55 protein-coding genes and 1 other RNA gene (2 of these 56 only partly in view) are annotated in these 57404 nt (G+C 51.4%); 19 read left to right on the plus strand and 37 right to left on the minus strand.

Features of this window, described 5'->3' with window-relative positions:
* From U9S71_RS04505 to dprA, 4 genes are all read right to left on the minus strand, one after another.
* Positions 1–742, minus strand: the 5' portion of a protein-coding gene (locus tag U9S71_RS04505) for a M23 family metallopeptidase (protein ID WP_326325584.1). Its footprint begins 227 nt before the window's first position; only the first 742 of its 969 coding nucleotides appear in the window; its start codon is at positions 740–742; its stop codon lies off the left edge, out of view.
* A 76-nt stretch (positions 743–818) separates the two neighbouring features.
* Positions 819–1661 carry an acetyl-CoA carboxylase, carboxyltransferase subunit beta gene (gene accD, locus U9S71_RS04510; protein ID WP_326325585.1) on the minus strand — a complete coding sequence of 281 codons (843 nt, stop codon included), beginning with the start codon at positions 1659–1661 and terminating at the stop codon, positions 819–821.
* Between the two features lie 84 nt (positions 1662–1745).
* An RNA gene (gene ffs / locus U9S71_RS04515) (signal recognition particle sRNA small type) lies at positions 1746–1844 on the minus strand.
* Positions 1845–1923: 79 nt separating this feature from the next.
* On the minus strand, positions 1924–3018 hold the full coding sequence (dprA, locus tag U9S71_RS04520; RefSeq protein WP_326325586.1) for a DNA-processing protein DprA: 1095 nt from the start codon (positions 3016–3018) through the stop codon (positions 1924–1926).
* Between the two features lie 74 nt (positions 3019–3092).
* Here dprA and U9S71_RS04525 point away from each other — a divergent pair, with 74 nt between their 5' ends.
* Positions 3093–3629: a DinB family protein gene (locus U9S71_RS04525; RefSeq protein WP_326325588.1), complete on the plus strand. Its 537-nt coding sequence runs from the start codon at positions 3093–3095 to the stop codon at positions 3627–3629.
* On the opposite strand, the gene rsmG is transcribed toward U9S71_RS04525, so the two are convergent.
* Both rsmG and U9S71_RS04535 read right to left on the minus strand, forming a co-directional pair.
* Entirely contained in the window at positions 3626–4282 is a 657-nt protein-coding gene (gene rsmG / locus U9S71_RS04530; protein WP_326325589.1) for a 16S rRNA (guanine(527)-N(7))-methyltransferase RsmG, read from the minus strand. The genes U9S71_RS04525 and rsmG overlap by 4 nt on opposite strands.
* Positions 4273–5418 (minus strand): glycosyltransferase, encoded by a 1146-nt coding sequence (locus tag U9S71_RS04535; RefSeq protein WP_326325590.1) that lies wholly within the window; start codon positions 5416–5418, stop codon positions 4273–4275. The genes rsmG and U9S71_RS04535 overlap by 10 nt, the downstream gene beginning before the upstream one ends.
* 113 nt (positions 5419–5531) lie before the next feature.
* Here U9S71_RS04535 and tgt point away from each other — a divergent pair, with 113 nt between their 5' ends.
* Together tgt and U9S71_RS04545 are read left to right on the plus strand one after the other, a co-directional pair.
* Complete coding sequence (tgt, locus tag U9S71_RS04540) at positions 5532–6662, plus strand: tRNA guanosine(34) transglycosylase Tgt (RefSeq protein WP_326325591.1); 1131 nt, start codon at positions 5532–5534, stop codon at positions 6660–6662.
* Entirely contained in the window at positions 6659–7759 is a 1101-nt protein-coding gene (locus U9S71_RS04545; protein ID WP_326325593.1) for an LptF/LptG family permease, read from the plus strand. The genes tgt and U9S71_RS04545 overlap by 4 nt, the downstream gene beginning before the upstream one ends.
* A gap of 93 nt (positions 7760–7852) precedes the next feature.
* Here U9S71_RS04545 and U9S71_RS04550 read toward each other — a convergent pair whose 3' ends face one another.
* Positions 7853–9319 carry a glutamate synthase subunit beta gene (locus U9S71_RS04550; RefSeq protein WP_326325595.1) on the minus strand — a complete coding sequence of 489 codons (1467 nt, stop codon included), beginning with the start codon at positions 9317–9319 and terminating at the stop codon, positions 7853–7855.
* Positions 9320–9333: 14 nt separating this feature from the next.
* Positions 9334–13848, minus strand: a complete 4515-nt coding sequence (gene gltB / locus U9S71_RS04555; RefSeq protein ID WP_326325597.1) for a glutamate synthase large subunit — start codon at positions 13846–13848, stop codon at positions 9334–9336.
* Between the two features lie 351 nt (positions 13849–14199).
* On the opposite strand from gltB, the gene U9S71_RS04560 reads away from it, so the two are divergent.
* From U9S71_RS04560 to aroB, 3 genes are read left to right on the plus strand one after another with little or no spacing between them, the layout of a single operon-like run.
* Positions 14200–14409: an RNA-binding S4 domain-containing protein gene (locus tag U9S71_RS04560; protein WP_326325599.1), complete on the plus strand. Its 210-nt coding sequence runs from the start codon at positions 14200–14202 to the stop codon at positions 14407–14409.
* A gap of 3 nt (positions 14410–14412) precedes the next feature.
* Complete coding sequence (locus U9S71_RS04565) at positions 14413–14835, plus strand: hypothetical protein (RefSeq protein ID WP_326325600.1); 423 nt, start codon at positions 14413–14415, stop codon at positions 14833–14835.
* 8 nt (positions 14836–14843) lie between these two features.
* Positions 14844–15911, plus strand: coding sequence for a 3-dehydroquinate synthase (gene aroB, locus U9S71_RS04570; protein ID WP_326325602.1), 1068 nt, complete (start codon positions 14844–14846; stop codon positions 15909–15911).
* Between the two features lie 19 nt (positions 15912–15930).
* Here aroB and lpxB read toward each other — a convergent pair whose 3' ends face one another.
* From lpxB to U9S71_RS04615, 9 genes are all read right to left on the minus strand, one after another.
* Positions 15931–17055: a lipid-A-disaccharide synthase gene (lpxB, locus tag U9S71_RS04575; protein ID WP_326325604.1), complete on the minus strand. Its 1125-nt coding sequence runs from the start codon at positions 17053–17055 to the stop codon at positions 15931–15933.
* A 3-nt stretch (positions 17056–17058) separates the two neighbouring features.
* Entirely contained in the window at positions 17059–18267 is a 1209-nt protein-coding gene (locus U9S71_RS04580; RefSeq protein ID WP_326325605.1) for a porin, read from the minus strand.
* Positions 18268–18315: 48 nt separating this feature from the next.
* Positions 18316–19359, minus strand: coding sequence for an agmatine deiminase family protein (locus tag U9S71_RS04585; RefSeq protein WP_326325607.1), 1044 nt, complete (start codon positions 19357–19359; stop codon positions 18316–18318).
* Between the two features lie 54 nt (positions 19360–19413).
* A complete protein-coding gene (locus U9S71_RS04590; protein WP_326325774.1) occupies positions 19414–20286 on the minus strand; it encodes a carbon-nitrogen hydrolase in 873 nt (290 codons plus the stop codon).
* Positions 20287–20352: 66 nt separating this feature from the next.
* Positions 20353–21219: a YncE family protein gene (locus tag U9S71_RS04595; RefSeq protein ID WP_326325608.1), complete on the minus strand. Its 867-nt coding sequence runs from the start codon at positions 21217–21219 to the stop codon at positions 20353–20355.
* A gap of 126 nt (positions 21220–21345) precedes the next feature.
* The gene (gene rpoN, locus U9S71_RS04600; RefSeq protein ID WP_326325610.1) at positions 21346–22818 is read right to left on the minus strand and encodes an RNA polymerase factor sigma-54; all 1473 of its coding nucleotides are present in this window, start codon (positions 22816–22818) and stop codon (positions 21346–21348) included.
* Between the two features lie 120 nt (positions 22819–22938).
* A complete protein-coding gene (trxA, locus tag U9S71_RS04605) occupies positions 22939–23256 on the minus strand; it encodes a thioredoxin (RefSeq protein ID WP_325642320.1) in 318 nt (105 codons plus the stop codon).
* Positions 23257–23388: 132 nt separating this feature from the next.
* Positions 23389–27819, minus strand: a complete 4431-nt coding sequence (dnaE, locus tag U9S71_RS04610) for a DNA polymerase III subunit alpha (RefSeq protein ID WP_326325611.1) — start codon at positions 27817–27819, stop codon at positions 23389–23391.
* Positions 27820–27965: 146 nt separating this feature from the next.
* Entirely contained in the window at positions 27966–28607 is a 642-nt protein-coding gene (locus U9S71_RS04615; protein ID WP_326325613.1) for a DinB family protein, read from the minus strand.
* A 135-nt stretch (positions 28608–28742) separates the two neighbouring features.
* On the opposite strand from U9S71_RS04615, the gene U9S71_RS04620 reads away from it, so the two are divergent.
* From U9S71_RS04620 to U9S71_RS04655, 8 genes are all read left to right on the plus strand, one after another.
* The gene (locus U9S71_RS04620) at positions 28743–29840 is read left to right on the plus strand and encodes a mandelate racemase/muconate lactonizing enzyme family protein (protein WP_326325614.1); all 1098 of its coding nucleotides are present in this window, start codon (positions 28743–28745) and stop codon (positions 29838–29840) included.
* 85 nt (positions 29841–29925) lie between these two features.
* Positions 29926–30906, plus strand: coding sequence for a deoxyhypusine synthase family protein (locus tag U9S71_RS04625; protein ID WP_326325615.1), 981 nt, complete (start codon positions 29926–29928; stop codon positions 30904–30906).
* An 83-nt stretch (positions 30907–30989) separates the two neighbouring features.
* Positions 30990–31451 (plus strand): hypothetical protein, encoded by a 462-nt coding sequence (locus tag U9S71_RS04630; RefSeq protein WP_326325617.1) that lies wholly within the window; start codon positions 30990–30992, stop codon positions 31449–31451.
* Positions 31448–32026, plus strand: coding sequence for an RdgB/HAM1 family non-canonical purine NTP pyrophosphatase (rdgB, locus tag U9S71_RS04635; RefSeq protein ID WP_326325619.1), 579 nt, complete (start codon positions 31448–31450; stop codon positions 32024–32026). Before U9S71_RS04630 ends, rdgB begins: the two co-directional genes overlap by 4 nt.
* A gap of 164 nt (positions 32027–32190) precedes the next feature.
* Positions 32191–33930: a GMC family oxidoreductase gene (locus U9S71_RS04640; RefSeq protein ID WP_326325621.1), complete on the plus strand. Its 1740-nt coding sequence runs from the start codon at positions 32191–32193 to the stop codon at positions 33928–33930.
* 14 nt (positions 33931–33944) lie between these two features.
* Positions 33945–34574 carry a gluconate 2-dehydrogenase subunit 3 family protein gene (locus U9S71_RS04645; RefSeq protein WP_326325622.1) on the plus strand — a complete coding sequence of 210 codons (630 nt, stop codon included), beginning with the start codon at positions 33945–33947 and terminating at the stop codon, positions 34572–34574.
* A 34-nt stretch (positions 34575–34608) separates the two neighbouring features.
* Positions 34609–35436, plus strand: coding sequence for a universal stress protein (locus U9S71_RS04650; RefSeq protein ID WP_326325624.1), 828 nt, complete (start codon positions 34609–34611; stop codon positions 35434–35436).
* Between the two features lie 111 nt (positions 35437–35547).
* Positions 35548–36876 (plus strand): GntP family permease, encoded by a 1329-nt coding sequence (locus U9S71_RS04655; protein ID WP_326325626.1) that lies wholly within the window; start codon positions 35548–35550, stop codon positions 36874–36876.
* Between the two features lie 4 nt (positions 36877–36880).
* Here the strand turns inward: U9S71_RS04655 and U9S71_RS04660 are convergent, their stop codons facing one another.
* From U9S71_RS04660 to U9S71_RS04700, 9 genes are all read right to left on the minus strand, one after another.
* The gene (locus tag U9S71_RS04660; protein ID WP_326325628.1) at positions 36881–37672 is read right to left on the minus strand and encodes a (Fe-S)-binding protein; all 792 of its coding nucleotides are present in this window, start codon (positions 37670–37672) and stop codon (positions 36881–36883) included.
* 38 nt (positions 37673–37710) lie between these two features.
* Positions 37711–39006: a (Fe-S)-binding protein gene (locus tag U9S71_RS04665; protein WP_326325776.1), complete on the minus strand. Its 1296-nt coding sequence runs from the start codon at positions 39004–39006 to the stop codon at positions 37711–37713.
* A 151-nt stretch (positions 39007–39157) separates the two neighbouring features.
* Positions 39158–39715 (minus strand): OmpH/Skp family outer membrane protein, encoded by a 558-nt coding sequence (locus U9S71_RS04670; protein WP_326325630.1) that lies wholly within the window; start codon positions 39713–39715, stop codon positions 39158–39160.
* A gap of 115 nt (positions 39716–39830) precedes the next feature.
* The gene (locus tag U9S71_RS04675) at positions 39831–40367 is read right to left on the minus strand and encodes an OmpH/Skp family outer membrane protein (RefSeq protein WP_326325631.1); all 537 of its coding nucleotides are present in this window, start codon (positions 40365–40367) and stop codon (positions 39831–39833) included.
* Between the two features lie 76 nt (positions 40368–40443).
* Entirely contained in the window at positions 40444–42999 is a 2556-nt protein-coding gene (gene bamA / locus U9S71_RS04680) for an outer membrane protein assembly factor BamA (protein ID WP_326325632.1), read from the minus strand.
* Positions 43000–43056: 57 nt separating this feature from the next.
* The gene (uppS, locus tag U9S71_RS04685; RefSeq protein WP_326325633.1) at positions 43057–43800 is read right to left on the minus strand and encodes an undecaprenyl pyrophosphate synthase; all 744 of its coding nucleotides are present in this window, start codon (positions 43798–43800) and stop codon (positions 43057–43059) included.
* A gap of 37 nt (positions 43801–43837) precedes the next feature.
* Complete coding sequence (gene porG / locus U9S71_RS04690) at positions 43838–44677, minus strand: type IX secretion system protein PorG (RefSeq protein WP_326325635.1); 840 nt, start codon at positions 44675–44677, stop codon at positions 43838–43840.
* 65 nt (positions 44678–44742) lie between these two features.
* Positions 44743–45630 carry an NAD kinase gene (locus U9S71_RS04695; protein WP_326325637.1) on the minus strand — a complete coding sequence of 296 codons (888 nt, stop codon included), beginning with the start codon at positions 45628–45630 and terminating at the stop codon, positions 44743–44745.
* 4 nt (positions 45631–45634) lie between these two features.
* A complete protein-coding gene (locus U9S71_RS04700) occupies positions 45635–46297 on the minus strand; it encodes a CBS domain-containing protein (RefSeq protein ID WP_326325638.1) in 663 nt (220 codons plus the stop codon).
* A 232-nt stretch (positions 46298–46529) separates the two neighbouring features.
* On the opposite strand from U9S71_RS04700, the gene glsA reads away from it, so the two are divergent.
* Entirely contained in the window at positions 46530–47354 is an 825-nt protein-coding gene (glsA, locus tag U9S71_RS04705) for a lyso-glycine lipid O-acyltransferase GlsA (RefSeq protein WP_326325640.1), read from the plus strand.
* Positions 47355–47358: 4 nt separating this feature from the next.
* The gene (gene glsB / locus U9S71_RS04710) at positions 47359–48321 is read left to right on the plus strand and encodes a glycine N(alpha)-acyltransferase GlsB (RefSeq protein ID WP_326325642.1); all 963 of its coding nucleotides are present in this window, start codon (positions 47359–47361) and stop codon (positions 48319–48321) included.
* Here the strand turns inward: glsB and U9S71_RS04715 are convergent.
* Together U9S71_RS04715 and U9S71_RS04720 are read right to left on the minus strand one after the other, a co-directional pair.
* Positions 48307–48762 carry a GatB/YqeY domain-containing protein gene (locus U9S71_RS04715; protein ID WP_326325643.1) on the minus strand — a complete coding sequence of 152 codons (456 nt, stop codon included), beginning with the start codon at positions 48760–48762 and terminating at the stop codon, positions 48307–48309. The two genes, glsB and U9S71_RS04715, sit on opposite strands and share 15 nt — an antisense overlap.
* Before the next feature lie 230 nt (positions 48763–48992).
* Positions 48993–49145, minus strand: coding sequence for a hypothetical protein (locus U9S71_RS04720; protein WP_326325645.1), 153 nt, complete (start codon positions 49143–49145; stop codon positions 48993–48995).
* Between the two features lie 386 nt (positions 49146–49531).
* Between U9S71_RS04720 and U9S71_RS04725 the strand changes: the two genes are divergently transcribed.
* Positions 49532–49750: a hypothetical protein gene (locus tag U9S71_RS04725; RefSeq protein ID WP_326325646.1), complete on the plus strand. Its 219-nt coding sequence runs from the start codon at positions 49532–49534 to the stop codon at positions 49748–49750.
* 27 nt (positions 49751–49777) lie between these two features.
* Here the strand turns inward: U9S71_RS04725 and U9S71_RS04730 are convergent, their stop codons facing one another.
* The 3 genes from U9S71_RS04730 to U9S71_RS04740 form a co-directional block, all read right to left on the minus strand.
* Complete coding sequence (locus tag U9S71_RS04730; RefSeq protein ID WP_326325647.1) at positions 49778–50209, minus strand: CBS domain-containing protein; 432 nt, start codon at positions 50207–50209, stop codon at positions 49778–49780.
* 144 nt (positions 50210–50353) lie between these two features.
* On the minus strand, positions 50354–50788 hold the full coding sequence (locus U9S71_RS04735) for a hypothetical protein (RefSeq protein WP_326325649.1): 435 nt from the start codon (positions 50786–50788) through the stop codon (positions 50354–50356).
* 104 nt (positions 50789–50892) lie between these two features.
* Complete coding sequence (locus tag U9S71_RS04740) at positions 50893–51537, minus strand: sprT domain-containing protein (protein WP_326325650.1); 645 nt, start codon at positions 51535–51537, stop codon at positions 50893–50895.
* Between the two features lie 113 nt (positions 51538–51650).
* On the opposite strand from U9S71_RS04740, the gene U9S71_RS04745 reads away from it, so the two are divergent.
* Positions 51651–52016 carry a BlaI/MecI/CopY family transcriptional regulator gene (locus tag U9S71_RS04745; protein ID WP_326325652.1) on the plus strand — a complete coding sequence of 122 codons (366 nt, stop codon included), beginning with the start codon at positions 51651–51653 and terminating at the stop codon, positions 52014–52016.
* Positions 52017–52018: 2 nt separating this feature from the next.
* A complete protein-coding gene (locus U9S71_RS04750; RefSeq protein WP_326325654.1) occupies positions 52019–53467 on the plus strand; it encodes a M56 family metallopeptidase in 1449 nt (482 codons plus the stop codon).
* A 26-nt stretch (positions 53468–53493) separates the two neighbouring features.
* On the opposite strand, the gene U9S71_RS04755 is transcribed toward U9S71_RS04750, so the two are convergent.
* From U9S71_RS04755 to U9S71_RS04775, 6 genes are all read right to left on the minus strand, one after another.
* Entirely contained in the window at positions 53494–54402 is a 909-nt protein-coding gene (locus tag U9S71_RS04755) for a DUF6528 family protein (RefSeq protein ID WP_326325656.1), read from the minus strand.
* A gap of 83 nt (positions 54403–54485) precedes the next feature.
* Complete coding sequence (locus U9S71_RS20980; RefSeq protein WP_436410301.1) at positions 54486–54833, minus strand: type II toxin-antitoxin system PemK/MazF family toxin; 348 nt, start codon at positions 54831–54833, stop codon at positions 54486–54488.
* Positions 54830–55057 (minus strand): hypothetical protein, encoded by a 228-nt coding sequence (locus U9S71_RS04760; RefSeq protein WP_326325657.1) that lies wholly within the window; start codon positions 55055–55057, stop codon positions 54830–54832. Before U9S71_RS04760 ends, U9S71_RS20980 begins: the two co-directional genes overlap by 4 nt.
* Before the next feature lie 61 nt (positions 55058–55118).
* On the minus strand, positions 55119–56057 hold the full coding sequence (locus tag U9S71_RS04765; RefSeq protein ID WP_326325659.1) for a T9SS type B sorting domain-containing protein: 939 nt from the start codon (positions 56055–56057) through the stop codon (positions 55119–55121).
* Between the two features lie 108 nt (positions 56058–56165).
* Positions 56166–56873, minus strand: coding sequence for a hypothetical protein (locus U9S71_RS04770; protein WP_326325661.1), 708 nt, complete (start codon positions 56871–56873; stop codon positions 56166–56168).
* A 31-nt stretch (positions 56874–56904) separates the two neighbouring features.
* Positions 56905–57404, minus strand: partial view of a DUF8696 domain-containing protein gene (locus tag U9S71_RS04775; protein WP_326325663.1) — the 3' end only. 976 nt of this gene lie beyond the right edge of the window; the window shows 500 of its 1476 coding nt (coding positions 977–1476); its start codon lies off the right edge, out of view — the gene reads right to left on this strand; it ends in the stop codon at positions 56905–56907.

Below are 57404 nucleotides of genomic sequence, written 5' to 3' on the forward strand. Positions count from 1 at the left end.
CATATAGCGTTTTATAACTATATCCGTGGTTTACCACCACCCGTCGACCATAGCCACCGTCTAAGCCCGCAGCTTCCACTTTGCCGTTTCCGGTGGCGTAGATAGGCGTACCCGAAGGAGCGGTAAAGTCAATGCCCGTATGCATCTTCCTGATTTTGTAAACCGGATGGATCCGTACACCGAAACCGGAGATGCCCGTGCGTGCTTTTCGCGAGTCAACCGGTTGTATGGCCGGTATACTTGCCATCATTTCTGCCTTCGACTTGGCCATCTCTGTCAACTCGTCGTACGACTTCGACTGCACATAAAGGGCTTTGGATATGTAATCGAGCTTTTTGGCGGTCTCGACCATCAAATTCGAATTGCTGAAATGTTCGAGGTTTTTATAGCGATTCACCCCGCCGAATCCTGCTTTCCGCACATCAGGCGATATGGGGTCGGCTTCGAAGATAACGCGGTAGATGTTGTCGTCTCGATGCTGCATGTTTTCCAATGCCGCATCCACCTGTTTCATTCGATCTTGCATGATGTTGTATTGCAGCGCCATCTGGTCCACCTCCCGCTGCAGTTGCTTTTCCTTTGGTGAATCGATAAACGTAAACCCGATGTATAGCAAAAGCATGGCACAAGCGAATGAGCTGGTAAGGAACCCAACGGCCCGCCATGCCCAAGTGCGGGCGCTTGTTTTTATTTTTTCATACTTAAGCGTATGGGAATTGTAATGGTATTTCGCTTTTGCCATCTATACTGCTGACAATGGTTCCAAATCGGGTATGACGAATTGGACAAATATAATTAATTTTCTAATAAAAAATACGCTATTTGACGATGTCTAAAAACAGCGCGACTTTTTGTTTGAGTTGGCGCCGGTCAACAATGAAGTCGAGGAAACCGTGTTCAAGCAGAAATTCTGAGGTCTGGAAGCCCTTCGGAAGATCTTTTTTGATGGTTTCTTTGATCACACGTGGGCCCGCAAAACCAATGAGTGCCCCGGGCTCGGCAATGTTGATGTCGCCCAACATGGCATATGATGCGGTCACGCCCCCGGTTGTGGGGTCAGTCAACAGGCAGATGTAGGGTAGTTTGGCTTCATTTAACAGGGCGAGTTTTGCCGAGGTTTTGGCCATTTGCATCAACGAAAACGCGGCTTCCATCATGCGGGCGCCGCCCGATTTGGAAATCAGCATAAACGGAAGTTTATGCTGGAGGCAGTAATCAATGGATCGGGCTATTTTTTCGCCAACAACCGACCCCATGGAGCCACCGATAAAGGTGAAATCCATACACGCCAGTACAAGATCCCGGCCTTCCATCTTGCCATGGGCACAGCGGATTGCATCGTTCAAACCTGTTTTTGCATAGCTTTCTTCGAGCCGTTCGGTATATTTCTTCGTGTCTTCGAAGTGGAGGGGGTCTCCCGATCGTAGATTGGGGAAGAGTTCGGTGAACTGGTTGTCGTCAAATAGGATTGAAAAATAAGCAGCCGAGCCGATGCGCAAATGGTAACCACAATAGTGGCATACATATTTGTTTTCGATCTGCTCGATGTTCAGCAGCGGCTTTTTGCACGACGGACATTTGTTCCATAGGCCATCAGGCGCTTCCTTTTTATGCTCGGTAGCCGTACTGATCCCGGCCTTTTCACGTCTAAACCAACTCATGCAACTTATATTATGGGATGCAAACTTAGATAAAGTTGCGTGGATATGCAAGTGTCGTTAATGGGAGTGGTAAATGGAATAAAAAAAGGGTAAGCTACTTTTATCGCACCGCTACAACCCGATACCCTTGCTGTGTTCCCACCCTGGGGGATTCTCGAGGAGCTGGTCGTAAAAGACTTACCCACCGCAAAAGTAGCAAAAAATGTGGTACTTGCCAATAAAAATAACGCTATGGTCGCAAGGCGCTGGCTTGCAGTAAGGTTTATATCGCGCGATAAACTTTGCCCGGGAGGGCAACGACAACACCATGCATCTCCAGTTCGAGTAGGGTTACGGCGAGTTTGCTCTGTGGCCACTTCAGTTGTAGGGAGAGCGTGTCTATCGATAGTTCACCACCGGCATGAATCATGTCATACACGCGCTGCTGCGATGCGGTCAGTGCAACAGGCAGTTGGAGCTGTTTGGACTGTTTCGGTGCGGGCGCGAGTTCCCAATTCATCAGGTATTGCAAGTCTTTTGCGCCGGTAATCAGGTGGGCCCGATGCGTTTTGATTAAATAATTACTCCCTGCGGAAAACTCCTGATTCAGACTGCCCGGAAAGGCACACACGTCGCGGCTGTATGAATTGGCTAGTTCGGCGGTAATCAATGCCCCGCCCTTCGCCGCAGCTTCCACAACGATGGTCACATCGGCCAGCCCCGCGATGATGCGGTTGCGCATCGGGAAATTCTGTCGGTCGGGCTTGGTGCCCGAAGGAAACTCCGTGAGGAGCCCCCCACAAGTCAACATTTTTGCGGCCATTTCCCGATTGGCGGCAGGATAGATGCGGTCCAGACCATGTCCAAGCACACCCACTGTCGGTATTTCGTGGTTCAATGCATTGCGGTGTGCATAGCTATCGATGCCGTAAGCCAAGCCACTGATCACCGTAACATGGTACGGAGCGAGTGCTTTTATGAAATCGGCACAAATGGATTTCCCATAGGCGGTGGCATTGCGGGTGCCTACGATACTCACCATGCGTGGTGCATTCAAGTCGGTGTTTCCCCGATAATAGAGTAGCAACGGTGCGTCGGCGCACTCGGCGAGACGTTTTGGATAGGCCTTATCGCCCCAGAAAAGCGGTTGTATGTTGTGCTTTTCGATGAATTGAAGTTCTTTCTCTGCCACGTTGAAAACATCCGCGCTCGAAAGCCCTTCAATGACCCGGTTGTTTAAACCCTGTAAGCTGCCGAAGCCTTTCTTTGCCGCAGCAAACACCGCTTCCGCACTGCCGAAATAGGAGAGGAGATGACGACCGATTACCGGGCCGACACCGTTTACCTTGGTCAAAGCAATCTGGTGAATTAGGCTCATCTTGGATGGCAAGATATAAAAAACCTCGGATTCGAGTGCAAGAAACTTATTTATTTTTCTGCTACATTTGTCGTATGTCTGAAAACGAAACCCCCAAGCCCGAAGTCTGGATGCGTGGCCCGGTACCGGGCGTGCCGCCGTTGTTGCAGCCCGTTGCCCATGCGTTATTACAGGCTAAAGAAGAAGTAACGAGATATATGGATAGTTTTGATGATGCCTATTTATGGATGAGGCCGGCGGGTCGTGCTTCCGTGGGGTTCCATTTGCAGCACATCAGTGGCGTCGTCGATCGGTTGTTTACCTACGCATTAGCGAATCCATTATCCGACCAGCAGTTTGAATACCTCCGCGCTGAGGGACTGGAAGCGTCGCATATCCGGTCAAGTGATTTGGTGCTCGCCTTCGGAAAGCAGGTGGCGGCTGCTGTTACACAGTTACGCGAAACGGACGAAAGCACACTGACCGAGGTGCGCTATCTTGGCAGAAAGCGGGTGCCGACAACATTGATCGGTTTGTTGTTCCACGCTGCCGAACACACACAGCGCCACGTGGGGCAGTTGCTGGTGACGGTAACGCTTATTCCGTCCGTAGTGGGTAATGATCAGGCTTAAACCGGGATATAAACCACCTGCTTGGTTTCGAAAAAATCTTCCTCAAAATAGTCGGAAAGCGAATATACCTCCGCAGGCAGCCTCGCCTCCTTCAGCTCTTCGGCTAGATCGCCTCCCTTTAAATATAAGATGCCATTGGAAATGGCGTTTTGATGCTTTTTACGGAACTTGCCTGCCACCCAGGGGTAGAAATCGACCAGCCGAGTAACGGCACGCGACACCACGAAGTCGTATTTCTCATCCAGTTGTTCGGCGCGGATGTGATCGGCCTCCACATTTTCCAGACCAATGGCCGCGGCGACTTCCCGAACAACCTTGATTTTCTTGCCGATGGAGTCTACGAGATGGAATTGGACCTGCGGGAATAAGATGGCCAGCGGTATGCCGGGGAAGCCACCACCCGTACCGACATCCAATATTCGCGTGCCGGGCACAAAATTGGTGAATTTGGCAATACCCAGCGAATGTAGTACATGGTGAAGGTAGAGCTTGTCGATATCCTTACGTGATACCACGTTGATTTGCGTATTCCAATACGGATACAACTCACCCAATTGCCGGTACTGCTCCCGTTGCTTTTCCGAAAGCTTCGGGAAGTAGTGGTAAATGACAGCTACCCCGGGGTTTAACGTATTCATATCGGCTATTTCCATTGAATGTCCTTTTTGTACAGGGCGAAAAACCCGTTAATGCATATATACACATAGTAAAAGAGGTCGAGAAACGGCAACCACCATAGCAGTCCGGTTACCTGTAGTTTTTTCATGGTGGGTATGTAGATGACCAACTGCACAACGAACCGCAACAGGTACATGCCTACAACTACGTACCAATACGATGGGTACAAGACCCATGACACGATGGCCAACATGTAGAAAAGAAATGCGCTGACCAGCTGCGTGGCAAGCATCCGCCGATGCGACGGCCGGTAAGCCTTCGAGGCACCCGCGTGCCGCGTTTTCTGTTGGATATAGGCCGAAAACGTCGTTTTGGGTTCACTCCATACATGCGCCTCCGGTTCAATGCAGATGGCGGTGTTGTGCGGTGTGGCGTTCTGGTTAACGAACAGGTCATCATCGCCCGATGGGATATGCATGTGCGCAGCAAAGCCTTTGCCCCGGAAGAATAAACTTTTCGTATAGCCGAGGTTGCGCCCTACCCCCATATAAGCGTTACCCTTGAGGGCATAAGACAGGTAACTCATCGCAGTATGGAAGGTCTCAAAACGGATCAAGGCGTTCAGGCACCCCCGTCTTCTCGTGTACGGAGAGTACCCCAATATGATTTCCTCACCGCTGTCGAACGCATCTGCCATGTGTTGGAGCCATTGGTCCGATTGCGGTACGCAATCGGCGTCAGTAAAAACCAGGTGTTCGTATTGGGCAGCTTTAATGCCCAAGGTAACGGCGAACTTTTTGCCGTGTTTGAGGCGCACATGCTCCGCAATTTCGACGACCTTCAAATGGCTGTATTTGGTGCACAATTCTTTCAATAACCACTTGGTTTCGTCTTCGGAGAAATCGTTGACCAGTATGACTTCAAACTGGTGATAGTTCTGATGGAGAATTTTTGGTAGATTTTGCCGCAGATTTTCCTCCTCATTACGAGCACAGATGATGACCGATAAGGGTAAGGCTTTGGTGTTTTCTTTTGCTTGGGGTGTCTTATAAAAAGCGAGCCGACTGTAAACAAAAAGCAGAAAATACAATTGCAAAACCAGAAGCAACCCGCATACGCCTAGCAATAGGAATACGATGGGCGCTTCGGCAATTTGGCTGAGTATATCCATATATGCTGCCAAAGATAATATGTTAATTTGGAAAGAAAAAAGAGACGGTTCATATTATAGGCAGTATTCCATGATGGGGTGGTATCCGTAAAATTCGCTATTTTTGCGTCCGAATGAAATTTACGCTTCAAACCACAGATAAACAGTCGAAAGCACGTGCCGGTCTTATCGAAACCGCACATGGCACCATCGAAACCCCCATCTTCATGCCAGTGGGGACTGCTGGGACCGTAAAGGCGGTGCACCAACATGAGTTGGTGCACGATATCGGGGCACAGATCATTCTGGGCAACACCTACCATCTTTACCTACGGCCGGGACTGGATATCATGCAAAAAGCTGGTGGCCTCCACCGCTTCAATGGCTGGGAGAAGCCCATACTGACCGATAGTGGCGGCTACCAGGTGTATTCGCTCACCGAAGTGCGCAAAATCAAGGAAGAAGGCGTTACGTTCCGCTCGCATATCGATGGCTCGAAACACCTTTTTACGCCCGAGAATGTGATGGATACCCAACGGATTATCGGCGCCGACATCATCATGGCCTTTGATGAGTGTACCCCTTATCCCTGCGACTACCATTACGCGCGGCGCTCGCTAGACATGACCCACCGCTGGTTAAAACGTTGCTGCGATCGGTTTGATCGTACGGAACCACTTTACGGGTATGAACAAACATTATTTCCGATTGTACAGGGATCCGTGTATCGCGATCTGCGGGAAAAATCGGCTGAGACCATTGCGGGCTTCGGGCGCGATGGCAATGCCATCGGCGGGCTCTCTGTAGGTGAACCGGCAGAGGAAATGTATGCCATGACGGAAGTGGTCTGTGATATACTCCCCACGGAAAAGCCCCGCTATTTGATGGGTGTCGGTACGCCGGTCAATATTTTGGAAAACATTGCACTTGGTATCGATATGTTCGACTGCGTGATGCCCACGCGGAATGCGCGGAACGGCATGCTATTTACGAAAAACGGCATTATCAACATCAAGAATAAAAAGTGGGAGGCCGACTTTACACCGATTGATGCCGAAAGCGATCTGCTGGCAGACCGGGTATACACCAAGGCATACCTTCGGCACCTCATCCGGTCGCAGGAGATCCTGGGGGCGCAAATCGCATCGCTGCACAACCTCCATTTTTACCTATGGCTGGTGGGGGAAGCCCGTAAGCACATCCTGGCGGGCGACTTTCGCGAATGGAAGAATAAGATGATCACGCAATTGGGAGAGAAGTTATGAAGTGGCTGCGCATACCTTACTTAAATACCATAGACCGGTATATCATCGGCAAATACCTGAGCACGTTTTTGTTTACCATGGCTATCTTTACGGTCGTGGCCGTGGTATTTGATATCTCCGAGCGGTTGGACGACTTCATGAAACATGACGCGCCTTTCTCGAAAATCGTATTTGAGTATTATGCGGGGTTCGTGCCGTTTTACCTCAATATGCTTTCGCCGCTGATCAATTTCATCGCCGTGATTTTCTTTACAGCAAAAATGGCCGACCAAACGGAGATCGTACCCATTTTAAGTGGCGGGATGAGCTTCAATCGCTTTATCCGGCCCTATATGGTGGCCGCGACCGTGATCTTCTTGCTGAATTTTATCTTCAGTGTCTACATCATACCTCGTACCAATAAGCTGAAGGTAGGGTTTGAGCGCGTCTACGTGAAACCCGTGACGAACAATAGCAAGAGTTCAACCCACATGCAGATTGACGATGACACGTATGTTTATATCGATAATTTCGATAACAACCGCAAAGTAGGCTATAAATTTACGCTCGAAAAGTTTGACGACGGTGAGATGACAGAAAAGCTGATGGCTGAGCGCATCACTTGGGACTCCGTAAAAACCAACTGGCGTATCGAAAATTATTCCATCCGTCTCATCGATTCGCTGAAAGAAGAGATGATCAAGGGCTCCAGTATGGATACGGTGCTGGATATGACGCCGCGCGATTTCGAAGTGTATGACAATATCTTCACGGCGATGAACATGCGTGAGCTGAATGCCCGTATTGATAAGGAAGAGACCCGGGGTACGGGAATGATGACAGACCTGCTCTTGGAAAAGTACAAGCGGTTCGTTACGCCGTTGGCGGCCTATGTGCTCACCATTATGGGGGTTGCCCTGTCATCAAAGAAGGTCAGGGGCGGCATTGGATTAAGTTTAGGTATTGGTATTGCCCTGAGCTTTACGTATATCGTGTTCATCCAGTTTGCCACGATGTTTTCCCTCAAAGGTGGGCTTGCGCCGCTTATTGCGGTATTTATACCCAATGTTATTTTTGGCTTGCTGGCCGTTTATCTGCTGTATAAGGCGCCCAAGTAAGTAGGGTTTTGTTGAATCACATGTAGTTCGTGGCAACTACATGTGATTAGATCTGTATTACTATTTCGAAAACTGCCTGACTATACGAATGTCCTACGCATAGTCAAACACTGCTTCTTTGCTTTCCAGTTCAGAATATCCCATCAGGTATTCATCTACCTTTCGGGCACATTCGCGGCCTTCGGAAATGGCCCAAACCACGAGCGACTGGCCTCTGCGCATATCGCCGGCCGTGAAAACCCGACCAACGGATGTTTGGTATTCGCCTTCCGTCGCTTGCACGTTGCCCCGTCCATCAAGCTCCACACCGAGCTGCTGCACTAAGCCTTCATGCTGCGGATGCAAAAAGCCCATGGCCAGCAATACCAGTTCACAGGGCAGCTCCCGTTCGGATCCTTCCACTTCGACGAATTTCACGGGCCGCCCCAACGGGTCGCGTTCCCATTCGAGGTCCACAATACGCACGCCCTTAAGGTTTCCATTTTCGTCGGCTACAAACTCCTTGGTGCCAATACCCCATTCGCGTTCACAGCCTTCCTCGTGCGAGGAAGTGGTTTTCAGCAGCATGGGGTAGCTGGGCCACGGCATGGCCGTTGTGCGCTCCTTCGGTGGCTGGGGCATCAGCTCAAACTGGGTCACGGATTTCGCACCCTGACGATTGGATGTTCCCACGCAATCGGAACCGGTGTCGCCACCGCCGATAACGAGGACATTTTTGCCGGTCGCTAAGATGTCTTTTTCGGTAACCGGCGAGTTGCCCACCCGCTTGTTTTGTTGTTTCAGGAACTCCATGGCGAAGTGTACGCCATTGAACGCTCTTCCGGGTATATTTAAATTACGGGGGATGGTAGATCCGCCCGCTAATACCACGGCGTCGTAGGCTTGGAGTTCAGAGACCGGTACATTGCTGCCCACCTCTGCATTACAGCGGAACAGCACCCCTTCTTCTTCCATCAACTTCACCCGTCGGTCAATCACCCATTTGTCCAGCTTGAAATCGGGGATTCCATAGCGGAGTAAACCGCCCGGTTTATCATCGCGTTCATATACCGTTACCTCATGTCCTGCCTTAATGAGTTGTGCGGCGGCTGCGAGACCTGCTGGGCCGCTGCCCACGACGGCTACCCGTTTCCCGGTTTTCACATGTACCGGACGTGCTTTGATGAATTCGCGCTTGAATGCAATTTCGATGATGTGTTTTTCAATTTCTTCAATGGCCACCGGCGGGCGGTTGATGCCCAATACGCAGGCCGACTCACAAGGGGCCGGGCAAATGCGCCCCGTAAATTCGGGGAAATTATTGGTCGATGTCAATATTTTGTACGCATCTTCCCACCTGCCGTCATATACCGCGTCATTAAATTCGGGAATCACATTGCCTAATGGGCAGCCCGAATGGCAGAACGGTATTCCGCAGTTCATGCATCGCGCAGCTTGCTTGTTCAGCTCGTCATCACTGTAAGCATGTACAAATTCTCGATATGTTTTTTTACGGTCGGCGACAGCCTCCTTCTTCGGAAGCACCCGCTCAAACTCTTTAAATCCCGTTGGTTTTCCCATGTTGTCTATAACGTTTATGCTTCTATTAATTTGGACCGTAGCACGTTTTTGTATTCCCTCGGGAATACCTTGATGAAACAGGCCTTTTCCGTTTTCCAGTTGGTTAATATCTCCGCAGCGCGCTTGCTGCCCGTTAGGTGGATATGCCGCTTAAGCAACGCCATGATTGCGGTTTCGTCTTCGGCCTCCAGCGGGTCGAGGTCCACCATCTCGGTGTTGCAGTTTTCCCTGAATGTGCTTTCGATGTCGTAAACCCAGGCGATGCCGCCACTCATACCGGCAGCAAAGTTGCGGCCCGTGGCACCGATGATCAGCGCCCGTCCACCGGTCATGTATTCGCAACCGTGGTCGCCCACGCCCTCCACAACTGCTGTCGCTCCAGAGTTGCGTACCGCAAACCGCTCGCCGGCTTGGCCACAAACGAAGAGGTGGCCCGACGTAGCTCCGTAAAGGGCCACATTGCCGATGATGATGTGCTCATGTGCCACCCGTGGACTGTCTTGATGGGGGTATATGGCTAGCTGGGCACCCGATAATCCTTTGCCCACGTAATCATTAGCTTCGCCTTCCAATTCAAAAGACAATCCCTTTGCAGCGAATGCACCGAAACTTTGGCCGGCCGAGCCGACGAATTTGTAATTGATGGTATTGTCGGGCAGTCCTTCACCTCCGTAAACTTTAGATACCTCGTTCGAAAGCAAGGTGCCGATGGTGCGGTCGGTATTTTTTACGTTGAATGTGCCGAATACCGGTGTCTTGCTGTCCAATGCTTTCCGTGCCTGCTTCACCAACCCCCAATCCAAAATCATATCTAAGCCGTGGTCCTGCTGTTCCGTCTGGTATAGGGTGTCGCCCGTACGGCTGTGTGCCACATGGAGGATACGTGTTAGATCGAGTTTGTTGATCTTCCAGTGCGCAATGTTTTCCCGCTTTTTAAGGAATTGCGCCCGTCCTACCATTTCGTTGATGGTGCGGAAGCCGAGTTCGGCCATTACCTCGCGCAGTTCTTCAGCGAGGAAACGGAACAGGTTGACGATGTCGTCGGGTTTCCCCGTGAACAGCTTGCGTAGCTCGGGGTCTTGTGTAGCTACGCCTACCGGACAGGTATTCAAGTGGCATTTGCGCATCATGATACACCCGCCAGCAACCAGGGCCGCAGTGGCTACGCCCCATTCCTCGGCCCCCAGCAAGGTGGCAATGGCCAAGTCCCTTCCCGTTTTAAGTTGTCCGTCGGTTTGCAGCACCACGCGACTGCGTAGCCCGTTTCTCACCAGTGTCTGATGGCTTTCGGCAAGACCAAGCTCCCATGGCAGCCCCGCGTGCTTGATCGAGCTGATGGGCGATGCCCCCGTGCCGCCGTCGTATCCGGCGATAAGGATAACATCGGCATGGGCCTTGGCGACCCCTGCGGCGATGGTTCCTACCCCTGCTTTCGACACCAACTTCACATTGATGCGCGCTTCCCGGTTGGCATTCTTCAGGTCGAAGATCAATTGCGCCAGGTCCTCGATCGAGTAGATATCGTGATGGGGCGGGGGAGAGATCAACCCTACACCGGGTGTAGAGTGCCTTACCTTGGCAATCCAGGCATCAACCTTATGCCCCGGCAGTTGTCCACCTTCGCCGGGCTTTGCACCCTGGGCCATCTTGATTTGCAGTTCGTCGGCCTGCGTAAGGTAGTTTGAGGTCACGCCAAACCGGCCCGACGCCACCTGCTTGATGGCCGACCGCATGGAATCGCCGTTCGGTAGCGGTGTATAGCGCATCTCATCTTCGCCGCCTTCGCCCGTATTGCTTTTACCGCCAATACGGTTCATGGCGATGGCCAGCGTGCTATGTGCTTCGTGCGATATCGAACCGAAGGACATCGCACCCGTAGCAAAGCGCTTCATGATGTTTTCTGCAGGTTCTACTTCATCAATGCTGATGGACGATCGGTGCTTTGCGAAATCGAGCAGACCGCGTAGTGTGTACCGTCGTTCTTCCTGATTGTTGATGTGGGCTGCATACTTCCTGTATGTTTCATAGTCGCCCGTACGGCAGGCCTGCTGCAAGAGGTGTACCGTCTGTGGATTAAATAAGTGGGCTTCGCCACGCCTTTTCCACTGGTATATACCACCGTCGGGCAACAGCTCTTTGGCGTTGCGCGTACTGGTGAAACCACGGCGGTGTTTGCTTAGTATCTCCCGTGCGATATCATCAAGGTCCAATCCGCCAATACGTGATACAGCACCGCAGAAATACTGGTCTACCACCTCCGTATTGATACCCAATACCTCGAATATCTGTGCGCCGTGGTACGACTGGAGTGTGGAAATGCCCATTTTAGAAAAGATTTTGAGCAGTCCGCCACATACGGCCTTTACGTAATTTTTGGCCAGCTGGGGCCAGGTCAGTGTGGTATCCAGTAATTTTTGCTCTTTTAAGGTGCGCACGGTCGCTAAGGCCATATAAGGGTTTATCGCGGTGGCACCGAATGCCAAGAGGCAAGCGAAATGATGCACCTCCCACACGTCGCCGCCTTCAACCACCAAACCCACCGCGCCGCGATGGCCCGTTTTGATCAAATGGTGGTGTACCGCAGAAACCGCCAACAGGGAGGGGATTGCGGCATGTTGCGAATCGATGGCCCGATCTGACAAGATAATCACCTCAAACCCATCACGTACGGCATCTTCGGCGTACCGGCATAAGCGGTCTAGCCCATCTTTCAACGCATCCGGATTACCGCTCGCATTGAAATAGCATTGCAAGGTCTTCGCCTGGAAGACACCGGTATCGATGCTGCGTAGTTTTTCGAGCTCCCGGCTGGTTATAATGGGGTGTTCCAACGCTACACAGTGACAGTGCATCTTGTCCTCATCCAGGATATTCCCTGCATTGCCGATGAAGGTGGCCAGACTCATTACCAGCCGTTCCCGTATGGGGTCGATGGGTGGGTTGGTCACTTGCGCAAAAAACTGCTTGAAGTAGCTTGCTAAGTGTTGCGGGTGATTGGAGAGTACGGCTAGCGGAACATCGGTTCCCATAGAACCAATTGGTTCCTTGCCATCTAAGGCCATTGGCGTGATGATGTGTTCCACATCTTCGCGTGAATAGCCGAATATCTGCTGGAACTTGAATACCGATTCTTTGGATAGGTAGGTGAAGGTAACCCGTGGTTCGGCAAGTTCGTCCATCCGGATCTTGTACTGGTGCAACCAGTCGGCGTAGGGTTGGCGTGCGGAGAGCTCCCCTTTTACCTGATCGTCCGAAAGGATTTCGCCTTTCTCCATGTCAATCAGGAAAATTTTACCGGGTTGTTGTCGGCCTTTTTTGATAATGGTACTTTCATCGACGGGGAGTGCACCGGCTTCTGAGGCAACGATTACCCTGTCGTCGGAAGTCACGGCAAAGCGTAATGGCCGCAATCCGTTGCGATCGAGCATGGCGCCAATGGTGGTGCCATCGGTAAAACACAGGGCAGCCGGACCATCCCACGGCTCCATCAATGTAGCGTGATATTCGTAGAATGCCTTTTTAAGTGGATCCATCTGTGTATTTCCATCCCACGCTTCGGGCACCATCATTAACATCGTGTGGGCCACACTGCGGCCGCTGTGCAACAGCAACTCGGCCACGTTGTCTAAACAGGCCGAGTCCGATTGGTGGCCGTCTACAACGGGGAGCAGGATTTGCAACTCTTCCTCCGTGAAATAAGGGGAAGACAATGAACGGAGCCCGGCATAAAACCAGTTAAGATTCCCGGTGAGGGTATTGATTTCTCCGTTATGGGCCAGCATCCGGAAAGGCTGCGCCAATTGCCACGAAGGAAAAGTGTTTGTTGAAAACCGCGAATGCACCAACCCAAATGCTGAGGTCACGCGTTCATCCGAGAGATCCGGAAAGTATGTTCCAACCTGATAGGTCGTCAGCTGACCCTTGTAAACAATCACCTTGCAGGAGAGCGAAGCAATATAGAGATCTTCACCAGCACCTTCTGCGTCTTGTGCCTTTTGGGTAATCAGCCGGCGGAGCACGAAAAGCTTCCGCTCAAAATCTGCCGTTGTGCCAACCCCTTCGGGGCGAGCTACAAAGAATTGAACGATTTCAGGCTCCACACTTAACGCCGTGCTGCCGATACCCTCCGGGTTTACTGGTACCGTTCGGAAACCGAGGAACGCCATGCCGCGATCTTCCGTCGCTTGCTGGATGAGTTGCCGGCACAACGCATTTGCCGCCGCATCTTTTGGCAGGAATGTCATTCCAGTACCGTAATAACCCGGTTCACTTAGCTGGATGCCCAGCGATATGCATTCTTCCCATAGAAACTCATGGGGCAGTTGTAGCATGATGCCCGCACCGTCTCCGCTCTCCGGATCGCATCCGCAAGCGCCCCTATGCTCCATGTTTTCCAACATGGTCAATGCATCCCGCACCTGCGTGTGTGTTTTGTTGCCTTTGATGTTGGCGACAAAACCTACTCCGCACGCATCCCGCTCAAAATCAGACTGGTAAAGCCCCTCCGGTTGTGTTAATATATCCGTCATCCTATTTAGTTAGCTGTATTTAATTTGCTAAATTAGTAATTATTTCGGAAAATATTAGTTTTTTTTTAATTTTTTATCATTTATATTAGTAATTAGCTATTAAATAATGCTTTTATTGATAAAATGATAATATTACGTAGGGTGTGGGTGTGGGGGTCGCAACGATCGGGGCATTTTATTGGATGGTGTTTGTATGGCCGCGGAGAGATCGATAAACTGCTTTGCAATCATGAGCACCGAAGAAAGCCAGGCGTGGCGAATAATTGTTTTTTCGAACAAACTTAGCGTAGCGATCTCATTGATGCCTTAAAAGAACAATTAAAATATCAATAATTTATCTAAGTTTGCCGCATGGATACCTATCAAATCACCGGGGGATATATTCAGTTGATACAGTTGCTCAAGGCACTCAATTGGGTAGAGCATGGCGGAGAGGCGCAGGCGGTGGTCTCAGCGGGGTTGGTCCGTTGGAACGGTCAGGTGGACTACAGGAAGCGACTGAAGATCAAACCCGGCGATACCGTGGAATTTAATGGAAAACAGGTGCTCATTATCGAATAAATCATGAAAGCCATCGTTCTCATTACATTAGTTGCCTTCTTTTGTGCTTGCCAGGGGAATGGCAACGGCGCAAAACCGTATGTTCTAGTGGTTCCCATAGCGGCATACGTATCTAAAGGAGCCGATGAAATCGTCGAAAAAATCGAATCCGATACCGTTGAGGTGCCAACGGCACTAGCGGCATATTCCAAAGGTATTCAGAAATACGCCGCGGTATTGATGCATGTGGAACAGTTTCCCGACTCGATAAAAGAGGTAAAAGCCTTAAGTATTTTGGATGATCAAGGTAACGACATTGTTCCTTCGGTTCCGCAACACCAGCGAGACAGCGTCATCATGCATTTTATCCAATTTGCGCGGCGTTCGAACATCCCCTATTATGATCGGGTGAAGGATTTTGAGTTGAAATTGATGAAAGCAAGATAATAACATAGATGAGCAACAGCATAGCAAGCAACGGTTACGAGGTGTTTTTTGATAACACCTTAGTCGCTTTGGATAACTTTCTTCAAACACACCATTATTCCAACGTATTCATACTCACCGATAGGAATACCAGCACACATTGCCTGCCGGTGCTCCAAGCAGCGGTGCCACGGCTAGCGGGATACGATATCATCGAGGTAGACCCCGGCGAAGAAAATAAAAACATCGATTTCTGTGTGGGCATCTGGAAGATGATGCTCGATTTCGGGGCCGATAGGCAAAGCCTGTTGATCAATCTCGGCGGGGGTGTGGTTACCGATATGGGGGGCTTTGCTGCCTCCACGTTCAAACGTGGGATTGATTTTGTGCAGGTTCCTACCACGCTGCTATCGCAGGTGGATGCGTCCGTTGGCGGCAAAACCGGAATAGATATGGACCACGTGAAAAACATTATCGGTACATTCACCCAGCCTAAGGCCGTATTTATAGCAACCAAATTTCTGGAAACGTTGGCTCCTCGCCAGCTGGTCTCGGGCTTTGCCGAAATGATTAAACACGGCCTTATTGCAGACAGGGATTTTTACGAAGGGGTGAAAAGGAAAGATGCGGCGACAATGAGCTTGGCGGATATCCAACATTCGGTGGCCATCAAAAATAACGTGGTCACCCAAGACCCCCACGAAAAAGGCCTGCGAAAAATATTGAATTTCGGACACACCATCGGCCATGCCATCGAAGGCTATTCACTAGCGCACGACCGTGATCCGCTACTGCATGGCGAAGCGATTGCCGTGGGCATGATCTGCGAAGCCTACCTTGCCCACCGTCTGAACGGGCTGGGGCAGGAGGCCCTCACCGACATCATCCATACGTTCCGTCAGCATTTTCCCGACTATCGGTACGAAAAGAAAATTTACGGGCAGTTGATCGCCTTGATGAAAAATGATAAGAAGAATGCCGGCGACCGCATCGGCTTCGCGCTGCTCAGCGACATCGGCACATGCGACATCGACGTGTTCGTGGGAGAGGAGGCAATCTTAGAAAGCCTCGATTTTTATAAAGGGCTGGTCGGATAACCGTTAGGTGGTGCCTATATTAAGGTTGTGGTATTCCTTCCACAAATTCAGTTATTAACTTGGCTGTACGTTCGGATGCTCCCGGTTTACCCATTTTCTGTATCAGTAGGTCGTAGTTTTCCAAGATGTTATCCCGGTATTCTTTATTGTTGATGAGGAGGTCCAGTTCGTCGGCAATGCGATCGGCGGTGCAGTCCTTCTGGATGAGTTCGCGTACGGCCAGCATATCTGTGATCAGGTTGACAAGTGAAATGAACCGGACGTTGATCACCATCCGGGCAATTAAAATGGAGACGGGGTTAGCTTTATACACCACCACCTGCGGCACCCGTAGTAGTGCGGTCTCTAGGGTGGCCGTTCCGCTGGTCACTACTGCAGCCTCGGCATGTTTAAGTAAGTCGTATGTAGCATCGAAAACGACAGGTAACGCCAATCCGGCCATGTATTGCTCGTAAAATTCCCGGCTGAAGTTAGGCGCTCCCGCAACCACACAATGGTGGCCGGGGAATTGCCGTGATACGTTGGCCATGACGGGTAGTATCCGGCTGATCTCCATTGCGCGGCTGCCCGGAAGCAGTGCTATGATGGGTTTACCCGTAAGCTGGTGTGTTTCGGTGAAGTGGGGGTCAGCGGTGTGATCCGCTATCGCATCGAGGAGGGGATTCCCTACGTAGTCCACTTCCATGTCCCATTTTCGGTAGAAATCCACCTCAAAAGGAAGGATACAGAACAGCTTATCGACGACACGCTTGATCTTCAATACCCGTCGTTGGTTCCACGCCCATACTTTCGGCGAGATGTAGTAGCATACCGGGATGCCCGCTTTTTTTGCAAACTCGGCAATTTTGAGATTGAATCCCGGAAAGTCAATCAATACAAGCGTGTCCGGTTGGTGGGCGGTTATATCCGCCTTCACCGTGCGCAGGTTGCGGGCGATGGACCGGATGTTGGATAGGACTTCAACGAAACCCATGAACGCCATTTGCGACGTATGGATAATGGCCTGTTCGCCCGATGCCTGCTGCATGCGATCCCCGCCAACGATGCGGAACTGGGCATCAGCGTCAGCATCTTTCAACGCATGGATTAAATTAGCGCCATGTAGGTCGCCCGACGTCTCTCCGGCTATGATATAATATCTCATTTTTTAGATGCCCAACTCGATCTGGAACGTCCCGCCCCAGTTATTGCCGCTGTGTGTGGTTCGATAAATGCCGTCTTTCACTTGGTAATTTGCATTGATTTGCATCTTCAGGCGGTGGGCACGGAAGTATTTGGTTAAGCCCAATTCAACCACCTCGGTTTGTGCTTCGTAAGCGCGGATGTCGTTGTGCGGCTCCACCCAAGTGTACCGGCCAGCAAGTTCATATCCTGCATCCTTATTAATCAGGTAAGAAAGTTGTTGGTTTACACCTTGTCCTTTAAAGGCGTAAATCATTTCGCCGTCGCGGTCCACGGTTATGGGATCATCCACGGCACGTTTCATGTATTCCACCTGGTATGCCCAACCGCGGTATTTGAAGATGGCATCATAGAAGGAGGTCTTCAGCGTAAGGGGTGCGCCGAGGTATTCGCCCGTCTGTCCATGCACGCGCATGGTACGGTCATTGAAGCTGTACCCCCCGCCAAACGATAGCTTCGGTGTTTCCTCGTATTCCAGGTCGCCCTCGTAATAGTCGCCGCCGTTGGTGAATTCGCCCAGCGGTAAAAACTCGGCCCTGCCGGTATACGCCAGTCCGTCGTCGGTCATGTTGGCTACCCGCCCTTCGCCCGTACTGATTGCGCCCTTGAAATGGAAGGGGACAGCTCCTATCTTCGGCGAATAATAGGCCTTGATGCCGAAGTCGCGGTCTACATTGAAAGTCGCATTGACCAAAGATCGGTCGGTGAATTGCAGCTCGCCCGAAGAATTAACCCGTTGCCGGTTGCCCGGGAGCTTATTGAGGCCGAAGGCCATATAAAAGTTATCGGTAAAGTTGTAGAAGATGACAGCATCGCGTATGAGGTTGGGTACGTTCGTGTCTTCATAATCCTGGTCGCTGCGGCTAAACCCCAGTTGAATGCTGTACGAAAATTTCGGGTTGTAGATGTATCCATTCATGCGGAGCCGCAGTCGCCTGATCCGTGCTTCCAGGCTCTCCGCACCGAGGTCATCGCCAGCAATGGACGTATATTTCAAGCGGCTTTGCATCCGGAACCGGAAATTGATGTAGAAAGTCGAGTCGTCGCCCGCATATTGGATGCCTTTAAAGTTTTCGATCGTCGGCCGTTCATCGTGCTCGCGCTGCGCAAGCGCCTGAAGTGTCGTCACGAACACGAAAAGGGCGGTAAGGTAGGGAAGTAGCGTTTTATTCATCTGTCTGTTGGTATATATGTCAAAATTAATCGTTAACTGAATAGGTCATCACCGGGGTTCCTGCTGGCTGAGGCAGTGCCAACTGCCAAGGCCCCAAATGATATCCGTGCTGTCTATCCCCACAATTTTACGGTCGGGAAAACACGTTGCCAGCACATCCAATGCTTTTTGGTCATTCTTTTCATCACGGTACGTCGGCACGATAACCGCGGCATTCGCAATGTAGAAATTGGCATAGGATGCCGGTAACCGCTGCCCGTCGAACACCACCGGGGTGGGCATAGGTAACTCTATAATATGGAGTGGCTTGCCATTTTCCAACCGCATTCCCTTCAGTAACTGTAGGTTTTCTTGCAGAATGTTATAGTTTTCATCGGTGCGATTTTCTTCAATCACCGTTACCACCGTGTCGGCATTCACGAACCGTGTGATGTCGTCAATATGGCCGTCGGTATCATCCCCAACGATGCCATCGCCCAGCCACAGTACCTGTGAAATGCCGTAATATTCATGAAGATAGGCTTCAATTTGTTCTTGTGTAAGCTGCGGGTTACGGTTTTCATTCAATAAGCATGCCTTGGTGGTAAGGACGGTACCCTCGCCATTAAAATCGACCGATCCGCCCTCCATGACGATACCCGGATGGAAAACGGGCAGGTTCAATGCTTTGCCCACGAGCGTTGGAATGACATCATCCTGCTCGTAGGGCGGGTATTTGTTTCCCCAAGCGTTATACCCCCAATCCACGATGGCCTTGCCAACGGTCTCCTCACGGTTTATTAAAAAGGCCGGTCCGTGGTCACGGCACCAGGCATCATCCGTAGGGTGGTGGTAAAAGCGGATGTTTGCCATATCCACACCAGCCGCTACCAAAAGAGCGGTAGCGGTGGTTTCCATGGCCTGGTCTACCACATTGATGCAAACCTGTTCGCCGAGCGAGACTTCGCGGATAAACGCGGAATAGGGGGCGTATACCGCCTCCAGTTTGCCGGGCCAACTGGCTTCTTTGTGCGGCCAGCTCAACCAGGTAGCGCGGTGGGGATGCCACTCGGCGGGAAAATAATATCCTAACTTTTTGGGTATAGCAATCATTTTATGCAAAAGAACGATGGGTTTTTGGAAACAAGCTGGAATGCCGTTTCCGGATTACTCGTCAATAAACCTTTTCGTTATGGGTTGATAGCTGTCAATGCGCCGGTCACGCAAAAAAGGCCAATGTTTGCGGAAAAAATCCGACTGCCTTAAGTCGACTTCGGTGACCTCCGTCTCTTCAACGTCGTGGGATGCCAGATACAACAGTTTTCCCTGGGCGTTGGTCACAAAACTCCCCCCCCAGAACTTCATGGCCCCGTCCTGCTCAAAGCCGACCCGGTTGACACTCACCACCGGTAGTCCGTTGGCCACGGAATGGCTGCGCTGTATCGTCTGCCATGCGTTGTACTGGTCCTTATTGGTTTCGTCGTCCTGGTCCGTAGCCCAGCCGATGGCGGTGGGGTAGAACAGGATTTCAGCGCCCATCAACGCCGTTATACGCGCCGCTTCCGGATACCACTGATCCCAGCAAATGAGCACACCGATGGTTGCGTACCGCGTTTTGAAAACTTTGTAACCCAGATCGCCCGGGGTGAAATAGAATTTCTCATAAAAACCGGGATCGTCCGGAATGTGCATTTTGCGGTATTTGCCCAGGTAAGCGCCGTCCGCATCAATCACGGCAGTGGTGTTGTGGTAAAGCCCCTCCGCCCGTTTTTCAAATAAGGACGCTACGATGACCACTCCCAACGCTGCGGCCGCAGCTTGTAAGGCCTCGGTGGATGGCCCTGGAATCGCTTCGGCCAATTCAAAGTTGTCATAGTCCTCCACATCGCAGAAATAAAGCGACGTAAACAGTTCCTGAAGGCAGATAATCTGGGCTCCCTTGGCCGCCGCTACCCGAATCTGGTCAATGGCTTTGGTAAGATTCGTGGCTTTATTGGCCACGCAACTCATCTGTACAGTCCCGATTTTTACGTTGGTCATCATACATTCCTTTATTGGAGCAAAAGTACGACTAATTACAACAGTAAAGAAAAGTTGCCTGCTTCGTTAATACGCCAGCTTGTAGGCAGCTACTTCATTTTTCAAGAACGTAGGTACAATAACCAGTTGCAGGTCCGGTACGAAGCCGATATCGGCCGTATTGGATTCGTCAGCTTGGGTGTCGAGTAGCACCGTTGTTTCGTTACCCTGTATAAAGAAAATTTCACCATGCCACCGGCTGGCCACGAATGTGCTATCGTTGAGAATGACGAGCCCATCGCCGCCAGTCACTTCCGTATTGATCACTTCTTGCGCGTATTCGCCATCCTTGCTGAATTTTTTCAAGCCTTCACCGTCCAACGCATAGAGGTGTCCGTTATGGCATTCCAAACCATTAACACCTGTGTTTTCCGATATCGTTTTATAATTTCCGTCCGTATCCATGACATAGATACTGCCCGTGCGGGTATCAGAGAAAAACACCTGTTGGCCGTCCGTTGCCACATCATTCAAAAATACGGCGCCTTCCACAGCAATCGTTTTTTCAATGGTTGCCGATGCCACATCGATGACTTTCACCTCATCGATGTCCGTAACATAGAGCTTTCCATCGAGGAGTGCCATGCCTTTCGGCGCATGGAGGTTACCTTCCACCCATTTCAGGTCGCGGACGGTGCCATCGGTATTGATGGTCGAAATAAATCCGTCATTGTCTTTGTCGCCGGCCTTGGTATTTCCATTGGACACATAGATGATGTCGGACGATGGATCATAAAGGGTCGACTCAGAGCCGGTGAATACCGTGTCGGTTTTCCATGCCTGTGTCAGTTCTGGGGTTACTGTGGTTTCCGTTGTGTCGCTGCTTTGACCTCCCCCGCAACTCCATAGGGCTAATGCGACACCCGCCGCGATCAGAAATGCATTGTTCATCATAATCAAAAATTTTTGGATTTATATATATGACTTATTTATTCTCACTCCCTCACAATCTCACAACTTCACAATCTCACAACTTCACACCCTCACACCCTCACACCCTCACAATCTCACAACTTCACTTTACAACTCCTTCCGCAGCCGTGCTACAGGAATCCCCATAGCTTCCCTATACTTGGCCACGGTACGGCGAGCAATCGTATATCCTTTCTCCTTCAATATTTCCGTAAGCTTCTCATCGGCAAGTGGTTTTCGTTTATTTTCCGTAGAGATGCATTCTTCCAGTATCTTCTTCACTTCTTTATTAGACACCTCCTCACCGCTGTCGGTTTGGATAGCCTCCGAAAAGAACGATTTCAGCAAGAACGTCCCAAATTCCGTTTGCACATATTTGGAGTTGGCCACCCGCGAAACGGTTGAGATATCCATGTCGATTCGGTCTGCGATGTCTTTGAGGATCATCGGTTTCAGCTTCCGTTCATCGGCGGTAAGGAAATAGTCGTATTGGTAGTTCATGATGGCATTCATGGTTTTGAGCAAGGTCTGTTGCCGTTGCTTAATGGCGTCGATAAACCACTTTGCCGAATCGAGTTTCTGTTTCACAAACTGAACGGCTTCCTTCATTTTCTTGTCTTTCTGGGCAGCCTTGTCGTAATGGTCAAACATCTCCTGGTATGACCGGCTCACGCGGAGCTCGGGCGCATTGCGCGCATTCAGGGTAAGGTGGAGCACGCCGTCGTTGTTGGAGATGTGGAAGTCGGGAATGATATGCAGTTGTTTGCCGGCCACCGCGCCGGAGTCGCCTGGTTTCGGATTGAGCTTGAGGATTTCGTTGACAATTTCCCTTAGTTCTTCCGAATCGATGTTGAGTGCCCGTTCGAGCTTATCGTAATGCTTTTTCGTAAATTCGTCGAGGTGGTTCTCAACGACGAGCATCGCCTTTTTAATGACCGGATTTTCCTGGTCCTTTTTCCGGAGCTGAATGAGCAGGCATTCCTGCAAGTCGCGGGCACCGATCCCTGCGGGATCAAAGCCTTGGATGATTTTGAGAATCTCGGCCACCTCCTCCTCTTCGGCGATGATGTTCTGGGCGAATGCCAGGTCATCTATCAACGAAGATATCGGCCGCCGTAGGTATCCATCGTCGTCCAAACTGCCAATGATCTGTTGTCCGACAAGAAAATCTTTATCCGACAGGGCCAACAGGTCGAGTTGTTGCTGTAAGTTCTCGAAAAAAGAGTTCTGAATGGCTATGGGTATTTCCTTGCGATCGTCTTCGTCATCGCCACCGTTACTTTGGCTTGATCCGTAGTCGTTTATGTCGTCTGACTGTAGGTAATCATCTACATTGAATTCATCGAGTTCGCCCGATTGGTCATCTTCATTGAAGTTATCGTCGGGGTCTTTGTCCGGATATTCTTCAACGGGATCGTTCATGTTGGCCAGGCTGATGTCCTCCAATGCCGGGTTCTCTTCCAGCTCTTCTTTGATACGCGTATCCAATGATACCGTAGGCACCTGCAGCAATTTGATGAATTGGATTTGCTGCGGTGAAAGTTTCTGTAGTAGCTTCTGTTGTAAAGTCTGTTTTAGCATAACTTAAATACTTCACAAACATACAGAAAATACAGGAAACCTGCATGCGGTGCTATTGATGAAAAAAACATAGCCCGTGGTCGTCAAACCACGGGCTGTATCATGAGCTTTGTAAGTTGCCTACAGTTGTTTAACCAGCTTATCGGCCAGTACCGATTTGGGTACAGCACCGATTTGCTTGTCTACAATCTGGCCATCTTTGAAGAATAAAAGCGCGGGAATATTGCGGATGCCATACTTGACCGAAATATCGGGGTTATAATCAACATTTACCTTGCCCACCACGGCTTTGCCATCGTATTCCTTAGCCAGTTCTTCCACAATGGGGCCCACCATGCGGCAAGGACCACACCATTCTGCCCAAAAATCTACTAATACAGGCTTGTCTGATTGAAGTACAACCTCATCGAAGTTGCTGTCTGTGATTTCTAATGCCATAATGTTTAATCGTTATAGTTGCTTTTTTGTTATTTGCTTTTTTGCGTTCTGCATGCATCCTCACATCCTACTGCTACGCACAAAGATAGCGATCAAAATCATTGCCAAGGCATAAACTGCGACAATCTGACATTAATTTAACTTGTAATGTACCCCGTTTATTTTGGTAAGCGTTTCGATAAAATCATTACTAAGGTTGATTTTCAGCCCTTTAGATGGCATTTCGACGCTGATTTCCGATTCCATATCTCGGATGGCAAACCGCAATTGGCAGGTTTTGCTTTCGTACTGCTCGATGTTTGTGTGTACAAGTTGTTGTATGCGCTCCACAAAGCCATCGTTCAGTTCATGAAGCGGCACCTGTATCGTCAGGCTTTTAGCAAGCTTATCGCGCAAATCCGAAAGCAGCTGCATGCTCTTTATTTCAAACCCCCAGTTGCCGGCTTGGCGGTAACGCTCCGCAACCATCCCCCGTATCTGCACAAAGTAGCCTTCGTTGAGGTAGCCTTTCATTTTTACGTACTCTTCACCAAAGAGCGCTATTTCGTAAGCATCCGAATAATCTTCAACGACCATCACGCCAAACGGTTTCCCGTTTTTCGTGATCCGGTGACTGGCTGCGGTGATCATGCCGCCAATGGTCAGTTCGCGGTTCTTGATTTTGTTGAAATCTTCCCTAACCTCGTCGGGCACTTCCGTCTGTTTCGCTTTGTCAATGAGGGTGAGGAACTTAACCGGATGTTGGCAGAAATGGTCGATTTCAAACCGATAGCTATCCAAGGGATGGCTGGTGAGGTAGATGCCAATGACATCTTTCTCGTACTTGAGCTTTTCAATCAGGCCCCATTCGGGGCAATGGGGTAGCGTCGGTTCGGGTATTTCCACATTGCTGCCACCACCAAACAGGCTCACCTGCGCCGAGTTCTCACTTTCGCGATGCTTTGCCCCGTATTTCAGCGATTTCTCGAGCACTGTACCACCGTCGCCATCGGTATGGAAGTATTGCGCCCGGTGGGTGTTCACAAAGCAGTCAAACCCACCCGCGTATGTCAGGCTTTCGAGCGCTTTTTTATTCGCTGCGCGTAAGTCCACCCGGCGTGCCAAGTCAAAAATCGATAAATAAGGCTTGTCTTTGCGGCTTTCCACAAGCGTGTCCACAGCTCCGGCGCCCACGCCTTTCACAGCACCCATACCAAAGCGGATAGCCCCTTGGTTGTTTACCGTGAATTTATAGAACGATTCGTTGACATCGGGGCCCAATACCTGCAGTTCCATCCGTTTGCATTCTTCCATGAAAAACGTTACCTGTTTGATGTCGTTCATGTTGTTTGAAAGTACCGCCGCCATGTACTCCGCCGGGTAATGGGCTTTCAGGTAGGCTGTTTGGTAGGCCACCCAGGCATAGCAGGTGGAGTGCGACTTGTTGAATGCATAGCTGGCGAATGCTTCCCAGTCTTTCCATATCTTTTCGAGTACTTTTGCGGCATGTCCGTTAGCGGCGGCCTGCTCAACGAACTTCGGCTTCATTTTATCCAGTACGTCGCGTTGTTTCTTGCCCATCGCTTTCCGCAGTACGTCAGCTTCGCCTTTGGTAAACCCCGCTAATTTCTGTGAAAGGAGCATCACCTGCTCCTGGTACACCGTGATGCCATAGGTTTCTTTCAGGTATTCCTCGCAGGCATCCAAATCGTATGTAATGGGCTCATGGCCGTGCTTGCGGCGGATGAAGCTGGGGATATACTCCATAGGGCCAGGACGGTACAGCGCGTTCATCGCGATCAGGTCGCCGAAGACCGTAGGTTTCAGCTCCTTCATGTATTTCTGCATGCCGGGCGACTCGTACTGGAAGATGCCGACCGTTTCGCCACGCTGGAAAAGTTCGTAAGTTTGTGGATCGTCTATCGGGAATTCGTCGGGGTGCAGCTCAACACCGTGCCGGTGTTTGACAATTTTAACCGTGTCTTTAATCAGGGTGAGGGTCTTGAGGCCCAGGAAGTCCATCTTGAGCAGCCCTGCACTTTCCACCACCGCATTATCGAACTGGGTAACGTATAACTGCGAGTCTTTCGCCGTCGCAATGGGCACGAAGTTGGTGATATCGTCGGGCGTGATGATGACCCCACAGGCGTGGATACCCGTATTCCGCAGGGAGCCTTCCAGTACTTTTGCCTGGCGAATCGTTTCGGCTTCCAGTCCCGTCCCTTCTGACATGGAGACCAACTGCTGTACATTTTCCATTTCATCCCCACGGAGCGCGCTTTTAAGCGCTTTGGCATCCATGTTGAAGATTTTGTTGAGCTTCAGGTTGGGGATGAGCTTCGCAATTTTATCGGCCTCAAACAGCGGGAGGTCCAGCACCCGCGCGGTGTCGCGGATAGACGACTTCGCCGCCATGGTGCCGTATGTGATGATCTGGGCTACCTGATTCGCACCGTATTTGCCGATCACGTAGTCCATCACACGACCACGGCCCTCGTCATCGAAATCAATGTCGATATCGGGCATGGAAATACGGTCGGGGTTGAGGAACCGTTCGAAAAGCAAGTCGTATGCAACCGGGTCTATGTTGGTGATGCCAAGGCAGTACGCTACCGCCGATCCCGCTGCCGAACCCCGACCCGGCCCCACCGATACGCCCATCTCACGGGCCGCGGCAATAAAGTCTTGTACAATCAAGAAGTAACCGGGGTAACCCGTGCGTTCAATCGTCGCCAATTCAAAATCCAAGCGCTCGCGGACCGCCGGGGCGAGGTCTGAGTACCGTTTTTCCGCTCCTGCGTACGTGAGGTGGCGTAAATACTTGTTTTCCCCGCGCTTGCCTCCGTCTTCCTGGTCTTCCGGTACCTGGAATTCCTCCGGTATTTCAAATTTCGGAAGCAAGACATCGCGGTATAGCGAGTATGGTTCAACTTTGTCGACAATCTCCTGGATGTTGAGGATGGCTTCTGGAAGATCCGCAAATGCTTTTTTTATTTCCTCACCCGATTTAAAGTAGTATTCCTCGTTAGGGAGCCCATAGCGGAAGCCACGGCCACGACCTTTGGGGGTAGCCAGCTTTTCACCATCTTTCACACACAATAGGATATCGTGTGCATGCGCATCCGCCTTGTTAATGTAGTAGGTATTATTCGTTGCTACCGTTTTCACCTGGTGCTTGGCCGCCAAACTAACGAGGCTTTCATTTACCCGGTCTTCGTCTTCCTGACCATGCCGCATCACTTCGATGTAGAAGTCAGCACCAAACGTGGCTTTCCACCAAACCAACGCCTCTTCAGCTTGGTTCTCGCCCATGTTGAGCAATTTGTTGGGGATTTCGCCATACAGGTTGCCCGATAACACGATTACATCTTCCTTGTATTGCTCCACAATGGTACGGTCAATACGGGGCACGTAATAGAACCCTTTGGTATAGGCAATGGAAGCCATTTTGGCCAGGTTGTGGTAGCCAGCCTTGTTTTTGGCTAGGAAAACAACCTGGTAACCATTGTCTTTCCGGGATTTGTCGGTGTGGTCTTCGCAAACGAAGAACTCACAGCCCACAATAGGCTTGATGATGGTTTCGGTGGCGGCTTCCCCCGCCTCCAAAGCAGCTTTATTTTTGGCTTCCGCGGCCTTGTTGTGATTGAGAACCGCGCTAACGAACTGAAAGGCTCCCATCATGTTGCCATGGTCGGTCATCGCTACCGCCGGCATCTTGTGGGTGGCCGCAGCTTTGACCAGCGCACCTACCGAAATGGTGGACTGCAAGACAGAAAACTGGGTATGGTTGTGCAAATGCGCAAAGTCCACCGCCGCCATATCCCGCTTGTTGGCTTCCAGCTCTTGTGTGGGAATAGCGGTTTGCTGCTCACTTTGCAGCCGTTTACGGATTTCGTCGGATGCCGCCTTGAGGTTCACATGCGTGAGGCCGATGGGTGCTATGGGCTGTGGATTGCGGTCGCGGAACTCGACGAAATAGCCGGTGTCTACCTGCAATTCGGCAGGCGTGAAAATCTCGCGTTTTACCAATTCGAGGAAACAACGGGTGGTCGCTTCCACGTCGGCTGTCGCATTATGCGCTTCAGCGAAAGGCGTCCCGAAAAGGTATTGGTGCAATTCGGTCAGGTTGGGTAATTTGAATTTACCGCCACGGCCGCCGGGTATCCGCAGCAATTCGGCCGTCACTTCGGTACAGGTATCGAGCACGGGTAGCTGCGCCATGGGCGAATCGATGCTCGTCCGGTGGAACTCGCATCCCATGATGTTGATGTCGAAACCGATGTTCTGGCCGACAACGAATTTCGATTTGGCCAAAGCGGCATTGAACTCGTGGAGTACCTCAACCAGCGGAACTCCTTGTTCTTCCGCCAGTTCGGTGCTGATGCCGTGTATCCGTTCGGCGTCAAATGGAATGTTGAACCCCTCAGGTTTAATCAGGTAGCTTTGATGTTCAACGAGCTCGCCCATGGTGTCGTGCAACTGCCAGGCGATCTGGATACAGCGGGGCCAGTTATCCGTGTCGGTAATCGGGGCGTCCCAACGTTTGGGAAGACCCGTTGTTTCGGTGTCAAAAATCAAATACATCAGCTTGCCTCAAAAAAACCCAAACAAACTTATGTTTTTTCGACGGGAAAGCCTAATGCCGACGATGCTTCGACGACATTAGGATGCCAAGTAGCTGTAGATGATGTGGGTTATTTTTCCACATCTGCCCATCGGCGTATACCTCTTTATTTCGGAAAAGCGGGGTTTGCTTTTACTTCTTCGATCTGGAGGGTATGCCGAGCGGTATGGCCAGCGATGAACAACATGGAGTGGTAACCATCCACCGGGCCGAACGGCGAGTCGCTGACGTGATTGCGCAGGTCATCGACCGATACGTCCTTAAGGTATGAACGTATGGCTTTCCGTTGCGCACGGAAGTCGGCCATCGCCGTCTTTACATCCGTGTACGCCCCCTCACCAATCAGCGCTGCCGGCGCTTCAGCTTTATGACTGCGGTCCGTAATGCCATCCATGAGCTGTTGGTCCGTTACCTTCACCTCCGTTTTCCGTTCGGGGTTTGCGGGTTTTGCCAGCGTTTCCTTGGCCATGCCGAAAAGCATGTTCTCTGTTTTGATGATGTGCTCCACACACTGGCTGATGGACCATTTGTCGGCCGAAGGCTTAAACTGTAGCTGTGCATCACTTAGTCCTTTTAATTGCTCCTTTAGCCGGTTTTCCGTTTTCCGGTAATAGTCCAATAAAAACGCCTTGTCATTCTGTACGGGCACAAACGTACTTTCGAGCGGTTTTACCGTGTTGGTCGTCATTGTGGGGTGCGTAAACGACAATGCGATAAACGCAGCACCAAATAAAAATAGTTTGTTCATTTTGTTATGTTTTGTTTGGCTCAAATTTAACGAAAGTCTACCGTATGCTGTAGGTGGTTGTTGCGACATCGTAGGGGGATATTTACGACAAAAGCAAAAAAAACATTATTTTCGACGCTCGCAATTGAAAAGAAAATGAAGATCACCCACACCGAAATTTATCGCCTCAGCATTCCGATGGAACCGTTCGTCATCGCCACCGGGACCATGGATTATGCGCAGAACACATTCATCCGTATCCATACCGACGAGGGTATTTACGGCGTTGGCGAATGTTCAGCTTTCCCGATGATTGTTGGCGAAACGCAGGATACCTGTCTTGTGCTCGCGCGCGATTTCGCCCAGCTGTGGGCAGGGAAAGACCCACTGGCTATCGACGAGCGGCTTGCCGAGCTGGATGCGTTCATTGCGCGCAACACGACCATCAAGAGTGCCTTTGATATGGCGTTGTACGACATTGCGGCCAAGCATGCCGGCGTGCCGCTATACCGTTTCCTGGGGGGGAGCGTGCGCGATATCGTTACCGACATCACGGTGGGTATCGCCAGCCCCGCGGAAATGGCAGCCAAGGCATTGGCCTTTAAAAAACAGGGCGCCGCGGTGCTAAAGGTGAAATTAGGAAAACGGCCGGAGGAAGATATCGCGCGTATCCGCGCGATCAGGGAGGGGGTAGGGGCGGCCCTGCCCATTCGGATAGATGCGAACCAAGGGTGGACGTTCGAAGAGGCCGTTGCTGCGCTTCAAGGGTTGCAGGAGTTCAACATCCAGTTCTGCGAGCAACCCATGCGGAGCTATGACGACCACCTGCTACCCCAACTGCGTACGCAAACCACCATTCCCATCATGGCCGATGAAAGTTGCTACGACCACCGGGATGCCATTCGCTTGGCTACGCAGGGTGCCTGTGACTACATCAACATCAAGTTCTCCAAATCCGGCGGTATCGCCGAGGCGCTGCGCATCCAGCAGGCTGCGGCAAACCACCATATCCCGTGCATGATCGGCGGTATGCTGGAAAGCCGGCTCGCCCTTTCCGCTAAGGTGCATTTTGCGTATGCCGCGCCCAATGTGCAGTTCTTCGATATGGATACCTGTATGCTTGGTCACCTCGAAGATCCGGTAACCGGCGGCGTAGCGTTCAGTGGCTATCGGCTGTCGCTACCCGAGCAGCCGGGCATCGGTGCCGATATCGACCCTGTATTCCTCCAGAAATGTGAATACTGGACGGTTTGATTGGTAAGTCACTTCGGGCTTCTAACTTCATGTCGAAAGTCCTACCTTTGTGTCGGAGATTAATTACATAGTTAAGAAACACGATATGAGCAAAGCGAAGGGCCCCATTTCCCAGTTTATCGAAACGAATTACCTGCACTTCAATGCCGCGGCGTTGGTCGATGCAGCCAAAGGCTACGAAGCCCACCTCGATGCGGGCGGTAAAATGATGATTACCCTGGCTGGCGCGATGAGCACCGCCGAATTGGGAATCTCCCTCGCCGAGATGATCCGGCACGATAAAGTGTCCATCATCAGCTGCACAGGGGCCAATCTCGAAGAGGACATCATGAACCTGGTTGCCCATTCGCACTATAAACGCGTACCGCATTACCGCGATTTGAGTCCGCAGGATGAATGGGACCTGTTGGAAAACCACTATAACCGCGTTACCGACACCTGCATCCCGGAAGAAGAGGCTTTCCGCCGCCTACAGCAACATATTCACAAAATCTGGAGCGATGCCGAAGCGGCGGGCGAACGTTATTTTCCGCATGAGTACATGTATAAGATGCTCAACAGCGGCGTATTGCAGCAGTATTACGAGATTGACCCGAAGAACTCGTGGATGCTCGCAGCTGCCGAGAAAAACCTGCCTATTGTGGTACCCGGTTGGGAAGACAGCACCATGGGCAATATTTTCGCGTCTTACGTGATCAAAGGGGAGCTGAAAGCCACAACCATGAAAAGTGGTATCGAATACATGGCTTACCTTTCCGATTGGTATATCCGGAACTCCGGAGGCAAGGGTGTCGGCTTTTTCCAGGTAGGCGGCGGCATCGCCGGCGATTTCCCCATATGCGTAGTGCCTATGCTATACCAGGATCTGGAGATGGAAAACATCCCGTTTTGGAGTTACTTCTGCCAGGTGTCCGATTCGACCACATCCTATGGGTCGTATTCTGGTGCGGTTCCCAACGAGAAAATCACTTGGGGCAAGTTGGATATCAATACGCCTAAATTCATCGTTGAGTCCGATGCCACCATCGTTGTGCCGCTCATCTTTGCGTGGGTGTTGGGCCAGTAGTTGGTTTGATGATGGAACGCCGATGACACGAATTAAACGAATTAACGCAGATGAGCAAATAGCAGAAAGCAAACCACAAAAAAATGTCGCTGCCAACCCTAAATACCGTTGACCCCATTGCGCTACGTTACCTGATGACGGAGACGGTTTTTGATGCGCCCGCCGAACCTGCGCCGCAGCCGGCAGCTCCGTCATTTGTTTGTTTCGGCCAGAATAAACGCAATTACCTGTTTCTGACCGACGAAAAACAGCACGAATGGATGCCTGAAGCGGATATGGATGCCTTCATCAAAACCTTGGCCGCGCTGGAGCTCGCCGAAGCGGATGTGGCATTGTTGAACCTGGCCAGGTTGGCGGTATCACCATCGGTGGATCAGCTGATGTCCTTTTTTAAACCACAAGTGGTCGTCAACCTGGGCACACCATTCGCGTGGCCCGAACAAGACGGCCTACACGTATTCCATACCCACGCTTTTGGCGAGATGCTGGCTGATGCCGAGAAAAAACGAGTGTTTTGGACCACCATTAAACGATTGTTGATATGATTGAATTGGTCTTTGCTACTAATAACGCCCACAAACTGGAAGAAGTACGTGCCGTGGTGGGCGACAAATTTTCGATCCGTACACTTGCCGATCTCGGATGTACGGATGATATCCCCGAAACAGGCGATACCTTCGAAGCCAATGCCGCGCAAAAGAGCACGTATCTCTATGAGCGGTATGGGTGCGACTGTTTCGCTGACGACTCCGGTCTTGAAGTGACGGCATTGGGCAACGAGCCCGGGGTGTACTCCGCCCGCTATTCAGGTACTCGCGATATGGAGAAGAATATCGACCTGCTGTTGCAACGCCTTGGCGACCAGCCCGACCGCAGTGCGCGGTTCCGTACGGTCATATCCCTCCGGATAGGCGATAGGGAGCATTTTTTCGAAGGCGTGGTCGAGGGTACCATCGGTTACGAGCGCCGAGGCGACGGTGGTTTCGGTTACGATCCGCTATTTACACCTGTGGGCTACCAGAAGACATTTGCCCAAATGACACCAGCCGAAAAAAATGCCATCAGCCACCGTGCAATCGCCGTGGCTAAACTGGCTGACTTCCTGAAAGCAAATTACTGATAATATACCCGTTCATGAGGTTGTTTTTCAACGAAACAGGATAATCGTTTTAGCTTTTCTTGGGGTTTATTGCCAATTAATTCTATATTTGGTCACGAATAATGACGTGCCGGTAGGGCACGGGTAAAGAACTAAACATAAGCAGTTAAATAGACCCTATTGTAATGATTTCTTATCAGATCAAAACGAACCCGACCGTATACGATGCGGTTGTAGTGGGTTCCGGTGCAGGCGGCGGGATGACCGGTTACGTATTGGCCCATGCCGGGCTAAATGTATTGATGCTGGAAGCTGGTCCCTTTTTCGACCCGGCGAAAGACGCACTTCAGATGCGATGGCCGTGGGAATCGCCCCGTAGAGGCGCAGGCACCGTCCGGCCCTTTGGCGACTTCGACGCGGCCTATGGCGGTTGGCAACTGGACGGAGAGCCCTACACCCATGTACCGGGTACGTCGTTCGATTGGTTCAGGGCACGGATGCTCGGTGGCCGTACCAACCACTGGGGTCGCATTTCGCTGCGTATGGGTCCCGACGATTTCAAACCGACCGACGGGGTTACTGAGGAATGGCCCATTACATACGATGAAATAAAACCCTATTACGACCGCGTCGATCGGATGATCGGTATCTATGGTACCGTGGAAGGCATCCGGAATGAGCCCGATGGCATTTTCCTGAAACCACCCAAGCCGCGGCTCAATGAATTGTATATCAAAAAAGGGGCAAAGAAGGCTGGCGTTCCGGTTATCGCGGGCCGTGGTTCGGTGCTTACCGAGGCCCTTCCGGGGGTAGAAGGCCGAGGCACCTGCTTTTTCTGCGGTCAATGCGGCCGCTCGTGCCGCGTATACGGCGATTTCTCTTCCTCGTCGTGCTTGGTCATGCCGGCAATGAAAACGGGTAAACTGACGGTGATCGACAACGCGATGGTCCGTGAGGTGCTTACCGACGACGAAGGGCGGGCCACCGGTGTTTCCTATGTGGATACCCGCGATCTCCAAGAGCATGCCGTGCAGGGCAAGTTGGTGGTTTTGGGGGCGAGCGCGTGCGAAAGTGCACGGCTCATGCTGAACTCAAAATCGGCCGCTCATCCAGGCGGTCTGGGCAACAGCAGTGGGCTGGTAGGGCGGTATTTGCACGACTCCACCGGCGCCAGTGCGGGTGGCTTCCTGCCGCAGCTGCTCGATCGTAAACGCTACAATGAAGATGGGGTGGGCAGTGTGCACATTTATTCGCCATGGTGGGGAGATAACCGAAAGCTCAGCTTCCCCCGTGGATACCACATCGAATACGGTGGTGGATTGCATATGCCGTCGTACGGCTTTACGAACGGGGTGCCCGGTATGCGCCACCTCGTGCCCACCAGAGATGGTGGCCAGCGCGAACAGGGCGGATACGGTGCGGAGCTGAAAGACGACTACCGGCGTTTTTACGGCGTTGGCGTAGGCATGGCTGGTCGGGGTACGGCATTGGCCCGGTACGATAATTATTGCGAGATCGACCCCACACGCGTCGATAAATATGGTATCCCCGTGCTTCGCTTCCACTACAAATGGGCCAATGAGGAGGTTGAACAGGCTAAACATATGCAGGAAACCTTCCGCGAAATCCTGCATGAGATGGGAGCAGAGGGCATATCGTCGATGCCGGGACCGGAAACCTCGTATGGTTTGGAAGCACCGGGTAAAATCATCCATGAGGGCGGCACCACACGCATGGGCGACGATCCAAAGAAATCGGTGCTGAACAAATGGGGACAGTCGCACGACTGCAAGAACGTATTCGTGGTCGACGCGGGTCCGTTTGTGCAACAGGGCGACAAAAACCTCACGTGGACCATCCTTGCCCTGTCTATGCGCACGGCGGATTATATTTTAGAACAGCGCAATAAACTGAATATCGGATAACCAAAGATACGGATATGAACAGAAGAGACACCTTAAAGGCACTTGGCTTAGCGGCAGCGGCGGGTGGGGCATTGATGCTTGATTCCTGTGGTCCCAAAACGGCAAAGAAAGGTGCAACGAAAGTGGGCGAACAACTGCCGGGCGTAACGGATGTCGAGCATGAGCGCAACACGAAGCTGGCCGAAGAACAGTTTTTTTCATCCCATGAGTTGGCCACCCTAGGGGTGCTGGCTGATATCATCATACCGGCCGACGACGTCTCGGGCAGTGCCACCGATGCGGGCGTGCCCGACTTTATCGAATTCATGGTGAAAGACATTCCTAGTTACCAGATCCCCATGCGGGGCGGCCTCCAGTGGCTCGATATGCAGTGCCAGCGGCGCTTTGGCAACGCGTTTGTGAACTGCGACACGCAACGCCAATTGCAAATGGTAGACGAAATTGCCTATCCGGCAAAAGCCAAACCAGAGATGGCCCCCGGCGTATCGTTTTTCAATTTAATGCGTAACCTCACCGCCTCGGGTTTCTTCACCAGCGAGATCGGGGTGAAAGATATCGGCTACGTAGGCAACAAACCCGGCGTTTGGGACGGGGTGCCGGAAGATGTCCTTGAAGAACACGGATTCAAAAGCGCCTGGGGATAACGTTTGTATATCACCGCAACTTTGTCTAAGTTTGATGATGAATTCGATACTAGTCCCCACCGATTTTTCGGAAAATGCATTCGTCGCCGCTGCATATGCATGCGCATTGGCTGGTGCCTCCAAGCAAAAAGTACAATTGCTGCATGTCTACATTGCCCTATATTCGGGGTTCGGTGAAGACGGCGACAGTGTAAAGCAAATTAAATTGGCGGAGACCGCATCGGCAGCTGCGATGAAAAGCTTGTTAGAAGGCCTGAATAGCCAATTTCCAGGCGTCGATATCGAGGGCGAATGCGTCAAGGGGTTCATGATTGACGTGGTGACCGATAAACTCAAGCGGAATGAGCATTCGCTGGTCGTTATGGGTACCAAGGGCGCAACCAATATTACCGAAAGTATCCTTGGCAGCACCACGTATGAAGTCATCAAGAAGTCGCCGGTTCCCGTGCTGGTGGTTCCGATCGATACGCCCGACTTCTCCTTCCGGCGGGTGGGTTTTTTCACCGCCTATGACGATCATGAACTCGACGCATTGATGGCGTTACAGCAAGCGATCAACCTTAAGCCACATTTATCGATGCTGCATTTTTATACGGAAGATGACCGTAAACCGGAAAAGGAACTTTCCCGTTGGCAACGCAAAGTCGAAGCCGCGTTCCCGCACTGGGCCGTTTCGTGTAAGGCCATGCTTGTCGAGAAGGTCGACATCAATGCCGTAACCCAGGAAGCCAATGCAGATCAGCTGGATCTGTTGGTGTTTGCCCGGCCGCATAAGTCATTCTTTGAAAAGATTTTCAGGCCCAGCCTCACCAAAGCTATCGCCAATTATCCCACGGTGCCGTCGCTGTTCATACGAACGTAAGCCATACCGGTAAGCGACCAGGTTTTTTTTTGTAAATTTTGCAAAGAATACTTCCATCTTTTATGTATTTTGCGTGAGAAACCCATTGTAGCGTAAATATAGACCAGTTTTATGGCCATTATCACCATTCTATTAAGTATCGCCGCCATCGTGCTGCTCATCACCAAATTGAAATTGCATCCGTTCTTAGCCCTGTTGCTTGTCAGTATCGTCACCGGGCTGGTCAGTGGTATGGATCCTGTCGGCGTCGTCGGCGCCATCCAGGATGGTTTTGGCGGTACCATTGGGAAAATCGGGCTGGTTATTATTCTCGGTATCCTTATTGGTGCGTTTTTGGAAAAATCCGGCGGCGCCATGGTACTTGCCAATAACATGTTGGCGCTCATCGGAAGAAAGCGGGTCATTACGGCCATGGGGGTCATCGGATACATCATTTCCATCCCGGTCTTCTCTGACAGTGCCTTCGTTTTGCTGTCGTCGTTGAATAAGAGTCTGACCAAAAGGGCCGGTCTTTCTTTGGCGGGTACAGCGATTGCCCTAGGGTTGGGGTTGTCGTGTACACACGCACTGGTGCCACCAACCCCCGGGCCGATTGCGGCTGCCGGCATCCTCGATGCCGATTTGGGCATTGTGATGGGCCTCGGTATGATTTCGGCCGGTATGGCTTTGGTCGCCGCTTTGCTGTTTGCCCACAAGGTAGCAGCGAAGGTGGACCTCGATCCGGGCGAGATCGAGGAGGAGCCCGACCAAGTGGATACTTATCGGCCTAGCCTTTTCAGCGCATCGCTGCCGATTTTTGTTCCTATTTTACTAATCGTCGGGAAGTCGCTTTCGGTCTATATGGCGGCAGAAGGATGGCAGGTGTATTTAGGCCGCTTCCTCGATTTTTTCGGCGAACCGGTTATTGCGTTGTTGGTCGGTTTTGGCTGCTGCCTCGTTTTGCCGAAGAAACTAGATAAAAACATGTTATCTACGGATGGTTGGGTCAATGACGCCTTGACGGATTCGGCGACGATTATTATGGTGACCGGTGCCGGCGGCATTTTCGGGGCAGTGCTGCAAAATTCGGGAATAGCAACCACATTGGGCGATATGCTCACGTCGTCTAACCTCGGCATTCTACTTCCTTTCTTGTTGGCGGCCGCTTTGAAGAGTGCGCAAGGGTCGTCTACCGTGGCGTTAATCACCGCGGCATCGGTGACGGCTCCACTGATGGGTGCATTGGGCTTCGTAAGCGAGCTCGATAAGGCACTGGTCGTCATTGCCATTGGGGCAGGCTCACTGGTCGTCTCCCATGTTAACGATAGTTTCTTCTGGGTACTTACCCAAATCACTAAAATGGAGGTGAAAACGGGTTATAAGTTGCACACGATGGGTACGTTCATCATCGGTTGCACCGCGATGATTACGGTCTACTTCATGTTCTGGTTGTTGCATTAGGACGTCACAACCCATTCGCCCGCGCCGTTATTTCGGCGATATCGAGCACTTCTACCTCCTGCTCCTTCTCTTTGGCCTTCACGCCATCGCGCAGCATGGTCATGCAGAACGGGCACGCCGCAGCAATGATCTCGGGTTGTGTTTCGAGGGCCTCTTCCACGCGTTCCACGTTGATATCCTTGTTGCCATTCTCGGGTTCCTTGAACATCTGCGCTCCACCGGCCCCGCAGCAGAGACCATTGCTGCGGCAACGTTTCATCTCCACCAGTTGTGCATCCAGTTTTTCGAGTGCCTTCCTGGGCGCTTCGTACACGCCATTGCCGCGACCGAGGTAGCAGGGGTCGTGGTAGGTGATACGCCGCCCCTTGAACGACTCACCACCCGCGGCTTTCAGCTTCCCATCGTCGATCAATTGCTGGATCAATTGCGTATGGTGGATAACCTCGTAATGACCACCCACATCGGGGTATTCGTTCTTGATGGTGTTGAAGCAGTGGGGGCAGGCCGTCACGATTTTCTTTACCTCATAGCCGTTGAGTAACTGGATGTTGGCCATTGCCTGCATTTGGAAAAGGAACTCGTTGCCCGCCCGTTTCGCCGGATCGCCGGTGCAGCTCTCTTCCACACCCAAAATTGCATACCGCATGCCGACGTGCTGCAATATCTTGCAGATGTCGCGTGTGATCCGTTGTGCACGCTCATCGAAACTACCCGCGCAGCCCACCCAGAAGAGGATGTCGGCCGTCTCGCCTTTGGCCACCAGTTCGGCCATCGTTGGTATATGTAGTTCAGTCATATAAGTTATCAAGCTCACAAGTCCACATCCTCACAAGTTCACAAGCTCCTCCAATTCCCCCGGTCGGCCTGCGCATATTTCCATGGTGCCCCATTATTTTCCATATTGCCAAACATCGCGTTCAAGCTAGCTGGTGCTTTCGATTCCTCCATTACGGCATAACGGCGCAGTTCCACGATGATTTCCAGCGGATTGATGTTCACGGGGCAGGCTTCCACACAGGCGTTGCACGTGGTACAGGCCCATATTTCCTCGCGGGTGATGTAATCGTCGAGCAGGGATTTACCGTCGTCGGCAGTCTTTTTATTCCTGCGGGTATTTTTACCCATCTCTACCATCCGGTCGCGCGTATCCATCATGATTTTGCGGGGCGACAGCAGTTTGCCTGTCAGATTTGCCGGGCACACCGATGTGCACCGCCCGCACTCCGTACACGTGTAGGCATCCAACAGGTTTTTCCAGGTCAGGTCCTGCACGTCTTTCGCGCCGAACCGCGCGGGCACATCCGCCTCGCTGGGCGTATAAGCCGGGTCGAGCATGGCTTTCACCTCGTTGGTTACACTGTCCATATTGGTAAAGCGGCCCTTGGGATACAGGTTCGAAAAATAGGTGTTGGGAAATGCCAACAGGATATGCAGGTGCTTGGAGTAGGGGAGGTAGTTGAGGAAAGCCAGCACGCCGATGATGTGGAACCACCAGCAAGCCCGTTCAACCGCGATGAGTGACGTCATGCTGTCGGGGAGTACCGGCAGCAGCCAGCCACTTACCGGAAATGCACCGGCCTGCGTATAATGTGCAGCACCCAGGAGCTGTAGCTTGTAGTCGGCCGCATTCATGGTCAGAAACGCTGCCATCAGCAGTATTTCGGCAACGAGGATAAGGTTGGCATCGGTGCGCGGCCATGGGGTCATCTCCGTGCCGAAAAAGCGCTTTACGCGGGCGATATTGCGCCGGGTAAGGAAAATCACACACCCGGCCAGCACCGCGAGGGCGAGCCATTCGAACGCCGCGATGAGGAACGCATAAAATACCCCCAGTCCAGCAAAGGCTCGGTGGGTGCCGAACAGCCCGTCGATGACGATTTCGAGCATCTCGATATTGATGATGCAGAAACCCAGGTAGACAAACAGATGCAGCAGTGCGGCGAAGGGCCGCTTGAACATTTTTTTCTGCCCGAACGCCACCAGCAGCATCGTTTTCAGGCGGCGGCCCGGTTGGTCATGGCGTGGTTCGGCCCTGCCCATCCGGATGTTGGCGATGATCTTTCGCGCATTATAGGCAGCCAACGCGATGGCCGCCAGCAATACGATTCCGAAAACAGCTTGGCTTATCATCATAAAGAAGTTTATATGCGTACAATGGCGCCTATTGCGAAGGTAAGCAATTCATAATACTATGCAAGCATAATAAATTATTTAGAAGGATTAAATAAAAAAAGCGGAACGTGTATCCACATTCCGCTTTCTGTTATTGTTCAGCTCGCTGTTACGGCGCCGCAGGAGTTGCGGTTGCCGTGATGCCTAATTTCGTTTTTACGTCGGTTGTCAGGTCATCGCCACCCGCGAAATACGAGATGCCCGGATTGGCAATGTCAAATACATATGCATATCCTTTTTCTTTGGCCACGCCTTGTATCGCTGTGTTAGCCTTCTGGATAATGGGGGCAAAAAGCTCTTCATTTTTCTTCTGCAGTTCTTCCTGTGCGATTTGTTGCACTTCCTGGATGCGCCGTTGCAGCTCTTGCAACTCCGCGCCTATTTTTTGCATTTCGGCGTCGATCGAATCTTTATTAGCTTCGCTACGGTTACGTTGCAGTTGTTGAAATTGTTGCAATTTCTGGTCGTGCGCCTCGCCCATTTTCTGCAATTCACCTTCTTTTGATTTCTGGAGGTTTTCAAACACCGTCTGGGCTGATGCGAATTCAGGCATGGCTTGGATGATATCATTGGAATTGATATGGCCTATCTTCTGCTGCGCGCTTACCAGTCCGGTTGATAAAAACAGCACCGCAACCACCACTGCACCTTTAAACAAATTTTTCATGCTATTCATTTTGATTTTTTACTTGTTGTTTCAGGGTTGTTCTTCCCCTTGTTGTGATTATAAGTCTAATTATTCTTTAATTTTTCAAAAAAGTTGCGCAATGATACGAAACAGATTACTCATCCGCAAGTGAAGGGTCAGGTTTATATCCTAACCGGGTAATTACATCATCGCTTTTATCCAACCGTGGGTTGGCATAGAGGAACGTCACTTCGCTTCCTTTATCCAGTACGATATCCAAACTCTGGTCCGTGGCGATGGTCTGTATCGCCTGGGCCACCCGGTCTTGGATAGGCTGGATGAGCGCAATGCGCTCCTGGAAAAGGTCGCCCTCAAAGCCGAATTTCTGCCGTTGGAATTCCCGTGCTTCCTGTTCTTTCAATACAATTTCATCTTCGCGCTTGCGGCGCATCTCTTCACTGAGCAGTACTTGGTCTTCCTGATATTTTTTGTAGAGGGTTTCGATGTCGGCAAACCGATTATCTACCTCTTCCTGCCATTGCACCGAGAGGGCATCCAGTTGTTTCTGTGCCGCGAGGTACTCCGGAATATGTTTCAGGATGTACTCGGTATCCACATAAGCAAACCGCTGGGCCATGGCTGCCGAAGAAGCTACTACGGACAGCACCAATATACCTACTAATTTTTTCATGCTCATCATACTATACGTTGGTAATGGAATATAACAACTGCAAAAGTAATTCCATTTTTTTTAATATCACCTATATTTAGTTGAAACCGCCCATTTGCTGCATGATGCTGAACGTGAAGTTCTGCCGCCATGTGCTCGACGGAACGCCCGGTATCGGGTCGAAGGCATGGCCGTAATCGATACCCAGCAATCCGAAGATCGGCAGGAAGATACGGGCGCCTACACCGACCGACCGGCGTACTTTGAAGGGGTTGAAATCGCGGAAGTTATTCCACGTGTTACCGCCTTCGGCGAAGGCCAGCACGAATACGGTGGCTTGGTCATTCAGCATCACCGGATGGCGCAGTTCCAACTGGTATTTGTTGTAAATGGGGCTACCCGAGTTGCGGGCGATACCGACGTCGGAACCATCGGGAACCACCATGCCGTTGGCATAGCCACGCATGGCGATGATTTCAGACCCTTGCAGGAAGTCGAAGCCCATCATCCCATCGCCACCCAGTTTGAACCGTTCGAAAGCCGACTGTCCCGTGGCACTGGTATAAGAACCCAGGAAACCGAATTGTGCCTGCGCCTTCAGCACCAGTTTACCAGCAATACGGGTGTACCATTGCGAATCGAATTTCCATTTGTGGTATTCCGTCCACTTATAACGCTGTTCGTCGGGCGCTGTGGGGTAGTTGATGTTGTTGAAAGCCGAGTAGGGGGGCGTTACCTGTATGGTCAACTTCAGGTGCGAACCCGAGGTCGGATATATCGGCTGATCCACCGAGTTGCGGCTAATCTCCTGCGTCAGGTTGATGTTGTACGACTTGCCGTTTTCAAACAGGAAGCCTGGATAATTCTGCAGCTTATACTGCTGGAAACCCAACGAGTAGTTCAACTGGAAATAGTTGTCGGGCCATTGCAGGCGCTTACCGAGGCTCACGGTTACCCCATTCATCCATATCCGGTTCAGCTCGCTATCGCTAACAACCTGCCGCCCGGTCATCCAATCGAACCCGCCGTAAGACGAAGACGAGGTAAAAGCACTTACACCGAAATAAATGGGTTTCTTACCGCCCAGCCAAGGCTCAGAAAAAGAGAAGCTGTATGACTGATAGCGCTTGCCGCTGGTCTGCCCGCGGATGCTCAGCTTTTGGCCATCGCCCCGCGGCAACGGCTTCCACGCACTTTTGTCGAAGAAGTTGCGCGTAGAGAAGTTGTTGAATGAAAGTCCCAGTGTACCGATTACCTGGCCGGCGCCGAAACCACCCGAGAGTTCCACCTGGTCGGCGGGTTTTTCGACCACGTTATACTCAATATCCACCGTCCCTTCGGCATGGTTGAGATTCGTCGGTACGGGGTTTGTCTTTTGCTCATCAAAGTTACCCAATTGGGCAATTTGCCGGGTACTGCGCATCAGCAGCTCTTTGGAGAACTTCTGGCCGGGTTTGGTGTGTATTTCACGCAGTAGTACGCGGTCGTTGGTTACATCGTTACCCTTCAGGATGATGTTGTTGATGGTGAACTGCGCCCCCTCGTAAATGCGGAGGTCCAGGTCAATCGTATCGCTATATATCCGTGTTTGTACCGGATCTACCGTAAAAGTAAGGTAGCCGTCGTTGAGGTATAGCGACGAAATGTCGTCGCTGTTACGGGTGGGGCCCATCAACTTGGTGTTGAGCTTCTCCTCACTGAATACCTCGCCCTTTTTGATGCCCAGGATCACATTCAGTATGGAGTCCGAATATTTGGCATTGCCCTGCCAGGCGATGTTGCCGAAGTAATATTTCGGTCCTTCATACAGGTCGATATCCACGATGACATTCCGCTCATTGTGCTTATAGAACGTATCCCGCAGGATTTCCGCATCGCGGTAGCCGTGTTCGTGCATTTTGGCGATGAGGTTGTCTTTGGCCTCTTCGTATTTTTCGGCCTTGAATTTACCCGGACCGGTAATGCGCCACCACGTACGTTGCCGCACACCCTTAAAAAATTTACGGAGCTGGCGCTGCGAAAAGTCCTCGTTGCCTGTGAAATTGATGCGGTGTGCCCGTACTTTGCGGTTGCGGTCTACATTGACCACGAGTATCTGGTTGTTTACCTGTGCCGAGTCTTTCACGGGTGCCATCGTGATTTCAGGGTATAGGTACCCTTTTTCACTCAGGTAACGGGTAATCGTGTTCCGGGTGGTGTTCATCAGGTTCTGGTTGACAATTTTGCCCGTGTTTTCGTTGAGCTGCTTCCGCACCTCTTCGGTTTGGGTTTTGCTAAGCCCTTCGATATCAATGCGTGTTAGGCGCGGACGTTCCACCACGTGGATGTTGAAGAAGATCGAATCGCCTTTTACCGCATCCGCGTAGAGCTCCACTTCGTCAAAGAGCCCCTGGTCCATCAGGTTTTTCACCACGTTCGAGGTGACGTCGCTGGGTACTTCGATACGCGAGCCGACGACCAATTTGGATATGGTGATCAGCACATCGTTATCCAGGTATTCCGTGCCACTGATCGTTATCCCACCGATGATGTAATTCTGTGGATTGAGGTAGCTGAATTCGTCGGAATCACCTACGGGTACACCGCGCTGTTGGGCCATCGTACTCCCTGTTGCCAATAGGGTAATGAGTATAAAAAGAGGTATTCGCTTCATCTATCTAATTTATCGCCGCTAAAGTACGGGAAACAGTTGTTAATTTTTGTTAAAAGGTTATTTTCCCAATTGTTCGCTGGTTAGTCCGAAGCGCCGCTCCCGGTTTTGATAGGTGGCCAGGGCTTCAAACAGGTCATCCCGCCTAAATTCGGGCCACATCTTGTCGGTAAAATAAAGCTCGGCGTAGGCCAGTTGCCACAGCAGGTAATTGCTGATGCGCTGCTCGCCGCTGGTCCGGATCATCAGTTCCGGATCGGGCATGCCGCTCGTGGTCAGCTGTTGGGCTACGCGGTTTTCGTCGATATCATCGGGGGATAGGTCGCCCGACTGTACTTGCCGTGCCAGCTGCCGTGCGGCTTCCGTAATTTCCCACCGTGCGCTGTAACTCAGTGCGAGGGTGAGTGTACAGTTCGTGTTGTTCGCTGTTTTTTCCATGGCCTCCTGCAGGCGGGCATAGCATTTCGGTGGCAGTTGGTCGAGGTTCCCGATGGCGTTGAGCTTCACACCGTTGTCCATCAGCGTTTTCGTCTCTTTGTTGATCGTATTGACCAGCAGTTCCATCAATGCAGACACCTCGAGCTTCGGGCGGTTCCAGTTTTCTGTAGAGAAGGCATAGAGCGTAAGGTACTTGATGCCGATTTCCACAGCCCCTTCCACCGTATCGCGCACGGCTTTAACGCCGTTCTTATGGCCAAATACCCGCAACTTTCCGCGCTCCTTGGCCCATCGTCCATTTCCATCCATGATGATGGCCACATGCTCCGGCAGCCTTGCTTTATCAATCGTGTCCTTAATGTCCATTCTTAATTTGGCGCAAAGTTAAGATTTTTTTGAGGACTTACTGCCACTCCGGGCAACCGCCTTTGAAGATGGTATAAGAAAGGGTAATGCCCACGGTCATAAACGAATCGTATGGGCGCCCATCGCCGCGCTGGGTGTTGGCGGTGGCGTTTGGTGAATTGCGGTAGGCGAGGTATTCCCAATCGCTGACGCTCCGGTCCGGCGACAAGAAGGGTAAGATGGGCGACGTGGTCGAAACGTTCGAGTAATTCCCGCTCACGTCGTCGAGGTAGTCCGTCAGCGTGAGGCGGTAGCCCAGCTCCACACCCACCGACCACGGTCCGCGGAGGTTATATTTAAAGCCGGCCCCGAAGGGGATGGAGTACGCGAATTGTGCATACATGTCGGGGTTTTCCGTTACGTTATACTCGGTACGCATTTCCCGGAGAGACACCTTCTCGGGCGACCCGCCTGTCGCCGAGGGCACGTACCACTTCGGGTCGAAAGAAACCACGCCGATGCCCGCAAAAATATACGGCGTATATACAATCCGTCCCCGCTGCGGCAGCCATTTGAAGAAGTTGAAATCCACCACGGCCGATGCTTCCATGATCGGTCCGAAGAACCCAAGGTTTCGGTTCCGGCGCTGTTGCACCCGCGAATGCCGGTCGTGCCCATACGTATTCGCATACGCAAAATTGCCCCGTATACCCCAGGTGTGGTTGAGGTTATACTTGACGAAAGCACCTGCCGCCCAATCGTTGAATCTCAGCGGGTTTTCGGGATTGATATCACCCATATAACCCGATGCACCCCCCTGCAACCCCAGCTCCCATTCTTGCGCGCTGGCGATGGAAAACAAAAAGATAAAACATACGGTGGTGATTCCTCTAAGCATTTTTGTTGTCAGTCTTCGGTCTTTAATCTTTTGTCTAAAGTCTCTTGTCTAAAGTCTATTGTCTCCTAATAATTCCGCGCATCCAGTCCCCACAGCAGCTTATTGCGCAGGGTGGAAAAATAGCGGTAGTTTTTCAGCCGTATCAGCTTGGCTTGGTAGGGGGCCTTGCGTACCGTCAGCCGTATAGCTGACGACACCGCCGTGGTTTTCGAATCGCACGACAGCAGGAATTTACCACTCCGGCTTTCGATGTCGAGCCGCAGTTCCACTTCGTCGGAAATCACCACAGGTCGCACGTTGAGGTTATGTGGCGAGATTGGCGTAATCACGAAGTTGCCGCTTCCCGGCATAAGGATGGGCCCACCGCAGCTCAGCGAGTAGGCCGTAGACCCCGTAGGGGTAGCCACGATAATGCCATCGGCCCAGTAAGCATTCAGCAGCTCACCATTTACATGGGCGTTTATGGTAATCATGGCCGAACTATCCGATTTGAAGAGCGTCACATCGTTGAGCGCAAAATGGTCTCCGCCAAACAGGTTGGTCTGCGTCGACTCCACCGATACCAGCGTCCGTTGCTGGATGTCGTAATCCTCGCGTAGGATGGCGTCCATGGCGGCATCGATGTCGTCCTTGCTGATATCGGCCAAAAAGCCGAGCCTGCCGAAGTTGATGCCCGCTACGGGGATGCCCGAGTCGCCCACGATAGATACCGCCGCCAACATGGTGCCGTCGCCGCCCAGGCTGAGCATGAAGCCCACATCGCCGGGCAATCCGTCCTTCGCGTTGTAGGTATTCAGCGGCTGCGGACAAACCACTTGCTGTTGATCCAGGAAGTCGTAAAACGCGCCATATATCCACAGCTCCGCGCCTTTGGCGGTCAATGAGTCAAATAAATGTTGTACATAAGGAATCACCGACGGTTGGAATTCCCTCCCGTAAACCGCTATCTTCATGGTATTACATATTGATATAGTTCATCAACTGCGCATAGCGGTCGCGTGAGTTGTCGCGGCTATTTTCGTCGTTGTATGTTGATTTAACGGTATAGTCGTGCCGCAGGAACGCGGCCACGATAGACGAGATGTCTGCCGTATTCACCTTGATGGTCACCTCCAGCCGGGAAGAGTCGGTAAACATCCGTACGTACGAGCTGAGTATCTGTGTGTTCTCCGCTTCGACGATATGGGCAATGTGCGATAACGCATTATCGCGGTTACCCATTTCCAGGATGATGATGCCGCCCGGGTGATTAACCGACATGGTCTGCCCCAGGGCGTCGATCACATCGAGCGGGGTCAGCGCGCCCAGGTAAAGGTGTTCCTCATCGAGCACCGGCAACAGGTCGATCGGGTGGATCTGAAAAAACAAAACAGCATCGTAGATGTGCTGGGTGTCGAACAGGTGTGCCGGCTGGTAGGCGACACCCAATTGCTCAATGCGTTCCGCCATGTGCTCCCCCCCCGATAGCGATTCATATGAAACGAGCCCCATAAAAGCATCATCTTTTACGACCGGCAGTTGCGTCAACCGCAAATCGGCCATTTTGTCCAAGACGAAACGTTTGCTGTCCGTGGGTGTCACCGCGTAGTTACGGTCGGTTATCACTTGGCCTATATTCATAATCGTTGTTCCACCTCCTTCGCGCCTGTTTATTTATTAAACGATTGAAATGCATAATCGTTTAATGTAAATTCATCCGCTTGCCAAAAATAGTCGCTTTTCGCGATTTCAACGACTAAATTCTGTTTTTTTATTGAGCACGCAACAATTTCGGAACTTTTGCTACTTTTGGCTGCTATATTGATTTCTGGCGGCACTGCCCGTCGGAAAACCATGTAGAGAGAAGGTAGTTGTGGAAAACAGAGAGAAATACATCGTCGTCCGCGACGTCATCCGGAAGAAGAATCCGGCATTGCTGCGTTGGATGCCCCGGTTTGTGTTGCGTTACATCGAGCGCGTGGTGCGCGAAGATGACATCAACCGCGTAATGGATCATATCGGCCATTTGCATGGGCTCGAATTCGTCGATGCGCTCATCGGCGAACTGGGGGTTATCGTGGAGCTGACCGGCGAAGAACACATCCCACGGACGGGCGGTGTCATTTTTGCATCCAACCACCCGTTGGGCGGCCTGGATGGCGTGGCATTCATGCATGCACTGGGGAAATACCGCCAAGATATCAAGTTCCTCGTCAACGATATCCTACTCAACATCAAAAACCTGCAACCCCTGTTTGTAGGGGTAAACAAGCATGGCGCCCAGGGGCGGCAGGGCATCCGGCAGATCGAAGAAGCGTATGCCCAAGACCAGGCGTTGCTGGTGTTTCCCGCCGGACTGGTATCGCGCAAGCGGAATGGCAAAATCGCCGACCTCGAATGGAAGAAAAGCTTTATCGTTAAAGCTAAAAAATACCATCGTGACGTCGTGCCTGTTTATATTGATGGGAAAAATTCGAGCTTTTTTTATAATTTCGCTCGCTTGCGGGAATCAGTTGGTGTGAAAACCAACATTGAAATGTTTTACCTCGCGGATGAACTTTTTAAGCAGAAAAACAAAAAAGTGACCATCCGTGTAGGAAAACCAATATCTTATACTTATTTTGACAGCTCTAAAAGTGAAAAGGAGTGGGCTGATGAAGTTAAGCAGACAGTATACAATTTAGCTCCTGAAAACTAACGATATGCAAGAGATCATAGCACCTGTTGACAGCAATTTAATCAAGAAGGAGCTTACCCAAGAGGCATTTATCCGCTATACCAATAATGGCAATAATGAAATCTATTTGGTAAACCATCGCCATGCACCGCACGCCGTGCGTGAAATCGGGCGATTGCGGGAAGTGACCTTCCGGGCTGCCGGTGGAGGCACTGGCTTGGCGCTGGATCTCGATGAGAACGACACGGGCGATGATGCCTACGACCAGCTGATTGCATGGAATCCCGAAGATGAGGAAATCATTGCCGGTTACCGGCTGATCAGATGCAAGGATGTGGGGGTGAATGGCCACGGCGAGATCAACCTTTCCACTGCCCATTATTTCCACTTCTCGCCCAAATTTATCGACGAATACCTGCCCTATACCATTGAGCTCGGCCGATCATTTGTGCAGCCCAAATACCAACCGGCCAAAGATAACCGCAAAGGCTTATTTTCGTTGGATAACCTCTGGGATGGCCTGGGTGCTGTGGTGAAGCTCAATCCCGATGTGAAGTATTTGTTCGGCAAGGTAACGATGTACCCGCATTATAACCGCGAGGCGCGCGACCTGCTGATTTATTTCATGAACCACTATTTTCCCGATCGTGAACAGCTGGTGTGGCCCATCAAGCCGCTACACTACTACAGCGACGAAGCGACGTTCGATCACGCTTTCGACGGACTGGAGTACAAAGAAGGGTATAAGCTGCTGAATAGCCGCGTGCGGGCGCTGGGCGAAAACATCCCACCGTTAATCAATACGTACATGAACCTGTCGTCCACGATGATGACGTTCGGCACGGCCATCAACGACGAGTTTGGCACCGTGGAGGAAACCGGCATCATGATTACCATCGATGATATCTTCGAAAGCAAGAAAGAGCGCCATATCTCCACATATGAGCGGGATAAGGACTTTGGTACCCGCCACTTAACCTCCGGCTAGGAGCGCTTTGGCGATGGCAGATATGGTTTTGCCATCGGCCTTTCCGGCTAGCCGTTGATTGGCCAATCCCATTACTTTACCCATTTCTTTTGGGCCTGTTGCGCCGGTTTCGGCAATGATCTGCTTCACGATCTCTTCTACCTCGCCCTGGCTGAGCTGCTTGGGTAGGTATTCTTCGATGACGGACAATTCTTCCATCTCGATGGTGTAGAGGTCGTCGCGGCTTTGCTGCTGGTAGATTTCGGCCGACTCCCGGCGTTGCTTCGCCAGCTTTTGCAGTACGCTGATTTCCGTTGCTTCGGTCAGCGTTTCGGAAGGCCCCTTTTCGGTCTTGACCAGTAGGATAGCCGCTTTGATGGCACGGAGGCCGCGGAGGCGGCTATTGTCTTTGGCCAGCATGGCCGACTTGATTGCTTGGTCTATGGTGTCTTGTAAAGCCATTTCAATGATTTTTTTGGAATTCCAAAGGTAATAAATAAGGACGGCAATCTGAATTATTGAAGGGCTGTTTTATGGGTTGCTCGCTGCGCGAGGTGCTGGTTGCCTTTGCGAAAGGCTTTTTGTCGCTGGCCGCGACAGGGCGCTGTTCTTTGACTTGCCCCAAAGAACCAAAGGGCAAGGCTGTGCCGCATTTGTCGTTCCGGCTGCGCGCTGGTGCAACGGCGCGAACCCTAGGCCGCCTGCACCCGTGACCCACCCGATGGCGGGATTCCGCTTGTTGGTGTGGGTACCCCATCGTTGCTGCAACGCACCACCACGGCCTGCACGTCCAACTGCGCCAAGGCCGATCCTGCCTCCGAATGGATGAGATTACAAATACCCAAACGCAGCTATCACAGACCTATCTACGCTCCAATCTATGCTTCAACACCGATCACATCATACCCCATGGCGAGCATGCGCGGGACGGGATGCGTTGGGGCGAAGCCATCCTAAGATAACAGCTGAACGCAGACGGCAACGGGTTGCAACGGCGTAGGCAAGCCGAGCACTTTTGGTTACTTTTGGTGCTTCAACCTGAGTGTAGCGAAAGCATGAGCACCGTTAAAGCTAAACGAAATAGCGAATAAAGTAACATGCCCCCGCGGCATAGAGCGGCACAAGAAAGAAAATCATCTCATATCAAAGACCTGGTGTTTTTTATTTCAAACAAATATAGTTGTAAATCAAAGCAACTTTAGCTAATTTTGGCAGCAAATTGTTATTTATCATGTCAACGACAGTAGAAAAGCGACCAGCACGGAAAACCATAAACAACGCAAATGAAACCCACTATTACGTTACACTGGCTATCGCCGTAGCGATAGGCTTGGTCGGTACGTTTTTACGGTTTGTTCAAGACTCCGCCCTGCTCTCCGGTATATCTTGGGTCTTATTGGCCATCGGTTGGCTCATCGTGTTCCGCGTGGTGTTCCGGATCATTAAATAACGAGAACTCCCCTTAAACGACTTCCTGTTAACTCGTAATGTAGCTTTGCAATTGCGAGATGGTCTGTTGTTGGTCCTCAATGATCGATTTGACCAGATCGCCAATGGAAATAATGCCGACTACGAAGGTACCCTCCAATACGGGCAAATGCCTGAAATGGTTGTTGGTCATCAGCTGCATGCATTGATCAATCGCTTCATCCGGTGTGATGGTGTGCGGGTCTCTCGTCATCACCTCGCTGATTGCCGTATCTTTGGATGATTTTCCCTGCAGGATGATTTTACGGGCGTAATCCCGTTCGGTAAAAATCCCTTTCAACTGCTCGTTTTCGGTCATCACCAGGAGGGCGCTGATGTTTTTCTCCATCATGATTTTCAGCGCTTCGAGCACGGAAGCGTCGGGACTTACCGCGTGTACGACAGTCGGTTTATTGTGGAGGATGTGCTTAACGGACTTCATGATCATTGCTTTATATTATTGGATAGTTCTATAAACCAGCGAGATCGCTGCATGAATTTCATAAACGGCAACAACGGTTATCATCGGTGTTTTCGCAAACACACGATAAAGTTAGCATAAATCCAGAAGAAAACCTAATTTATCCTATCCGGCCATCCCCGCAGGCCACACGTGCCAAGGGATGCGCGAGAGGATGAGCACCAGCGCGATGAGGTAAAACGCCAGTACGGTGCCGTTCTGCTTTTTAGCTATGGTGAGCCGTTTAGCCTTTGAATACCCCACGGTAATCAGGATGATGGCCACCAACATGATGAGTGGGTGTTCGAGGAAGTACAGGCGCGAGAGGCTGATTTTCATGGCTTCGCCGGAGGCTGCTTGGATGCCCAACGGCGAAATGAAATAAATGACCAAGCCCACCACGAATTGCACGTGCGCGCATATCAACCCTAGCAGCGCCATCTTGCGGTTGTACCCTTTGTTTTGCAGGTAGGCAAAAAGGACATAGAGAATGGAGACGAGCAATCCCGCCAACAGCACGTAAGCGAGTGTGGAGTGTAAGTGTTTGAATCCGGTGTACATTTTTTTAGTGTTTAGTATTTAGTATTTAGTACTTAGCTGAAAGTGTCTTGTGTCTATCGTCTTATACCTGTTGTCTAATAGGCGCTAAAGTACGGAATAATTATTTAATCGCCATCCGCTTTCCGGTGTTCAACAACCATCACTTCCGCTATCGGGCTAAACAGGTATATCCGTTGGGTTTTTACCTCAATGCATCGGTAGCGTTTCCTTATCCGTTCCTTTTTTTGGAATACGCGGCCGTTTTTCAGTGCAAAGACCGTGTCTTCGGGCAGCTGCTCCACGGTTTGTGCCGCTCCGTCCGGTGTGTCGTATCGTTTCAGTGTGCGGTACAGCTGCAGGTCCGTGCAGCTGGATGCCGCCGGATTGTCGAGGTAGCGGACGATGGCCTGCTGGATATCGTCGGGGAACAAGCCCGATTGGATGAACGGGCGCATAAGCTCCCTGAAATCGGACTTCCACTCCGGTCCATGGGGTTTCACCTTATTTTTGTAGGCATTCCATGTTTTCAGGTGGGCGAACTCGTGCACCGTGGTGATGAGGAACGCATAGAGGTTCAGGTTATGGTTCACCGAGATGCGGTGCCCCTTGTCGCCATGCGGCGGCCGGTAATCGCCGAATTTCGAGGTGCGGCCCCGGCTGATGCGGAACAGGCACCCGCTGTCGTTGATCCAACGCGAGATGACCGGCGCAGCCGAAGCCGGCATGTATTTACGTAGCTGTGCGCTAAAGTCCTGCATCGGTGCAAACATACACTAAACGCGGCGGTAATCATAGGCAAACAATAGGCTGTCATAAAAAAAGCGAACAAAATTTTTTGGTTATTACGAATAATTCGTAGTTTTACTTTCAAATCGTAATAGGTATGGATAAATTAACATTACAAGAAGAAGAAGCCATGCAGCTGGTGTGGCGCAACAACGGCGGTTTCATCAAGGAGCTGTTGGATAGCATGGAGGGGGAGAAGGTGCCCTACACCACGTTGGCGTCGACGCTGGCGAAGCTGAAAAGCAAGGGTTATGTGAAAACCGTACGGTATGCCAACGCCAATCGTTACGAAGCACAGATTGCCGAGGAAGATTACAAGAAAGCCTTCATGAACGGATTTGTGAATCATTACTTCCGCAATTCGTACAAGGAGCTGGTGAGTTTCTTCGCCAAGGAAGAGAAAATCAGTGCTGCAGAGCTCGACGAGATTCGCGATATGATTAAGAACGGACAAAATCAATAGCCATGCCCGATAGCATCCTCTACTTGCTGAAAGCCAACCTCGCCCTCGTGCTGTTTTACTTGGGGTACAGGCTGTTGCTGCGCAGGCTTACGTTTTACACGCTCAACCGGTTTTACCTGCTGTTCGCGCTGCTTTTTTCATGCAGTTATCCGCTGATCGATCTGTCGGTATTCGTTGAAGCCCCGGTGCAGCAGCTGCCGGGCGAGGTGGTGTATTTCATCCCCGACTGGGAGCAGGTGCCTGCGGCAGCATTCGACGGATGGCCCTTGCTGGTGGGGGTCGTGGTCTTCGGCACGGTATGGTTCGCGGGCCGGTTCGTTATCCGCCTGTTCAGTTTACGGCGCCTCCATGGGCAGTCGCGCGCCGCCACGTGGCATTGGATACCTTACCGCCAGGTGTTCGCCCCTATCCGGCCGTTTTCGTTCTGGCGCAATACCTATGTGAATGTACATAACCACGCCGACGGCGAGCTGACGGAAATCTTCAAGCACGAGCAGGTGCACGTGCGGCAGCTGCACACGGTGGATGTGCTGCTGGGCGAACTGGGTAGTGTGCTGTGCTGGTTCAACCCGGCCATGTGGCTGCTTCGCCATGCCATCCGAGAAAACCTCGAGTTCCTTACCGACCGCAGCGTACTGCTCAGCGGGGTGGACAAGCAAGCCTACCAATACAGCCTGTTGGGCGCGGGTCAGCGATTGGAAGCTTATCCGGACATCGCCCAGGGTTTCAATTTCAACCATTTAAAAACACGTATTATGATGATGAATAAAAAAAGCTCTTCACGGTTGCACTTGGGTAAGTACCTGTTGGCCGTGCCCGTTATCGCCGTTTCTGTATTGTTTTTCACGATGAGCCGCGCGGCTTACCTGCCGGAAATTTCGGATGCCTCGGATAGTGATGTGCGCGCAGCCGTTGTCGATACAACCAACGTCAAACGCAAAATGTCGATGGCCGAGATTATGGGGCAGCTTCCGCATATGGGAAGTATGCTTTTGGTGATATTGGACGGCAAGGAGCTGGAAAGAGGGTTTGACATCAACAACAAGATTGACCCCAACACGATAGCAAGCATCAGTATTCTAAAAGACGCCGCGGCCACGGCACTTTACGGAACGCGGGGTGCCCATGGTGTCGTCCTCATCACCACCAAAGCGAAGGCGCAAAAGGATGCGGCCCAAGCGGATACCACGGACCGCGATGAGATCGTATTTGTCGGTATCGGCAAGAAGAAAGCACAACAGGCGGAAGTTCGCCAACTGGATACGCTTACCGCTGCGAATGGTTTCAACGGCGCTTTGATCGTCATCGACGGGAAAGAATCGACGGTGGCGGATCTTGATGACTTTCCACCGGAAGCCATTTCAGCCATAAACGTACTGAAGGGTACCGGTGCAACGGATAAATATGGTGATAAGGGTAAGAAAGGGGTTGTTGAAGTGACCACCAAGTAGAAGTAAGCGTTTGTCTACCCGATTCGTTATTGCACGACCCGCACTTTATAAGCCCGTATGTCCGGCACGTCGATCTGGAAGTTGGGGTTGATGCCATATACATGGTGTGTCCACCAGCTTTCTTCGGCAACGGTGTAAACCAGTGCGCCGGTAGAGGCGTGGTAGTTGGCCGACTTAATGTTATTGTGATTTTTCAGCGGCTCGAACGGCGTGAATTCGCCCGTTTGCATATCCGCGAGCCACACGTGGTGGTGGGTGCTAACGAGTAGTTGACCGGAGGCGGTGGGCGAGAGCTCATGCCCGCCGTCGTCTGGTAAGGCATAACCCCGCACCTTTTGGAGCGACGGATGGTCGGTACCCCAATCGCGCTGCCGGTATACTAAAAGGCTGTCGAACCCCAATGCAAAGAGTTCCTGCCGCTCATTGACCCAAACCGCACCATGCCCCGAATACAAGGTGTCTTTGTACAGTACCTTTTCGGGGGTGCGCTCGTCATACAGTTCCAGGCTATTGCCTGCGGCGTGGGTGGAGTTGGCTACGGCGATGCGGCCACCGGGCAGTAGATCGGCCGAATGGGCCATGGGTGTTTTGGCATAGAAGCGCACCCGCTTGCTGGCGATATCCAGCAGCAGGGTAGCGCCGGAAGAAGAGGTAATGAGCAGTTGGCTGTTGCCGCTTACCGGCTTACAGTCGTCCAACGACCGGAGCATCCCAAAATATTCCTCGGGCAGCTGGCCTTTGGCCTCGCTGGCCTGCCATGACCACTTGAGCATGGCCGCGCCACGGCGCGCAGCCGGTCCATCGTAAACAAGCACCTTATCGTCGCCGCATACCACGAGGTCGCCCGCCTTCAGTATCGGTTTTTCGGCTGCACTTGCAAAGCCGGGTTGCATCAGCATGAGGCACCCCGTTATTATTATCAAAATATTTTTCATCGTTTGTAAGTTTAGCATTTGGCATCTGTTTTTTGGAGTTCCGGTGTTTCCCGATTGATTGACAATGTTTCCCGCCGAAGTGCTTAAAGTCCGAGTTGAAAAGAAAGCGCATCAAGAACTTCCGTCTGTAACGTCGTATCTTCAATATCACCGTATTTGTGTGATAACCTTCGTTTGTCCAATGTCCGGATCTGATGGCAAAGTATGATCGATGAATTCGGTAGGTTGTAAGCCCCTTCGGCAAGTAGTACTTCATTCGGATAGACGGTCCGGCCTGTTTTTCTACTTGTAATGGGGATGACATTTACACAATTCAACAATGAATTGATTTCATTGTCGCTTATTACCAAAACAGGCCTCGTTTTCCCTTGTTCGGAACCTATAACCGGGTCTAGGTTCGCCCGAAAAATTCCCCATCGGTTAACCTTCATATCGATTCGTCATCGATAGGATCAAAATCATTCGCTACTTCCTGTATGTCGCTTTGGAACAACGGATCATTAGTAGATTTCTTTAATAATGCTAGTTTTTGCTTCCGATTGACTTTTTGCTCATCTTCAACCGTCACAACCACACGTTTGCCCGGCGTAAAACGGGGGGGGAGTTTTACGATCAGAAGGTTGTCTTTTACGGTTAAAACCTGTTTTAATGTCATTTTAGAGACGTTTGTAAATAACAAATGTACTCAAAAAACTAAGAATAAGCAACTTGCTCAACTACTTATTCACATTCCGCACAATCGTCACAAACCCTTTGAATGTTTGCCAATGGCCGCTATTGAGGCGCATTTCGAAGATGTAGTAGTATGTCCCTTCGCCCAGGTTGGTGCCGTCCCAGTCGTTATTATACGGCTGTACGGTATACACCGTATTGCCCCATCGGTTGAAGATGAGCAAGCGATTTTCGGGATAGAATTCCAATCCACGGATGACGAAGCGGTCGTTCAGGCCGTCGCCGTTGGGGGTAAAGCCATTCGGGATCTCCAGGGCAATGACCTCTACGGTTGCCAGCGCCTCATTGTTGTCGGGGTTGCTATCGGGCTCGATGCTGGTCACCAATGCCAGTTGTGTGGCCATGCCGGGGTCCCTTGCCCGCACGGTGATGGTGAGTATTTCGGACTGTGCGGGCTGCATGTCGCCCGGTGTCCAGGTCACTTCCCGTGTGGCGGCGCTATAGGTCACTTCGCCCACGTAGTTGCCCAACGCGGTTTCGTAATCCACGTTCAGCGGCAATTTGGCGGTAACGACCACGCCCGTTGCGGTATGGGTACCGTTGTTTGTGGCCACGAGTTGGTAGCTGATGAGCTCGTTGATCATGGCCAGTTGCCGGTCGGGCGCATTACGGATCTGCATGTCCACGGTAACCGGTTCGCTGGTGGGATCCACGATGACTTCGACCGGGTCGGAAAGGTCGGAGTTGCAGCTGTGGCCTAAACCAATCACTGTATAGATGCCCGGTTCAGAAGCCGTGATAGCGGCATCGTGATGTCCATTTATCGGCTCACCGTTTAGATACCACAAATACCCGATTGCGCCTGTGGACGCAGCGGTAAGGGTAACTGAACTGCCTTGGGCAATATGCACAGTCTGTTCTTGGGCATGGCCGATGAAAGCCAATGCGATAATAAACCAGGCTATGAGGCAAATTTTTTCCATAAGCGCGGAGCATCAATAGACTCTGCTTAGTAGCCAGAGCTGCTGAAATAGTAAACCCCAACGCATCGGTTATTCTGACGATGCGCAGGGTTCACCACTTATTGCTAGTTACAATGTTTCGCCGGGAGCTTCACCAGTAATGGTAATGACCGGCGTTCCTGGTGTTTCAAGGACTGTAACACCTTGCTCATCTGTGTCTGAGCAGTAAGTCAATTCTCCAACGGAATAACCGGCCCTTAGACGATAAGTTGTTGTTGTACCAGCTGCAATTTCGGTATCGGGCGCATAGGTAGCACTTGTCGCTCCCGGAATGGCCGTTTCGGTGGTGCCGTCGACTGTATACCACTGATACGCGACATTCCCATATTCATCATCTGATTCAACAGTTGCTGTAAAATTCTGAGTACTGGCGTCCTCTATACAGTAGTCCGCTGCGGTGAAACTCACTGTGAGGGGTTCAAATACGTAGACTGGAACCTCTACCCATTCAGATTCGCAAATTTCGGGATTGCTTGCGTCTCCAACGGTACTTATGTAGTAGTAGCCGCTCTCTAATTCGGCAGCTGGAATAGAGGTGCCTCCCGTTAGCGTTAGAGTTATTTCCGGGGTTTCGTTGCCAGAGGTTTCGCTGTATCGTACCATCCATTCTGTTCCCGGGGTGGGAGGTGCGCCCAGGTTAAGATCAGACCCGTTGCAGAAAAGCCTCGCATTCGTGGTAGTCGGAGTGACCGGTGTGACCTGTGCATTAACGGCTAATACGCCTAACGAAAACAGCAGCGTGGCTGCGGTTGTCAATTTTTTACTTGTAGTCTTCATAACATGTTGTTTTTATATTTTTGTTTTCGAATTAATATTGTGAATTGGGATTTATATTCAAGTCGGGAGCTGTGGGCTTTGGCAGCACATTAATTATCAACGTTTGCCCAGCGCTCGTGCAATCAAGTGAATTTCTTATCGTCAAAACGCCTTGATAGGTTCCTTCTAACGCATCGGGCGGGATAGAAATCGGTATACTCCCACCAGCATCTGAAAAATTATGCGTCTCATTGTATACGTCTTGGAAGCCCATTGCTCGAGCAGTAGAGTTCCAATGAATACTATATGATACGGGCGTGTTCGTTACTGTGCTATAGGGGAAATTGGCCTCATCGTCTTCCTGACAAGCTCGTATAGTCGAGGCGTTCAGCGAAATGGTCGGAACGGGATAAACCGTAATCGTGATTTCATTACTGAAGGCGTCGCACTGGTGCGTACCATCAGTCGATCTGGTTCTCCTTCGATACGTAGTTGTTTCAGACAAAATAGGAGGGGCATAGGAGGGTGAAGAAGCACCGGGAATATCTGTAT

The sequence above is a fragment of the Parapedobacter flavus genome (assembly GCF_035818675.1).
GTDB lineage: Bacteria > Bacteroidota > Bacteroidia > Sphingobacteriales > Sphingobacteriaceae > Parapedobacter > Parapedobacter flavus.

Excerpts from the sequence above, each read along its gene's own strand:
- accD (WP_326325585.1), bottom strand. The coding sequence starts at position 1,661 with ATGAGTTGGTTTAGACGTGAAAAGGCCGGGATCAGTACGGCTACCGAG.
- dprA (WP_326325586.1), bottom strand. The coding sequence starts at position 3,018 with ATGAGCCTAATTCACCAGATTGCTTTGACCAAGGTAAACGGTGTCGGC.
- U9S71_RS04525 (WP_326325588.1), top strand. The coding sequence starts at position 3,093 with ATGTCTGAAAACGAAACCCCCAAGCCCGAAGTCTGGATGCGTGGCCCG.
- rsmG (WP_326325589.1), bottom strand. The coding sequence starts at position 4,282 with ATGGAAATAGCCGATATGAATACGTTAAACCCCGGGGTAGCTGTCATT.
- U9S71_RS04535 (WP_326325590.1), bottom strand. The coding sequence starts at position 5,418 with ATGGATATACTCAGCCAAATTGCCGAAGCGCCCATCGTATTCCTATTG.
- tgt (WP_326325591.1), top strand. The coding sequence starts at position 5,532 with ATGAAATTTACGCTTCAAACCACAGATAAACAGTCGAAAGCACGTGCC.
- U9S71_RS04545 (WP_326325593.1), top strand. The coding sequence starts at position 6,659 with ATGAAGTGGCTGCGCATACCTTACTTAAATACCATAGACCGGTATATC.
- U9S71_RS04550 (WP_326325595.1), bottom strand. The coding sequence starts at position 9,319 with ATGGGAAAACCAACGGGATTTAAAGAGTTTGAGCGGGTGCTTCCGAAG.
- gltB (WP_326325597.1), bottom strand. The coding sequence starts at position 13,848 with ATGACGGATATATTAACACAACCGGAGGGGCTTTACCAGTCTGATTTT.
- U9S71_RS04560 (WP_326325599.1), top strand. The coding sequence starts at position 14,200 with ATGGATACCTATCAAATCACCGGGGGATATATTCAGTTGATACAGTTG.
- U9S71_RS04565 (WP_326325600.1), top strand. The coding sequence starts at position 14,413 with ATGAAAGCCATCGTTCTCATTACATTAGTTGCCTTCTTTTGTGCTTGC.
- aroB (WP_326325602.1), top strand. The coding sequence starts at position 14,844 with ATGAGCAACAGCATAGCAAGCAACGGTTACGAGGTGTTTTTTGATAAC.
- lpxB (WP_326325604.1), bottom strand. The coding sequence starts at position 17,055 with ATGAGATATTATATCATAGCCGGAGAGACGTCGGGCGACCTACATGGC.
- U9S71_RS04580 (WP_326325605.1), bottom strand. The coding sequence starts at position 18,267 with ATGAATAAAACGCTACTTCCCTACCTTACCGCCCTTTTCGTGTTCGTG.
- U9S71_RS04585 (WP_326325607.1), bottom strand. The coding sequence starts at position 19,359 with ATGATTGCTATACCCAAAAAGTTAGGATATTATTTTCCCGCCGAGTGG.
- U9S71_RS04590 (WP_326325774.1), bottom strand. The coding sequence starts at position 20,286 with ATGACCAACGTAAAAATCGGGACTGTACAGATGAGTTGCGTGGCCAAT.
- U9S71_RS04595 (WP_326325608.1), bottom strand. The coding sequence starts at position 21,219 with ATGATGAACAATGCATTTCTGATCGCGGCGGGTGTCGCATTAGCCCTA.
- rpoN (WP_326325610.1), bottom strand. The coding sequence starts at position 22,818 with ATGCTAAAACAGACTTTACAACAGAAGCTACTACAGAAACTTTCACCG.
- trxA (WP_325642320.1), bottom strand. The coding sequence starts at position 23,256 with ATGGCATTAGAAATCACAGACAGCAACTTCGATGAGGTTGTACTTCAA.
- dnaE (WP_326325611.1), bottom strand. The coding sequence starts at position 27,819 with ATGTATTTGATTTTTGACACCGAAACAACGGGTCTTCCCAAACGTTGG.
- U9S71_RS04615 (WP_326325613.1), bottom strand. The coding sequence starts at position 28,607 with ATGAACAAACTATTTTTATTTGGTGCTGCGTTTATCGCATTGTCGTTT.
- U9S71_RS04620 (WP_326325614.1), top strand. The coding sequence starts at position 28,743 with ATGAAGATCACCCACACCGAAATTTATCGCCTCAGCATTCCGATGGAA.
- U9S71_RS04625 (WP_326325615.1), top strand. The coding sequence starts at position 29,926 with ATGAGCAAAGCGAAGGGCCCCATTTCCCAGTTTATCGAAACGAATTAC.
- U9S71_RS04630 (WP_326325617.1), top strand. The coding sequence starts at position 30,990 with ATGTCGCTGCCAACCCTAAATACCGTTGACCCCATTGCGCTACGTTAC.
- rdgB (WP_326325619.1), top strand. The coding sequence starts at position 31,448 with ATGATTGAATTGGTCTTTGCTACTAATAACGCCCACAAACTGGAAGAA.
- U9S71_RS04640 (WP_326325621.1), top strand. The coding sequence starts at position 32,191 with ATGATTTCTTATCAGATCAAAACGAACCCGACCGTATACGATGCGGTT.
- U9S71_RS04645 (WP_326325622.1), top strand. The coding sequence starts at position 33,945 with ATGAACAGAAGAGACACCTTAAAGGCACTTGGCTTAGCGGCAGCGGCG.
- U9S71_RS04650 (WP_326325624.1), top strand. The coding sequence starts at position 34,609 with ATGATGAATTCGATACTAGTCCCCACCGATTTTTCGGAAAATGCATTC.
- U9S71_RS04655 (WP_326325626.1), top strand. The coding sequence starts at position 35,548 with ATGGCCATTATCACCATTCTATTAAGTATCGCCGCCATCGTGCTGCTC.
- U9S71_RS04660 (WP_326325628.1), bottom strand. The coding sequence starts at position 37,672 with ATGACTGAACTACATATACCAACGATGGCCGAACTGGTGGCCAAAGGC.
- U9S71_RS04665 (WP_326325776.1), bottom strand. The coding sequence starts at position 39,006 with ATGATAAGCCAAGCTGTTTTCGGAATCGTATTGCTGGCGGCCATCGCG.
- U9S71_RS04670 (WP_326325630.1), bottom strand. The coding sequence starts at position 39,715 with ATGAAAAATTTGTTTAAAGGTGCAGTGGTGGTTGCGGTGCTGTTTTTA.
- U9S71_RS04675 (WP_326325631.1), bottom strand. The coding sequence starts at position 40,367 with ATGAAAAAATTAGTAGGTATATTGGTGCTGTCCGTAGTAGCTTCTTCG.
- bamA (WP_326325632.1), bottom strand. The coding sequence starts at position 42,999 with ATGAAGCGAATACCTCTTTTTATACTCATTACCCTATTGGCAACAGGG.
- uppS (WP_326325633.1), bottom strand. The coding sequence starts at position 43,800 with ATGGACATTAAGGACACGATTGATAAAGCAAGGCTGCCGGAGCATGTG.
- porG (WP_326325635.1), bottom strand. The coding sequence starts at position 44,677 with ATGCTTAGAGGAATCACCACCGTATGTTTTATCTTTTTGTTTTCCATC.
- U9S71_RS04695 (WP_326325637.1), bottom strand. The coding sequence starts at position 45,630 with ATGAAGATAGCGGTTTACGGGAGGGAATTCCAACCGTCGGTGATTCCT.
- U9S71_RS04700 (WP_326325638.1), bottom strand. The coding sequence starts at position 46,297 with ATGAATATAGGCCAAGTGATAACCGACCGTAACTACGCGGTGACACCC.
- glsB (WP_326325642.1), top strand. The coding sequence starts at position 47,359 with ATGCAAGAGATCATAGCACCTGTTGACAGCAATTTAATCAAGAAGGAG.
- U9S71_RS04715 (WP_326325643.1), bottom strand. The coding sequence starts at position 48,762 with ATGGCTTTACAAGACACCATAGACCAAGCAATCAAGTCGGCCATGCTG.
- U9S71_RS04725 (WP_326325646.1), top strand. The coding sequence starts at position 49,532 with ATGTCAACGACAGTAGAAAAGCGACCAGCACGGAAAACCATAAACAAC.
- U9S71_RS04730 (WP_326325647.1), bottom strand. The coding sequence starts at position 50,209 with ATGAAGTCCGTTAAGCACATCCTCCACAATAAACCGACTGTCGTACAC.
- U9S71_RS04735 (WP_326325649.1), bottom strand. The coding sequence starts at position 50,788 with ATGTACACCGGATTCAAACACTTACACTCCACACTCGCTTACGTGCTG.
- U9S71_RS04740 (WP_326325650.1), bottom strand. The coding sequence starts at position 51,537 with ATGTTTGCACCGATGCAGGACTTTAGCGCACAGCTACGTAAATACATG.
- U9S71_RS04745 (WP_326325652.1), top strand. The coding sequence starts at position 51,651 with ATGGATAAATTAACATTACAAGAAGAAGAAGCCATGCAGCTGGTGTGG.
- U9S71_RS04750 (WP_326325654.1), top strand. The coding sequence starts at position 52,019 with ATGCCCGATAGCATCCTCTACTTGCTGAAAGCCAACCTCGCCCTCGTG.
- U9S71_RS04755 (WP_326325656.1), bottom strand. The coding sequence starts at position 54,402 with ATGAAAAATATTTTGATAATAATAACGGGGTGCCTCATGCTGATGCAA.
- U9S71_RS20980 (WP_436410301.1), bottom strand. The coding sequence starts at position 54,833 with ATGAAGGTTAACCGATGGGGAATTTTTCGGGCGAACCTAGACCCGGTT.
- U9S71_RS04760 (WP_326325657.1), bottom strand. The coding sequence starts at position 55,057 with ATGACATTAAAACAGGTTTTAACCGTAAAAGACAACCTTCTGATCGTA.
- U9S71_RS04765 (WP_326325659.1), bottom strand. The coding sequence starts at position 56,057 with ATGGAAAAAATTTGCCTCATAGCCTGGTTTATTATCGCATTGGCTTTC.
- U9S71_RS04770 (WP_326325661.1), bottom strand. The coding sequence starts at position 56,873 with ATGAAGACTACAAGTAAAAAATTGACAACCGCAGCCACGCTGCTGTTT.